General features: G+C 59.4%; 62 protein-coding genes and 1 pseudogene (2 of these 63 only partly in view). 18 read left to right on the top strand and 45 right to left on the bottom strand.

The window, feature by feature from the left end:
- The 3 genes from DV532_RS08545 to DV532_RS08535 form a co-directional block, all read left to right on the top strand.
- On the top strand, positions 1-85 hold the end of the coding sequence (locus DV532_RS08545) for a cupin domain-containing protein (protein ID WP_056806698.1). The gene continues 302 nt to the left of window position 1, outside the view; 85 of the gene's 387 nt are visible here — the last part of the coding sequence; its start codon lies beyond the left edge, outside the window; the stop codon is at positions 83-85.
- A 198-nt stretch (positions 86-283) separates the two neighbouring features.
- The gene (locus DV532_RS08540; RefSeq protein WP_056806695.1) at positions 284-796 is read left to right on the top strand and encodes a ProQ/FinO family protein; all 513 of its coding nucleotides are present in this window, start codon (positions 284-286) and stop codon (positions 794-796) included.
- 210 nt (positions 797-1,006) lie between these two features.
- Positions 1,007-2,800, top strand: a complete 1,794-nt coding sequence (locus DV532_RS08535; RefSeq protein WP_056806692.1) for an alpha/beta fold hydrolase — start codon at positions 1,007-1,009, stop codon at positions 2,798-2,800.
- A gap of 221 nt (positions 2,801-3,021) precedes the next feature.
- On the opposite strand, the pseudogene DV532_RS08530 reads toward DV532_RS08535, so the two are convergent.
- The 5 genes and pseudogenes from DV532_RS08530 to DV532_RS30220 form a co-directional block, all read right to left on the bottom strand.
- Positions 3,022-3,192 (bottom strand): annotated as a pseudogene (locus tag DV532_RS08530) (DUF3313 family protein); the annotation flags it as partial.
- Positions 3,193-3,277: 85 nt separating this feature from the next.
- Complete coding sequence (locus tag DV532_RS08525) at positions 3,278-4,546, bottom strand: OmpP1/FadL family transporter (RefSeq protein WP_056806687.1); 1,269 nt, start codon at positions 4,544-4,546, stop codon at positions 3,278-3,280.
- A gap of 165 nt (positions 4,547-4,711) precedes the next feature.
- Positions 4,712-6,025 carry an alkyl/aryl-sulfatase gene (locus DV532_RS30865; protein WP_256659093.1) on the bottom strand — a complete coding sequence of 438 codons (1,314 nt, stop codon included), beginning with the start codon at positions 6,023-6,025 and terminating at the stop codon, positions 4,712-4,714.
- Positions 6,026-6,074: 49 nt separating this feature from the next.
- Positions 6,075-6,737 carry an MBL fold metallo-hydrolase gene (locus tag DV532_RS30860; RefSeq protein ID WP_256659092.1) on the bottom strand — a complete coding sequence of 221 codons (663 nt, stop codon included), beginning with the start codon at positions 6,735-6,737 and terminating at the stop codon, positions 6,075-6,077.
- A 185-nt stretch (positions 6,738-6,922) separates the two neighbouring features.
- On the bottom strand, positions 6,923-7,060 hold the full coding sequence (locus DV532_RS30220) for a hypothetical protein (protein WP_156676018.1): 138 nt from the start codon (positions 7,058-7,060) through the stop codon (positions 6,923-6,925).
- Positions 7,061-7,181: 121 nt separating this feature from the next.
- Here DV532_RS30220 and DV532_RS31170 point away from each other — a divergent pair, with 121 nt between their 5' ends.
- Positions 7,182-7,355 (top strand): transposase, encoded by a 174-nt coding sequence (locus tag DV532_RS31170; protein ID WP_082477185.1) that lies wholly within the window; start codon positions 7,182-7,184, stop codon positions 7,353-7,355.
- A gap of 168 nt (positions 7,356-7,523) precedes the next feature.
- Here DV532_RS31170 and DV532_RS30855 read toward each other — a convergent pair whose 3' ends face one another.
- Positions 7,524-7,976 carry a hypothetical protein gene (locus DV532_RS30855; protein WP_082477183.1) on the bottom strand — a complete coding sequence of 151 codons (453 nt, stop codon included), beginning with the start codon at positions 7,974-7,976 and terminating at the stop codon, positions 7,524-7,526.
- Positions 7,977-8,153: 177 nt separating this feature from the next.
- Here DV532_RS30855 and DV532_RS08505 point away from each other — a divergent pair, with 177 nt between their 5' ends.
- The 3 genes from DV532_RS08505 to DV532_RS30640 all read left to right on the top strand — a co-directional run bounded on the left by DV532_RS08505 (position 8,154) and on the right by DV532_RS30640 (position 12,914).
- Positions 8,154-8,579 (top strand): anti-virulence regulator CigR family protein, encoded by a 426-nt coding sequence (locus DV532_RS08505; protein WP_056806685.1) that lies wholly within the window; start codon positions 8,154-8,156, stop codon positions 8,577-8,579.
- Between the two features lie 873 nt (positions 8,580-9,452).
- Positions 9,453-10,958: a HEPN domain-containing protein gene (locus DV532_RS30210; protein ID WP_156676016.1), complete on the top strand. Its 1,506-nt coding sequence runs from the start codon at positions 9,453-9,455 to the stop codon at positions 10,956-10,958.
- Positions 10,959-11,222: 264 nt separating this feature from the next.
- The gene (locus DV532_RS30640) at positions 11,223-12,914 is read left to right on the top strand and encodes a hypothetical protein (RefSeq protein ID WP_177339556.1); all 1,692 of its coding nucleotides are present in this window, start codon (positions 11,223-11,225) and stop codon (positions 12,912-12,914) included.
- Positions 12,915-13,267: 353 nt separating this feature from the next.
- Here the strand turns inward: DV532_RS30640 and DV532_RS08490 are convergent, their stop codons facing one another.
- The 30 genes from DV532_RS08490 to DV532_RS08340 all read right to left on the bottom strand — a co-directional run bounded on the left by DV532_RS08490 (position 13,268) and on the right by DV532_RS08340 (position 37,897).
- On the bottom strand, positions 13,268-14,062 hold the full coding sequence (locus tag DV532_RS08490; protein ID WP_056806681.1) for a DNA adenine methylase: 795 nt from the start codon (positions 14,060-14,062) through the stop codon (positions 13,268-13,270).
- 151 nt (positions 14,063-14,213) lie between these two features.
- The gene (locus tag DV532_RS08485) at positions 14,214-14,768 is read right to left on the bottom strand and encodes a lysis system i-spanin subunit Rz (RefSeq protein WP_056806678.1); all 555 of its coding nucleotides are present in this window, start codon (positions 14,766-14,768) and stop codon (positions 14,214-14,216) included.
- A complete protein-coding gene (locus tag DV532_RS08480) occupies positions 14,768-15,337 on the bottom strand; it encodes a glycoside hydrolase family 19 protein (protein WP_056806675.1) in 570 nt (189 codons plus the stop codon). The genes DV532_RS08485 and DV532_RS08480 overlap by 1 nt, the downstream gene beginning before the upstream one ends.
- Positions 15,338-15,362: 25 nt before the next feature.
- Positions 15,363-16,406 carry a phage late control D family protein gene (locus DV532_RS08475; protein ID WP_056806671.1) on the bottom strand — a complete coding sequence of 348 codons (1,044 nt, stop codon included), beginning with the start codon at positions 16,404-16,406 and terminating at the stop codon, positions 15,363-15,365.
- Between the two features lie 60 nt (positions 16,407-16,466).
- Positions 16,467-16,673, bottom strand: coding sequence for a tail protein X (locus DV532_RS08470; protein WP_056806669.1), 207 nt, complete (start codon positions 16,671-16,673; stop codon positions 16,467-16,469).
- Entirely contained in the window at positions 16,648-17,493 is an 846-nt protein-coding gene (locus DV532_RS08465) for a phage tail protein (RefSeq protein ID WP_056806666.1), read from the bottom strand. The genes DV532_RS08470 and DV532_RS08465 overlap by 26 nt, the downstream gene beginning before the upstream one ends.
- A gap of 9 nt (positions 17,494-17,502) precedes the next feature.
- Positions 17,503-21,384: a phage tail tape measure protein gene (locus DV532_RS08460; protein WP_120715319.1), complete on the bottom strand. Its 3,882-nt coding sequence runs from the start codon at positions 21,382-21,384 to the stop codon at positions 17,503-17,505.
- A 131-nt stretch (positions 21,385-21,515) separates the two neighbouring features.
- Positions 21,516-21,812 (bottom strand): phage tail assembly protein, encoded by a 297-nt coding sequence (locus tag DV532_RS08450; RefSeq protein WP_056806661.1) that lies wholly within the window; start codon positions 21,810-21,812, stop codon positions 21,516-21,518.
- 48 nt (positions 21,813-21,860) lie between these two features.
- Complete coding sequence (locus tag DV532_RS08445) at positions 21,861-22,370, bottom strand: phage major tail tube protein (RefSeq protein WP_056806658.1); 510 nt, start codon at positions 22,368-22,370, stop codon at positions 21,861-21,863.
- Between the two features lie 12 nt (positions 22,371-22,382).
- Positions 22,383-23,558 carry a phage tail sheath family protein gene (locus DV532_RS08440; protein ID WP_056806655.1) on the bottom strand — a complete coding sequence of 392 codons (1,176 nt, stop codon included), beginning with the start codon at positions 23,556-23,558 and terminating at the stop codon, positions 22,383-22,385.
- A gap of 63 nt (positions 23,559-23,621) precedes the next feature.
- Positions 23,622-23,945, bottom strand: coding sequence for a hypothetical protein (locus DV532_RS08435; RefSeq protein WP_056806652.1), 324 nt, complete (start codon positions 23,943-23,945; stop codon positions 23,622-23,624).
- A 64-nt stretch (positions 23,946-24,009) separates the two neighbouring features.
- The gene (locus DV532_RS08430; protein ID WP_056806650.1) at positions 24,010-24,474 is read right to left on the bottom strand and encodes a hypothetical protein; all 465 of its coding nucleotides are present in this window, start codon (positions 24,472-24,474) and stop codon (positions 24,010-24,012) included.
- 15 nt (positions 24,475-24,489) lie between these two features.
- Positions 24,490-25,251, bottom strand: a complete 762-nt coding sequence (locus DV532_RS08425) for a DUF1565 domain-containing protein (protein WP_056806647.1) — start codon at positions 25,249-25,251, stop codon at positions 24,490-24,492.
- A 6-nt stretch (positions 25,252-25,257) separates the two neighbouring features.
- Positions 25,258-26,124, bottom strand: a complete 867-nt coding sequence (locus tag DV532_RS08420) for a phage tail protein (RefSeq protein WP_056806645.1) — start codon at positions 26,122-26,124, stop codon at positions 25,258-25,260.
- Positions 26,121-26,843 (bottom strand): phage tail protein I, encoded by a 723-nt coding sequence (locus tag DV532_RS08415; protein WP_056806642.1) that lies wholly within the window; start codon positions 26,841-26,843, stop codon positions 26,121-26,123. Before DV532_RS08415 ends, DV532_RS08420 begins: the two co-directional genes overlap by 4 nt.
- Positions 26,840-27,820, bottom strand: coding sequence for a baseplate J/gp47 family protein (locus DV532_RS08410; protein ID WP_056806639.1), 981 nt, complete (start codon positions 27,818-27,820; stop codon positions 26,840-26,842). The genes DV532_RS08415 and DV532_RS08410 overlap by 4 nt, the downstream gene beginning before the upstream one ends.
- Positions 27,817-28,143: a GPW/gp25 family protein gene (locus DV532_RS08405; protein WP_056806636.1), complete on the bottom strand. Its 327-nt coding sequence runs from the start codon at positions 28,141-28,143 to the stop codon at positions 27,817-27,819. Before DV532_RS08405 ends, DV532_RS08410 begins: the two co-directional genes overlap by 4 nt.
- Before the next feature lie 2 nt (positions 28,144-28,145).
- Positions 28,146-28,382, bottom strand: coding sequence for a hypothetical protein (locus DV532_RS08400; protein ID WP_056806631.1), 237 nt, complete (start codon positions 28,380-28,382; stop codon positions 28,146-28,148).
- Between the two features lie 42 nt (positions 28,383-28,424).
- Positions 28,425-29,027 carry a phage baseplate assembly protein V gene (locus DV532_RS08395; RefSeq protein WP_056806629.1) on the bottom strand — a complete coding sequence of 201 codons (603 nt, stop codon included), beginning with the start codon at positions 29,025-29,027 and terminating at the stop codon, positions 28,425-28,427.
- Complete coding sequence (locus DV532_RS08390; protein WP_056806627.1) at positions 29,024-29,554, bottom strand: hypothetical protein; 531 nt, start codon at positions 29,552-29,554, stop codon at positions 29,024-29,026. The genes DV532_RS08395 and DV532_RS08390 overlap by 4 nt, the downstream gene beginning before the upstream one ends.
- Positions 29,547-30,209, bottom strand: coding sequence for a hypothetical protein (locus DV532_RS08385; protein ID WP_056806624.1), 663 nt, complete (start codon positions 30,207-30,209; stop codon positions 29,547-29,549). Before DV532_RS08385 ends, DV532_RS08390 begins: the two co-directional genes overlap by 8 nt.
- Complete coding sequence (locus tag DV532_RS08380) at positions 30,206-30,520, bottom strand: hypothetical protein (RefSeq protein ID WP_056806621.1); 315 nt, start codon at positions 30,518-30,520, stop codon at positions 30,206-30,208. The genes DV532_RS08385 and DV532_RS08380 overlap by 4 nt, the downstream gene beginning before the upstream one ends.
- A 2-nt stretch (positions 30,521-30,522) precedes the next feature.
- Positions 30,523-31,518: a major capsid protein gene (locus tag DV532_RS08375; RefSeq protein WP_056806618.1), complete on the bottom strand. Its 996-nt coding sequence runs from the start codon at positions 31,516-31,518 to the stop codon at positions 30,523-30,525.
- Between the two features lie 61 nt (positions 31,519-31,579).
- Positions 31,580-31,927 carry a head decoration protein gene (locus DV532_RS08370; RefSeq protein WP_056806616.1) on the bottom strand — a complete coding sequence of 116 codons (348 nt, stop codon included), beginning with the start codon at positions 31,925-31,927 and terminating at the stop codon, positions 31,580-31,582.
- Positions 31,924-33,075: a head maturation protease, ClpP-related gene (locus DV532_RS08365; protein ID WP_056806613.1), complete on the bottom strand. Its 1,152-nt coding sequence runs from the start codon at positions 33,073-33,075 to the stop codon at positions 31,924-31,926. Before DV532_RS08365 ends, DV532_RS08370 begins: the two co-directional genes overlap by 4 nt.
- Positions 33,072-34,538 (bottom strand): phage portal protein, encoded by a 1,467-nt coding sequence (locus DV532_RS08360; protein ID WP_372339983.1) that lies wholly within the window; start codon positions 34,536-34,538, stop codon positions 33,072-33,074. Before DV532_RS08360 ends, DV532_RS08365 begins: the two co-directional genes overlap by 4 nt.
- 11 nt (positions 34,539-34,549) lie before the next feature.
- Positions 34,550-34,756 carry a phage head-tail joining protein gene (locus tag DV532_RS08355; RefSeq protein ID WP_056806607.1) on the bottom strand — a complete coding sequence of 69 codons (207 nt, stop codon included), beginning with the start codon at positions 34,754-34,756 and terminating at the stop codon, positions 34,550-34,552.
- Position 34,757: 1 nt separating this feature from the next.
- On the bottom strand, positions 34,758-36,800 hold the full coding sequence (locus tag DV532_RS08350) for a phage terminase large subunit family protein (protein WP_056806602.1): 2,043 nt from the start codon (positions 36,798-36,800) through the stop codon (positions 34,758-34,760).
- Positions 36,801-36,804: 4 nt separating this feature from the next.
- Complete coding sequence (locus DV532_RS08345) at positions 36,805-37,386, bottom strand: hypothetical protein (RefSeq protein ID WP_056806599.1); 582 nt, start codon at positions 37,384-37,386, stop codon at positions 36,805-36,807.
- Positions 37,387-37,552: 166 nt separating this feature from the next.
- The gene (locus DV532_RS08340; protein ID WP_056806595.1) at positions 37,553-37,897 is read right to left on the bottom strand and encodes a hypothetical protein; all 345 of its coding nucleotides are present in this window, start codon (positions 37,895-37,897) and stop codon (positions 37,553-37,555) included.
- A gap of 117 nt (positions 37,898-38,014) precedes the next feature.
- Here DV532_RS08340 and DV532_RS08335 point away from each other — a divergent pair, with 117 nt between their 5' ends.
- Positions 38,015-38,263: a hypothetical protein gene (locus DV532_RS08335; RefSeq protein ID WP_056806593.1), complete on the top strand. Its 249-nt coding sequence runs from the start codon at positions 38,015-38,017 to the stop codon at positions 38,261-38,263.
- 15 nt (positions 38,264-38,278) lie between these two features.
- On the opposite strand, the gene DV532_RS08330 is transcribed toward DV532_RS08335, so the two are convergent.
- From DV532_RS08330 to DV532_RS08305, 7 genes are all read right to left on the bottom strand, one after another.
- Positions 38,279-38,626 carry a phage holin family protein gene (locus DV532_RS08330; RefSeq protein WP_044046940.1) on the bottom strand — a complete coding sequence of 116 codons (348 nt, stop codon included), beginning with the start codon at positions 38,624-38,626 and terminating at the stop codon, positions 38,279-38,281.
- Between the two features lie 207 nt (positions 38,627-38,833).
- Positions 38,834-39,382, bottom strand: a complete 549-nt coding sequence (locus DV532_RS08325; RefSeq protein WP_082477179.1) for a hypothetical protein — start codon at positions 39,380-39,382, stop codon at positions 38,834-38,836.
- On the bottom strand, positions 39,379-39,711 hold the full coding sequence (locus tag DV532_RS30205; protein WP_156676015.1) for a hypothetical protein: 333 nt from the start codon (positions 39,709-39,711) through the stop codon (positions 39,379-39,381). Before DV532_RS30205 ends, DV532_RS08325 begins: the two co-directional genes overlap by 4 nt.
- Positions 39,708-42,476: a bifunctional DNA primase/polymerase gene (locus DV532_RS08320; protein ID WP_056806591.1), complete on the bottom strand. Its 2,769-nt coding sequence runs from the start codon at positions 42,474-42,476 to the stop codon at positions 39,708-39,710. The genes DV532_RS30205 and DV532_RS08320 overlap by 4 nt, the downstream gene beginning before the upstream one ends.
- Positions 42,473-42,676 (bottom strand): TraR/DksA C4-type zinc finger protein, encoded by a 204-nt coding sequence (locus tag DV532_RS08315; RefSeq protein ID WP_019096614.1) that lies wholly within the window; start codon positions 42,674-42,676, stop codon positions 42,473-42,475. Before DV532_RS08315 ends, DV532_RS08320 begins: the two co-directional genes overlap by 4 nt.
- Entirely contained in the window at positions 42,669-43,157 is a 489-nt protein-coding gene (locus tag DV532_RS08310; RefSeq protein ID WP_056806589.1) for a phage regulatory CII family protein, read from the bottom strand. The genes DV532_RS08315 and DV532_RS08310 overlap by 8 nt, the downstream gene beginning before the upstream one ends.
- Before the next feature lie 206 nt (positions 43,158-43,363).
- Positions 43,364-43,597, bottom strand: coding sequence for a YdaS family helix-turn-helix protein (locus DV532_RS08305; RefSeq protein WP_082477177.1), 234 nt, complete (start codon positions 43,595-43,597; stop codon positions 43,364-43,366).
- 97 nt (positions 43,598-43,694) lie between these two features.
- On the opposite strand from DV532_RS08305, the gene DV532_RS08300 reads away from it, so the two are divergent.
- The 9 genes from DV532_RS08300 to DV532_RS08265 all read left to right on the top strand — a co-directional run bounded on the left by DV532_RS08300 (position 43,695) and on the right by DV532_RS08265 (position 52,019).
- Positions 43,695-44,399, top strand: coding sequence for a LexA family transcriptional regulator (locus DV532_RS08300; RefSeq protein ID WP_056806586.1), 705 nt, complete (start codon positions 43,695-43,697; stop codon positions 44,397-44,399).
- Between the two features lie 139 nt (positions 44,400-44,538).
- Positions 44,539-44,703, top strand: a complete 165-nt coding sequence (locus DV532_RS30200) for a hypothetical protein (RefSeq protein WP_156676014.1) — start codon at positions 44,539-44,541, stop codon at positions 44,701-44,703.
- Positions 44,700-45,209, top strand: coding sequence for a hypothetical protein (locus DV532_RS08295; protein ID WP_056806583.1), 510 nt, complete (start codon positions 44,700-44,702; stop codon positions 45,207-45,209). Before DV532_RS30200 ends, DV532_RS08295 begins: the two co-directional genes overlap by 4 nt.
- The gene (locus tag DV532_RS08290) at positions 45,206-45,451 is read left to right on the top strand and encodes a pyocin activator PrtN family protein (protein ID WP_056806580.1); all 246 of its coding nucleotides are present in this window, start codon (positions 45,206-45,208) and stop codon (positions 45,449-45,451) included. The genes DV532_RS08295 and DV532_RS08290 overlap by 4 nt, the downstream gene beginning before the upstream one ends.
- Before the next feature lie 83 nt (positions 45,452-45,534).
- Positions 45,535-46,032, top strand: a complete 498-nt coding sequence (locus tag DV532_RS08285; RefSeq protein WP_056806577.1) for a hypothetical protein — start codon at positions 45,535-45,537, stop codon at positions 46,030-46,032.
- Positions 46,029-46,277, top strand: coding sequence for a hypothetical protein (locus DV532_RS08280; RefSeq protein WP_056806574.1), 249 nt, complete (start codon positions 46,029-46,031; stop codon positions 46,275-46,277). The genes DV532_RS08285 and DV532_RS08280 overlap by 4 nt, the downstream gene beginning before the upstream one ends.
- Positions 46,274-46,537 (top strand): pyocin activator PrtN family protein, encoded by a 264-nt coding sequence (locus DV532_RS08275; RefSeq protein WP_056806571.1) that lies wholly within the window; start codon positions 46,274-46,276, stop codon positions 46,535-46,537. Before DV532_RS08280 ends, DV532_RS08275 begins: the two co-directional genes overlap by 4 nt.
- Before the next feature lie 432 nt (positions 46,538-46,969).
- Positions 46,970-50,911, top strand: coding sequence for a response regulator (locus DV532_RS08270; RefSeq protein WP_056806569.1), 3,942 nt, complete (start codon positions 46,970-46,972; stop codon positions 50,909-50,911).
- Positions 50,904-52,019, top strand: a complete 1,116-nt coding sequence (locus DV532_RS08265) for an HD-GYP domain-containing protein (RefSeq protein WP_028614250.1) — start codon at positions 50,904-50,906, stop codon at positions 52,017-52,019. Before DV532_RS08270 ends, DV532_RS08265 begins: the two co-directional genes overlap by 8 nt.
- Before the next feature lie 303 nt (positions 52,020-52,322).
- Here DV532_RS08265 and DV532_RS30195 read toward each other — a convergent pair whose 3' ends face one another.
- Both DV532_RS30195 and DV532_RS08260 read right to left on the bottom strand, forming a co-directional pair.
- The gene (locus DV532_RS30195) at positions 52,323-52,490 is read right to left on the bottom strand and encodes a hypothetical protein (protein WP_156676013.1); all 168 of its coding nucleotides are present in this window, start codon (positions 52,488-52,490) and stop codon (positions 52,323-52,325) included.
- Between the two features lie 472 nt (positions 52,491-52,962).
- Complete coding sequence (locus DV532_RS08260; protein WP_056806870.1) at positions 52,963-54,084, bottom strand: site-specific integrase; 1,122 nt, start codon at positions 54,082-54,084, stop codon at positions 52,963-52,965.
- A 101-nt stretch (positions 54,085-54,185) separates the two neighbouring features.
- Here DV532_RS08260 and dusA point away from each other — a divergent pair, with 101 nt between their 5' ends.
- Positions 54,186-55,169, top strand: the 5' portion of a protein-coding gene (dusA, locus tag DV532_RS08255) for a tRNA dihydrouridine(20/20a) synthase DusA (protein WP_056806566.1). 27 nt of this gene lie beyond the right edge of the window; only the first 984 of its 1,011 coding nucleotides appear in the window; the start codon lies at positions 54,186-54,188; the stop codon falls past the right edge of the window.

Genomic DNA, 55,169 nt, shown 5'->3' with positions numbered 1-55,169 from the left:
GCTGATGATGATCGAGCCGCGAGGCGTTTTGAATACAGGCCATGAAGGGGGCGCGCGAACTGCAGTGAATGACGTCTGGATCTGACTCGGCGGCACTGGGGCGGCGAACCCACCGCGGTGCATAGCACGCACTACTGACCGGGCCGACAACCGCAAAAAGGTTCATCGCACATTCCGAGCACGATGAGCCTTTTTCCATCCCTTTGCCCTAGCACATGGCCCCTTGTGCTCACTCGTTATATCCTTGCGCCACACATTCAACTTCGAAGCTGTGAATTTAACGATGGGTTTTGAACAACTAGCTGAGCTACGTGACCGCCTGCGGGCTGACAAAGAACAGGCCAAGGCCAAGAATCCGGCCCCGGCCAAGCGCAGGTCGCCGCCGCAGGCGAAGGCCCGTGAGCAGGATCCGGCGGTGGCAGCGATTTGGCCATTGCAGAAGCACTTTCCTTTGGCCTTCCCGGTCAACCCGGCCCCCAAGGTGCCCCTCAAGGAAGGTATTTTCAAGGATGCCGAGCAACACCTCGAACTGCTCGGTTTGACCCGCGAACAGCTCAAGCTGGGCATCTCGACGTGGTGCCGGGGAGCGCGATACTGGGCAAGCATGGTCGAGAATGCGCCGCGCTTGGACCTGAGCGGTCAAGCAAGCGGCAGCGTGACCGCGGCTCAGGCGTTGCATGCCAAGCAGCAAGCTTCGCGGCAACGCGGCCAGGACCGACGCAATCGTGCCAAGGCAAAAGCGCCTGTCGCCGCTCCCGCCGCCGCCGATAGCGCAGTGGTACAGCCTACTGACTGAGTTCAGTCGCTGTGCAGCGTGTCGCCCACCACGCCGATCACCAACAAGGTGGGTGGCTAGCGGATTGCCCGCGCACTCCATGAGTGCGCGATTCGCTGGCATCTCGTCATGAAATGAAAATTGGCTGACGTGCGATGAGAAGTGGCCACAGCCACTGCTGCCTTAGAGTCGGTGCACAACAAAACCGTGCCCGGAATCACGAGAGCAGCCATGAGCAGAGCCACCCGAACCAGCGACACCGCCCCCCACACCCAGCGCCCACCCGCAACCGGCCGAAAGCGTCGTGCGCGCAAGCCGGTCGAGGTGCCGGACGACACTCCGCTCGAAGCGCTGATCGGCAGCACTGCCAACCCGCCCCTGGCGGGCAATCCGCTGGTCAGCATGCGCCCGGCCGACCTGGCCAATTGGGCCGGCTGCCTGTTCAAGGCCGTGGGCACGTCGCCCCTCAAGGCTGGCGCGCATGCGGGTGGCTACCTGAAATCGCTGCGCGGCATTGTCGCTGGCCACTCCGGCATCACCCCAGACCCAAAAGACAAACGCTTCGCCGACCCCGCCTGGCAATCCAACGCCTTCCTGCGCGCACTGCTGCAGAGCTACCTGGCCGGGCAAAGTGAGCTGACCCGCTTTATCGAGTCCACCGACCTTGCCCCGCTGGAAAAAAGCCGCGCCCGGTTCATAGCCGCACTGCTGGCCGACGCCCTGGCACCGAGCAATTCACCGCTGACCAACCCGGCAGCACTGCGCAAGCTGGTGGACACTGGCGGCATGAGCCTGGCCCGGGGTATCCGCCAATTCGGCCAAGACCTGCTGAGCAACCGCGGCCTGCCGAGGCAGGTCGACAGCGCGCCGTTCAAGGTGGGGGAAAACATCGCCACGGCCAAGGGCGAAGTGGTGTTTCGCAACGACATGTTCGAGCTGCTGCAGTTCGCCGCCACTACCGAACAGGTCTATACCCGGCCTTTGGTGATGTCGCCGCCGCAAATCAACAAGTACTACGCCATCGACCTGTCGCCGGAAAAAAGCCTGATCCAGTGGATTCAGGACAGCGGCGTAAGCCTGTTCGTCATCAGTTGGCGCAACCCCACCCGCGAGCATCGCGACTGGGGCTTGTCCGATTACGCGCTGTGCCTGGACCAAGCAGTGGAGGTGGCGCGCAGAATCACCGGTAGCCCGGATGTGAACATGGGGGGCTCCTGCTCGGGCGGCATCACCCTGGCCGCCTACCTGGGCTGGCTGGCGGCCCGTGGCGAAGGCCACAAGGTAGCCAATACCAGCTGGGCCGTGTGCGTGCTCGACATGCCCTCGGCGCTGGACGACACCACCTTGGGGCTGTTCAACACCCCCGCCGCCCTGCGCGCGGCCAAGGCCAGTTCGCGGCGCAAAGGCGTGCTCAGCGGCCAGGGCATGGGCCGCATGTTCGCCTGGATGCGCCCAAACGACCTGATTTGGAGCTACTGGGTAAACAACTACCTGCTGGGCAACAAACCGCCGGCTTTCGACATCCTGGCCTGGAACAACGACACCACCCGGCTACCGGCGCAACTGCACGCCGACTACCTCGACCTGATCCAGCAAAACCCCTACAGCAACCCGGGCGCCCTGGAGATTGCTGGCGAGTCGATCGACATGACTCAGGTGAAGGTGGGCGCCTATGTGATTGGCGGCACCACCGACCACATCACCCCTTGGCAGGGCTGCTACAGCACCGCGCGGCTGTTTGGCGAGGACACCACCTACGTGCTGTCCAATGCAGGTCACTTGCAGAGCCTGGTGAACCCACCAGGCAACCCAAAGTCGTTCTACTACGCGGCGCCCGCCGCGACCGAGACCCCCGAGGCCTGGCTGCAGACCGCTGGCGAGCGCCAGCAAGGCAGCTGGTGGCCGCATTGGCGCGATTGGATCGGCCAGCGCTCGGGTGACAGCCGGGCGGCGCCGAAGAAACTCGGCTCGCGCAAGTATCCGCCCCTCTGCCCTGCGCCTGGTACCTATGTCATGGAGCGTTAAGGCTGGCCGTTTGGATTAAACGCATTCTCTGGCTAACACTTCCCCTTGCCGGGTGTGTAGAGGACTTTCACCTCCAAGTCACCAGCGAGGCCACCACAGCCAAGCTGGTTGCGCTTGCGCTTGCGTGCAACGCGCCATGCCTGGCGCACCAAAAGAAAGCCCACCGAGGCGGGCAAGGTCTATCACGTAGGGATGGCTTCAGACTGCACAAGCGAGTGTGGGCTGGGTTCCAGATACACTCTGGTGTAACGTTTGACCTCTAAGCCTGGTTTGATCCAGCGCATGACTACCGCACCCGAGGGCGACTTGTCCGCCTTCAAGATACTGTAATCCTTGAGGAACCCCGAATATTGATCGGCTTCCACATACTTGCTGGCGCAGCCATGCAGCATGAGCGTGGGGAAACATAGACTTGCGGCCAATACCCTGGTTTTCAGGCCGGATCTCCTTCCTTACGTTAGCAATGAGTCGCGTCATTTAGAAGCGCCAGGTCGCGCCCCCGCCGATGATGTGCAATGCGCTGCTGTCATAGCTGCCTGACAATGTGGTGCCTGAACGGCTCTTGGTCTGATCGACATCCATATCCCCCAACCACACCAGGGTGTAGGCAAGGTGTAGGTCCAGCCCTTCATCCACCGCGTAGTTGATACCCGCAGCTAATCGCCACGCCTCACCCATCGGGTTGTCCACGGTGCGGTCTTCGTCATCCACCGCCGAACTGTCGTATCCCAGCCCGACGCTGTACCGCCATTGAGGGGTAGCTTGGTACATCGCACCAATCGAGGCATGCCAGGTATCTTTGTATTTGCGATCAACAGTCCGACTTGTGCCGCCACCGTTGGCATCGACATCTACGCCAACATCACCGAATTCGCTCCAGTCCTGCCACCCGAGGCTGCCCAACAGCGTCCACTGCCCATCAAGCTCATGCGCAATGCTGGCTGTCACGGTCTGCGGAACGTTCAAGTCGAGCTCCAGAGCGTCGACTTCCAAGCGGCGCAATGCAGCATTGAGCAGCGGGTTGTTGATGTCGCTCAGGTGGGGGTTATCATCGAACTCGAGTTTGACCTTGCTGGTGTACGCAAGGCCGAGGCGGGTGCGCGGATTCACTTGGTAAAGCCCCCCCAGATTCACGCCCACGCCGACATCGGTGTCCTTGTATTCCAGTTGGCCATCCGGGCGGTCGGCCAGCCCCAACAGATTGTTGTTGATGGCCATCTCGGTGCGGTAGTAACCGACCATGATACGTGGGCCGATGCCGATCGACAGATCATCGGTAAACTTGTAAGCCCAGGTGGGTTGCAGCGAAACGCCAATGATCGCAGCCTCTTGCGTAAAGTAGCGGCCCGCCCAGTCATCGTCATAATCCAATGCCAGACCGAAGTTACCGTACATGCCGAATCCGACGGTAGAGCGCTCGTCGATTTGATGGCTGATGAACAGACTGGCCCCTGGCAGATATTCCAGCGAATTGCCTCCCTCGTTGCCGCCAAACTGATTGTTGCTGTCTCGGGAGAAACGCAGATTGCCAAGAATCACCTGAGCATTGGCGCTGATCTGTATGCCCTTGAGCTGAGTGATACCCGCTGGGTTGCTCATGAGTACACTCGGATCATTGGCCAAAGCGGCGGAACCTGCGTTTGCCAGGCCATTCCCTTCCTGTCCTGCTTCATAAATCAGGATCCCGCCCGCCCAGATGGGGCTGGTATGAATCGCTGTGGCGAGCGCGAGTACCGGCAGGCTCATTACGCGTACAGGCGCAATGAGCGCATAACCGGCTCGATAGCTTTTCATGATGGCTCACTCCGACTTTGGGGGCTGCAAGGTTTGCCAGCGCCTTTAATCATTGAGCGCGACAAGGTCTCGACTGAATCGAGAGCCTTGTCTGCACCCGCTAGCGATCTTGAACCATCAAGGTGTGACGATCGGGAACCAGAACTCGAAGTTGTCCATGTAACTCATCAGCTCTTCGAGCTTGCCTTCAGTCCCCTCAATCTTGATTGAGCCAGCAGTGGTTGCATCCTTGAGCGTGGTTTCTTTGAGCATCAGCTTGTTCAAGGTGTCACGGGTTAAGGAAATGGTGGCATCCGCGTTTTTGGCCTGCATGCCTTCAGTGTGATTGAGCACGCCGTTGACCATTTCAAGGGTGTACTGCTGCTTAAGATCGGTGAAGTCAAGGTTAAGCGTTATGTGCTTTTCAGCCACCTCAGGCCCTTTCAAGCGCATGGCCAGGTAGTCGAAGAACAGGTCAAGATCCATGGCCTTGACGGTGTCCGGACTAGCGGTATCCGGCGTTGGCAACTGCTTGACGCCTTCGCGCAGCTCCTTGGCTCCGGTCAGGTAGAAGTTGCGCCACGGCCCGCTTTCAGCTTGGTAGCCGAGCTGTTCCAGGGCATCGGCCTGCATGTTTTTCGCGGCCTGGTTGTTTGGCTCAGCGAATACCACGTGGTTGACCACTTCGGCCACCCAGCGGAAGTCGCCCTTGTCGTAGTACTCCTTGGCTTTTTTCAGGACTGCCTCAGAGCCGCCCATCATGTCGACGTAGCGTTTGGCTTGTTCGTCCGGTGGTAACTCCCAAAGGGTGGCGGGGTTACCGATGAACCAACCGAGATAGAGGACATACGTGGCTTTGACGTTGTGGTTAAGCGAACCGTAGTAGCCACGGTTAGAGAATCGATTGGCGATACCACTGGGTAATTTAACCTGCTCAGCGATCTCGGTCATGGTGTAACCCTTGTTCGCCAGGCGCAGGGTTTCGTCATTGATGTAGCGGTACATGTCACGCTGCGAGGACAACTGGTCGCGCACCTCTTTGTTGCCCCAAACCGGCCAGTGGTGCATGGCGTACATCACTTGGACGTCATTACCCCACATTTTCAAAGCTTCATTGAGGTACTTGGACCAAGGCAATGGCTCGCGGATTTTTGCGCCCCGAAGCGAATAAGTGTTGTGTAGCGTGTGGGTGGAATCTTCGGCAGTGTTAAGCGCTTTCTTTTCGTGAATGTAATAGAGCATTTCAGCGGGTGCTTCACTACCAGGCGCATATAAGAACTCATAGGTCAGACCATCAATGGTGCGCTTTTCGCCGGTTTTCTCAATGATGTCAGTTGGCGGGATAAGCGTCACAGTGCCGGCCGAAGTGGTGGTCCCTAACCCCGCGCCTAGCTGGCCAGTCTCGTTGGGCGGCAGCAGGTTGCCATACATGTAGCTGGCCCGGCGACTCATGGCAGTACCGGCCATTACGTTTTCGGCAACCGCATGTTCAAGGAAGCCCTTAGGTGGCGTACACCTTGACCTTGCCGGCCTTGACGTCCTCTTCGTTGATCACGCCGCGAACCCCGCCGTAGTGGTCAACGTGACTGTGAGTGTAAATCACCGCCACAACCGGCTTCTTGGGCCGATGCTTGTAATAGAGGTCAAGCGCAGCCTTGGCGGTTTCACGGGAAATCAGCGGATCGAAAATGGTGATACCTTCTTTGCCTTCCACGATGGTCATGTTGGATAGGTCGTAGTTACGCACTTGGTAAATACCGTCGGTTACCTCGAAAAGACCGGATATGTTGATAAGCTGCGACTGTCGCCAAAGGCTCGGGTTGGTGGACGCAGGTGCAGCTTGACCTTCTTTGATGAAGTTGTACTTATTCGGGTCCCAAATCATGTTACCGCTAGGGCCTTTGATCGGCTCGGTAGGAAGCGGAGCAACGAAGCCTTTATGAGCCAGTTCGAAAGAGGTTTTATCGTTAAAGGGGAGCTCTTTTAGAAGCGCGTCATTTGCAGCTTTGGTGGCATCTGTGGCGGGTTTCGGAGGTTCTTCGGCCCATGCCTGGGTGGTGAGCGCGATAGCACTCGCCAACAGAAAGGAAGAACCCAATTTCCATAGTGACGATGGCGTTTCAGACTTTTCATGAGGCGTATTCGGTTTGGCAATCAATCGCATGACAAACTCCCTTTCAAGTGATGCGCCGTACCAAAGAGGCAACTGCCAGCAAATGAAAAATCACATGAAATTAGGCACTTACACCGCGCTAGCGATTTCAGAGAGCTCCGGCGAGCACTGCCTAGTAGAAACGAGACGCAACGTTACTCAACAGAATTTTCACATTAGGCTACTTCCAAAGCCTTTCAAGCAAAAACTCTAAAAAAACGCTTGATGTCTTTCTTTTTCTTGCCAGAGGCCTCGGCCTTGCCCTTCTTGCCGCCGTTGCACTCCAAGGCCGTCGTCCACCCGCCGGCCGTGAACACTTGCTCTACGCTTTCCACCAGGTACTCATCATCGAGCCCGGTAAGCGTCCGGCGAAATCGCCTTCCAACCCCAGCTTTAAGGGCGATGGCGTCCGCGTATTTTTAAGCGGACGCAATCGCCCTTATCGCCAGGATTTCCATGCGCCAACGAAGTTCTTATCCGAAACCGTTCAAAGCCCAGGTCGTTCAGGAATGCCTGCAACCTGGCGCATCCATTTCCAGCGTCGCCATCAGCCCCGGCATCAATGCCAACTATCTCCACCCTAATTGGGGCTGCTTTGCAGCCCCAGTTTGTTTAACTGACCGGCATTAACCAAGGGGTAGGCTTTCGTGCAACCAGGCGGCCCGAGGCTTGCCGCCGTTGTCGCCCCGAGTATTCCTTGTGGCGTAGCTTGCTCCGTGCCATCGCGGGCACAAAAAAGCCCAGCATAGGCTGGGCTTTCGTGCACGCTAAGGTCGGTACCGCATAGAAGCTGTCAAATCATCGATCATTTTTTGACGAAGACCCAACAGCGTTGCTGAGACCTTTGGAATTATGGTCGCCTGGAGTGGTTCGAGAGATGGCCGTGGATTTGGCCAACCCGCGAGTGTCCTTGGAGTGAGCGACACCCGAGGTGGTGGTTCCATGACCGTTGTCGCTGTTGCGCGAACTTCCGTAATGATTGCCGCTTACCCCATGATCGCGTGTCGCCTTTCCAGCGTGATCACTCCCAAAGCCCTTACCATTTCCGCTATATCCTCCCATGCCACCTGCATGCCCACCTCCATGTCCGCCGCCGTTGCCACTACCACCATGACCGCCACCACCACCACCACCACCACCACCACCACCTTTGGCATAGGCGGAACTAATAGGGGAGATATCGGCAGGCAAAAATGCCGTCATCCCGAGTGCCAAAGCACAAGCAAACACAGCAACCACGGGTTTTCTCATTTCTATTCGCCTCCAGAGGCGCGAGGGGGTAGCTAAACTGGAGCTTCGACCTAACGCAGGCACTTAAGTTCTCGCATCCCGACAGAATGCTAACGCTTCTTTTGCTCCGCTAGTATCAATTGCCCTCGATAATAGAATGGCTATGCTGTTGACGGGGAATTGTCAAGGAATGCTCTCATGGATATGAAGATACGTGTCGCCGTAGCGCTCTCGCTGATAATGGGGGTAAGCCCTATGTTACTGGCAGACCCGGGGAAGGGAAAAGGACATGAAAAAGATGATCAACACGGCAACCAGAGGGGTCTAGACAAGAGCGACGCTTGGCACGGAGGGCCCTCCATCGACTTAGGCGGGGTGCAAGTTATCCTCAGCAACAACCGCGATTACTGGAGCCCAGGTTCCTCTCTGCCACCCGGTATTCAGAAAAATCTAGCACGCGGCAAACCTCTACCTCCTGGCATCGCCAAGAAGCTCGACAGTCGACTGATCGGACGTCTTCCACATTACGATGGCTATGAATGGCAACAAGCCGGTACTGACCTGCTGCTCGTGACAATTGCTACAGGCGTGATATATGAGGTGCTGCATAATGCACTGGATTGATAATTACTTAATTACAGCCGGATCGCAGATGGCTGGTGTGTAATTTCGGTAGTGGATAACTGTAACATCTAGATAACGTGAGTGACACTTTGTAGACGTTTCACTCACCTATTTTTCACAATCGCTCAGGCACTCTGAAATCATCCCTACGTGATAGACCTTGCCCGCTTCGGCGGGCTTTCTTTTGCCTCCGTCGTCCACCCGCTGGCCTTGAACACTTGCTCCACGCCTTCCACCAGGTACTCACCATCGAGCCCGAGCTTGAAGCCCTGAGCATCGACCTAGAGTAACTTGCCCGATAAGCGCTTACCGCCCTGCCGGGGCATCACCAACTGTCCGAGATCCGCAGCAACAGGCGGTGATTGATCTGCGCGATGAAGCCCGTGCGATCCGCGTTTATTCGATACCTAGGCGCTCTCTTGGTAAACTGTCGTCTTATCGTGGTTGATGCGGATCTGAGCTTCGCAGCTGATGGTGCCGCCTGCCTTCTTGCGGGGACTGACCGTTGCATTGGGAATCGGTACACGCCCTGATTCGCTTGGTACAAAGCACCATGCACGCGGTAAAAAACGCCCCAAAAATCCCGAAACCGGTACAGAACACGTTGAACGAAATGACTGCAAAATCAGGCTCTAACCCAGCAACCATGCGCCCTGAGCCCTCCCGCCGCTTCAGCGTTGCACCGATGATGGATTGGGCATGTTTTCCGCACAAGCCACGTAATTCATAGCCTGTGCCATCAGATCACACCATTCGTACCAATTTTTTACCATCGAACCTTTCAGAATCGAATATTCCTATTCCTCTTGACCGGAGAAACGGGCAATCTGCCTTGACTTGACGCTGGCTTGCAAAGGAAGAGCAAGGTTCATCATGAGTAAAAAGAAAAAAACAGCACCTAACCGCCACCTTGGAACGTTTCAGCTACTGGACAATCGTAACGTGGTAGGCGAGCTTAAGCTCGATGGAAAGAACACCAACGTCCGAATACATTTGGACAGTCCTATTGAGTCGCAAAACATCGTCAAAGGTACTGGGGTCTCATACGCTGGCCAACAAATAACCTTAATAGACTGCATAAGCCAACCACCTTCCTTCATTCAAACTAAAGAAGATGAATTCAGATATTATGCAAATATATTTCCCCATTATGTTGCTCTAGGCTCACATCATTTCGATCCAGACGCTAATTGCATCAAACGAATAAGCTTTCAACCCAAAGACATTTACACACTCTTCTACGATCACGACGTACTCGGACACAGGTTTTCGAAGCGCGAGGACCTTGAGGCACTATTGAAAGATGGAGCTCGAACCGTCCCCCTTGGTGAACACCCGCATTTCATATACTTCAGCGGAAAATATTGCGCCATCGAAGCCACAACATCCATCGGAAAGATCTCAGTCCATCATAGACCGGCGTTCAATACGCGTCCTCCTGCTAGCGCACATATTGATAACCGAATGTTGATCTCATTGGAGTTCCACTCACACCTCACATTCAAAGAGGCAATGGACAATCTTTTGACCCTGAACTGCTTCTTGTCTTATGTAGCGGGACGCGTACAAGGAATAAAAAACATAGAAATTGAAACCTCCATTGATGCCGACGAAACACCTAAACCCTTAGCAGTATTCGCAAGCTACGCAACAAAAACATCAGCCAAAGGTAGTCATCATAAGCCTCATGCCGGCGACATCCCTCTTAACCCAATCAACTCCCCAGATGAATTCAAACGCGTTCTAACAAGCTGGATCGATCGCCACCATGAATGGGCCGCATCCAGGTGGCGATATGTGGGATGCTTAGAAAAAGGAGATCTTTACGACATTGATAGGCTCGTAGCTGCAGCAAATATGTTTGACATACTACCTCCAGATGCCACCCCCATCCCTGCATCAATATCAGCAGAGCTTGAAAAAGCACGAAAGGAATGTCAAAAAATATTTAGGGATCTTCCAGTATCACCAGACCGAAACAGTATATTAAATTCTTTAGGACGAATTGGGAAACCTTCACTCCCTAAAAAAGTTAACTATAGAGCACAAATCGTAGCAAACCATTTCGGCAAGTCACTGCCCGAGATTTCCACAGCATGCACAACGGGTGTAAAAATTCGAAATTACTTTGTACACGGCTCATTGAATGGCATCAATTACAAAAAGATTCAACCATTGATTCCATTTTTAACCGATGCTCTTGAGTTCGTTTTTTCTGCGTCAGATTTGATTGAAGCAGGTTGGGATACTCAACAGTGGCTCGATAATCATCATGGATTCGGGCACAGTTTCAGTCGATTCCTGATACACTACAAAGAGCATAGCGATGAATTAATAAAAGCCCTTGACAGCGATACGGAACTCAGCAGCAGTGAATAGACACATACAACCCGAACTGCAGCCATATAACAAAAATTGAGCAATCAGCTGTTAGCAGGTGTTTACGCTTTTCAGCCCACTGGAATTACAGTGGCCGCTGCGCAGATCGGATTGAATGCGGCGCTGTTTACCCATCATTCCGAATATAGCCCATATAAGTGAGCCAGAGCGTGTCACAAAATCAAACATGTGCGACTCAGTTACTACAGTTAAGACTAGCCTCAGCTACCTCATGACATCGATAACAGCCTGCCTGGAAGATTTATGACCACCGACATCTGCTATGGGACGATATGCTTTTTTCACCTCGACCCGTCAGGACCAAAGTTTTTCGGTTTTTCCGAGTTTCTAACCGGACTTGCTCTTATGGTTCTTGCTTGGACAATTGGAGATGTCCGGTATCGTTTTCGAATTCGAGCGGCGCCCGTTCCACTCTTCGCAGCAACCTATTTCATTGTATGTGGGGTCGGTTTTTTGACACTGGTAACTGACCTATGGCGTGCGCAAGGCTGGCTGGTTCCAGAAGGTAAACTTCTCTCGCCGGCTTTATGGCAAGCACTCTTAGGTGGCATTTTTTTGCTAACGTTCTTAGCTTGGGCGTGGTTCGCTTTCATACGTCCACCTAAATTTGGGAGGAGCAATGCTGAACGTTTTGCTAAATCGCTTTATCGACATATCATAAAAGGGGACCCAGCCGAGCTTTCAGTAATTGCTGATGAGCTCGCGTCTTCTGCGGAAGCACTCGTAAGACATGCACCTGACAGATATAGACATGGAAAGCAGGCGGATGAATTGCCTGAAGGAAAAGTACTGCAGCGGCTGACCAATGCCGAAGGATACGCTCACGACTTACTTCTTCTCATAGCAGACAAACGTCTGTGCCGAGCCATCATCGATTCATCTCCCATAACCGCTCTCGCAATATTCGAAGAAATCAATGACCAGGGGAAATATGGCATTGCAATTGAGACATTTTCCAAAAATATCGTACGGGAGGCACTAAGCAATCCCAACTCATTCCTTTACCATGAGACAGACGCTTATGAATCTGGATTAATTGGTCACCTGAGACCGCTTAGCCAAGCTATGTTTTCCAACCCTAAAGCCATCGAGAGTATAGATTCATTACTAGACCCTGACTTGTTGGGCAAGAGAAAATGGAGTGCAGTTCAATGGGACGCATACTGCAGGTTAGTGTTAGTCGCTCTCCAGGGATACGCAGACGCGAAGATCCTTACCTATTCCCGGCCACTAAGGAGAGCAACGGACTATCTTACTTCTGCGACCTCAGATCTCTACACAGTGAACGGGTTAGCTAATAGCTACGAAAGCGAACCGGTACAAAAGCTGCAAGCAATAATGAATTTCACAAAAGAAGCCGTTAAGATTCTTGACGAACATAGCGCCCCGAAAAGAATTAACCTCCGTATAAAAGTTGCATACGGGCACCCCTATGAATCCATATATGACGACATGGCAAGCATAATTTTTGAAACAATTCATCATGCATCATGCGTTAAATCACCATGGTGGGACTGCTGGTCAATACAACACAACATGATATGGAGCAAACTACAATTCGCGCTAGCCGGCCCAGCAGGACGTGCAATCAGACATAAGCTACACCGCATAGTCTATAACGAAATCATTCAGTTGGAAAATTTCCCCAATTTCAAAAGCTCTCCAATTTTAGCTTACTGCCTTAATGTGCTGGGCTTGGTTGTTCCTAAAGGAGACTTCCAAAGAGAGTGCCGACCGCTGCACAAAGCGATCCTTGCATGGACGAAAAGAAATTACTCTAAATTACATGCTAACAACCCTCGCGTAGCTGAAGCATGCTTGCCAGATAGAATAACTTATGACGCCAAAAGCAACCAGCTTGTAAAAACATATCCAGCAGAAGGACTGAGGAATGAACCGAAATTAGTTTATCTACAGCTCGATCCAGCCAGCTAATATCAGACTCTAAAAGAGCGCCGCGGGAACCGGTGAACATGTACATCAGTGATTACCGCCAACACCTTACTTTATGCTCCAGAACCCGTAGCCTCGCAGCTTCAGCAAATTTACCCCCTAAAACAAAAGGCGCCAATTAGGTGCCTTAGGCCTAAGTGGCGCCTATGGATAGAGCGCAACGCATTAATCTATTGGCATACAATTAAATCTCCCGGTTAAATCGCCCCATCTGAAGCATACTTGCATACGATAAACTATCGGTGGGCAAACTCACCTAGGAGAAAGTCATGCACACTATCAATCTGATCATAACCCACTGCATTGAAGTTTTGCGTTGGCTGCAATATCTACAACTAGAAAAGCTGTTGCAGCTCTGAGGGTTCCCAATTCATGATCACCAGTTCGCCGGTCACCTCCGCCTTACCTTGGCGCTGATTCGTGTTGCTATAGCGGATATCCAGGTACTCGAAGTGGAAACCCTCGAAAGCTTGGCGGATGTCCGGATGGTCGTTGATGCTGACCATTACCTTGCCCTTGCACCGACGCATGAACTCGGCCATGCGCTCATACTCTTCGAAGGGAAAATCGACGCCATAACCTGCGGTCTGCCAGTACGGTGGGTCCATGTAAAAGAACGTGTGCGCTCGATCGTACCGCTCGGCGCAGGCGAGCCAGGACAGATTTTCGACGTAGGTGCAGGCGAGGCGCTGCCATGCGACGGATAGGTTCTCCTCAATGCGCAACAAGTTGATTGCCGGCCCGGTGGTCGCGGTTCCGAACGTCTGACCAGTGACCTTTCCGCCGAAGGCGTGCTGCTGCAGGTAGAAGAACCGCGCCGCTCGCTGGATGTCGGTCAAGGTTTCAGGGCGCGTCATCTTCTGCCACTCGAAGATCTGCCGGGAACTGAGCGCCCACTTGAACTGGCGCACAAACTCCTCCAGATGGTTCTGCACAACCCGGTAGAGGGTGACCAGGTCACCGTTGAGATCGTTCAGCACCTCCACTGGGGCGGGCTGGGGGCGCATGAAGAACAACGCGGCGCCGCCGGCGAATACTTCGACGTAGCATTCATGAGGGGGAAAGAGAGGGATCAAGCGGTCGGCCAGGCGGCGTTTGCCACCCATCCAAGGAATAATAGGAGAGGTCATAGGTATGCAAGTCTTTACTGTATGGATAAACAGGTGTTAGGCTCGCCGCGCTTTGTGCACAAGGCAGAGGCCACGGCTGGACTTGCAGGAAGGGTCTGCGGGTTCGGCGGGCCGGGCTGGATGTTGACGCATCTACCCGGCTCGCCTCTTTTCATTTGGTGACTTCGCGGACGTAGGCCTGGCAGGCCTGCAGTGCGATCAGTCCTCGATCACCGGTGTCGGTGATGCCGATAATTCGTTGAGCATGCGCTGGGTCAAGTCGGGCGCGTAAGGCGCCATGAACCACGCCTCCGGTGCCGGCGGCTTCTCGCATCCCACCGTCACCACCCGTGGCGGCAAAGGCTCCGGCGTCGACAAGGACTGACAGCCGCAAGTCAGCAGTAGCCAGCCTGTCACGCAGGCGATCTTGAGTCTGTTTTGCATCGTTCATCTCCTTCCAGTGTGTTTTGCCCTGCTCCTGCAGGCGATCCTCCAAGGCCTGTCGCTGACTTTTCTGCGCTGCCAACTGCTCCAGGGCTGCAGCTGCAGCCTCCTCACGTTCTCGACCGTGAGCCCGATCACTGTCCGCCAGTTGCTGAACATAACCTGCAGCCTGTTCAGCCAGCTGCTTTCCGTACTCGCTGGCCTGCCACACCCAGGCCCCTCGCCCGCCGGCATAGAGCCCGACCGCAACGGCCAGAAGGGCGATACGCCAGTTCAGCGGCATTACTGCAACACCTCAAGCGCGCGCTTGTAGAGCGCCTGGCGATCCTTCAACCCATTCAGGCCGCCATTGATACGGCGCGTGATCAGCTCGAACACCGAGTCATCGGCCTGCAGCACCTTGTCAGCCAGGGTATTAAGCCCTGCCCGCTGCCAGAACCAGCCGGCCGACAGCGAGGCGTAGACGGGCTGCTCGAGCAAGTCGGGGGTGTTGAGCAAGCGGCTGTCTCCGAACAGCGCTTCGCTGCAGGCCTCGTAGTTGTCGCGCCCGGTGATCTGGATAAGTCCACGGCCACGGTACCGCTGGCCATCGCCATCAGCCGCCGGGGTGTTGCCTAGGCGCTCCGCCAGCCGCCCGGTGTCGTACTTGGCCAGGTAGGCATCGTTACCGAGCTCTCGCACATACAGCAGCTGGCCCGACTCATGGCCGACTTGTGCAAGGAACGCAGCCATACGCCGAGGGGTGATGATCGAGTACTTGCCCATTGTTGCGTTGAGGCCGGGAACAAAAACGCCGGCTTTGCGGCCGGCGTTGGGGAGGATCTGTTGCAACTGTTGAACCGAGATAGCCATTGTTCTCTCCAGTGTGTCGGGGGGGTTAGAGCTGCTCAACCTTGAGCGGCTTGTCGTCTTTCTTTTTCTTGCCAGAGGCCTTGGCCTTGCCCTTCTTGCCGCCGTTGCACTCCACGGTCGTGGTCCACCCGCTGGCCGTGAACATCTGCTCCACGCTTTCCACCAGGTACTCGCCATCAAGCCCGACCTTGAAGCCCTGGGCATTCACCGAGCACTCCGCGAACAGGTCGTGCCGGCCCGCCATCTCCAGGCGCACACCGGCAGTGCTGCGGTTGAACGCGGCCAGCCGCGCCTTGGCGGCCTGCCTGGCTGCAGTCTCGTTGGGGTAGATATGGCGGTCGGTGTGAACTGGGGGCAGGCCCTCTGGCGATTCTTCGTTGTCCAGCTGGACCACCTTCAAAGCACCGGTCTTCTGGTCCTGATGCTGGGTTTTCACTGCCTTCTGCGTACTGCGGTCACTTAGCCGGAACTGATAGCGGGACACTTCCGTCTTGTTGACACTGATGACCTGCAGTGACTTGCCCGAAGTGCTTTTCCCGCCCTGCCGGGGCATCACCAGCAACTTGCCCTGGGCGACCTTGGCGGTGCTGTCGTACTGCCGAGCCAGGCGCGTGACAAAGTTGAAATCCGATTCGTTGCGCTGATCGATCCGCTCGACCTTCGTCGTGACCGGGCAAACCACCTCCCAGCCGTTGCGCTTGGCAATTTCAGCGACGATCTCGGACAGCGGCACATTCTCCCAACTGCCGCTACGGATGGTCTTGCCGCTGCCGCGCATATCGCTGGCCTTGCCGCGAATAGTCAGCTCATCAGGCGGTCCGGATAACTGCACCTCGTCGACCGTATAGGCGCCCATGCGCTTCAGTGGTTGCCCCTCGTAGCCCAGCAAAACCTCCACTACTCCGCCCCGAGCAGGCAGCGCAACGACCTGGTCGCGGTCATCAATGCGCAGCTCAAACTCGTCCGACTCCATGCCTGGCTTGTCTGAGATCCGCAACAGCAGCAAGCGGTCATTGATCAGCGCGGTGATGTCTTTGCGGTCCGCGATGATTCGATACGTTGGTTTCATGCTTACTCCAGAAACAGGAAGCCCCGCACGGGGCGGGGCTTCGTTACGCGTAACGCGGGGTCAGTCGAACAGCTGCAGGAGTTCGACTGCCGGCACCGACAGATCGGGCAGCAACACCAGCAGGCCGGCACGGTACGGCTGTGCCTCCCTGGCCAAATCCGGGTTGGCATCGAGCACTGCTTCGACCGTGCCATTGAGATTTCCGTAATGGTGCTGACAGATCACATCGAGCAGATCCCCGTCAGACGTTCTGCAGGTCGTTGCCATAGCTCACAAACTCCAGGTTGAAGCCCTGTTTACGGGGGATGCCACCCGCCAGCAGGTGACTTTGCTCTTCTTCAATATTGAGCAGGCACCAATCGCCCAGCACCTCGCCATAACCCGTGACCAGCTTCAATGCTTGCAGGTTGCGACCGATGCTACGCAGCACGCTCAGTTGCTTGATGCCGCCCTTGTGGTGGGGGAAGATCGCACCCTTAAGTGTGATCTTTTCCTCACCCAAGCCAACTGCCTGCTGGGCCACACTTCGGCGCAGACGCTCCTGGCCAGCCCAACGGAACGAGGTCTGACGCCGCAACTCGTCAAATGCTGCCGTGCCCAGGTTGAAGTAATACGGCTGCTTCTTTGGGTCGTGTGGCTGGATGATCAGGAGGTGCGGGTATGGCGCAACCGACTCAGGTAGCGGAGTGGCAGAGCGCAATAGGCCGCCGGTAGGCAACACATTGGACAGCGACGGACTGACCAACCCCGCCACTCGGCCGGCCTGGGCCGTGACCTTGGCCGCCATCTGCTTGAAGGTGCCGAGCCGCTCCTGTACCTGAGCGGCGCCGGTGACTGCTCGGCTATACATCGACGCCACCTGCCCCACCTGAGACTGTGCCACGTTGATACTGCGCACTATCCGGCCAAGCTTCGCACCCGCCTCAGGCCCCACGAATGGAATGTTTTCCAGCTCCGACGCGGCACCCGTGATGCTGCCGACCGCGCTATTGAGTGGGGACAGCATGCCGTCCACCCCCTTGCGACCGGCCTCACCCGCTGAAACCAGTCCGGACAGGGAGGACTCCAGCTGCTCCATGTAGGCCATAGGCCCTCCTTAAACATGCGGTTGATCGAACAGTTGAGCCGAAGTCATGCGCGCTGATGCTTCGCGCTGCCATGCCTCAAACAGCTGGCGCAGTGGCGACTCGATTTCACGGACAACCTGCGACGGGTCTTTCACATCGCCCTGCACATCGATCTTGATGTTGGGCGAGAACGAAAACGCCTGATCCACCTTCGGCGCCGATACCGCACCAGGCGCAGCCACTTTGGCTGGTTGAGCCACTTCGGGCATCCGAGGTGGCACGGGTGCCGACTTGGCCACCATGTCCCGCACCACATCACCGAAACCGGCCGGCAAGGCTGCCAACTGGGGGACAGCTGGCGGTGACGCACGATCAGCGGCGGGCCTACGCTCGCTGCTGTTGATCATCACAGGCGCCGGTGCCGATTTAGCCGGAACCTCGCGCACCGTTTCGCCCAGCTTCACCGGCGACGTTGCCGGCGCCGGTTGCGGTTGGGCTTGCGGTGGCACCAGGCCTGCGCCGGGGAAATGCACCTTGTTGGCCGTCAACGCCGGCAACAGGTACGGGTCCTTGGACTCGGGGTCGCGCGGGTCGTACGACACCGCAGGCTCAGTCGGCGCCGGTGCAGACACGGCTCGCACTGAGCTGCCTAGCTTCGGTGCTTCCTGCAGCACAGGTTCAGGCATAGGGTCAGGCTGCGCCAGGGGCCGCACCAGCGGCGCACCAGGGAAGCGAACCTTACTTGCCGTCAATGCCGGGACCAGATACGGGTCCCTGGACGCCGGGTCGACCGGGTCATACGACACTTCAGGCTCGACCGGGGTCGGAGTGGCCACGGCTTTTACCGTGTCGCCCAACCTCGGCAGTTCCTGCAGCGCCGGTGCCGGTTCAGGCTCGACTGCTGGCTCAGGTTGTACCGGAGCCGAAACGGCCTCGGCTCGCACCGTCTTGCCCAGTTTCGCTGGCGGCTCCTGCGCGATCGGCACGCCTTCGGCTTGAGGCGCCGGTTGCGCCGGCGGCCGTACAAGTGGCGCACCAGGGAAACGCACCTTGCTGGCCGTCAGCGCGGGCACCAGGTACGGATCTTTGGGCGCCGGGTCGAGCGGGTCATACGACACTTCAGGCTCAGCCGGGGTCGGGGTGGCCACGGCTCGCACCGTGTCGCCCAACCTCGGCAGTTCCTGCTCGATCGGCTCGACCTCAGGTTGAGGTTCGGGCTGCGCCGGTGGCCGCACCAGAGGCGCACCTGGGAAACGGACCTTGTTGGCCGTCAGCGCGGGCACCAGGTAAGGATCTTTAGACGCCGGGTTGAGCGGTTCATACGACACCTCAGGCTCGGCTGGCACGTTGCGCACCGTGTCACCTAGTGCCGGTACCGGCGCCGCCGGCACTGACCGGGTGGCAGGTTCACGGTTGTCGATCACTATCGGCGCTAAGACAGCAGCCTTTGCCGCTGCTGGTAACGGGGCCGAGGTATCAACCTTGGGGGTTGGCTTGTCCTTTTGAGCCGGTGCCAGGGATACACGTACCGCCTCCTCAGGCGCTGGCGGACTTTCCGGCTTCGCCCTGGCTTCGAGCTCGGGTTGCTCATCGCCAAACCAGCGCTTGCCCAGCCACCCGCCGAGCGACTCGCCACCCATTCCACCCAGTACAGCACCGATGGCGCCGCCTACTGCCGTCCCTATGACCGGTACCACCGATCCAATGGCCGCTCCAGCAGCCGCGCCTGCGAGTGTTCCCGCAAGGCTGCCAGCTGCACCTCCGTACCCCTCTGCCTTCTCATCTTGAGAACTGGCATTCATCGCGACATCGATCGCAGCGGCACCGGCGTCCACCACATTCCCACCAGGCAGTCGCTTGGCAAGACGCGTAACGCCACGCACCGAGCGAGCAACCCTGCCCAAATCTTCAACCCCGGTCACCACCTTCGGCGCAGCAGCAGGAATAGCTGGCTTCACCGGTGGCGGCTTAGGGGCCTCAACTTTCACACCGGACCGGGCTGGGGGCGCTTGCCTTGCCTCTCGTCTGCGAGCCCGACGCCGGGCTCTACGACTACCACGGGCAGGTGCTGCAGGCGCGCTGTTTGTGACGCTACTGCCGATCCCGCTGAATGCATCGGTATTGACCACGAACACCCGCTGCGTATCATCCCTGCCTGCTAGCGAGTCGTTCGCAGGCGCCGCATCCGTCGGCGTTGCTCCAAACACCTTACCCAGCAGGCCAAGGCCGGTATCGACCACTTTGCTGCCCGTCTTAGGCAGCTCAATGGGCGTACGATCGCCACGCCCTGCCCGGCCGGCCATCCTCTCCAGGCCTCGACCTCGCGCGAGATTCAACACACCACGCCCGATCTTGAACGCGCTGGACGCAGTCTTGAGTGCGAGGATGGCCGCCACGGTGCCGGTAATGCCCGCGACGATAGCCGGGAAGCTGTCAGACAGCGAGGTGATGCCACGGGCGACCGCTGTCAGGCCTTTCGCCGCCATATCAGTTGCAGGACGGATAGCGTCGCCAATGCTGCGCATTGCGTCGTCAGCCGCCTGGACCGTCTCGGCCCACTGCTGCGCCGAGGTTTCACGGCGCTCGGCCAGGTTTTTGTCGAGGATGCCCGAAGCCTTTTGCGAGTCGGCCTTGAGTTCCTCATACAGCCCCCTGTTCTGCCCATAAGCAGTGAGCGCCGCCTTGACCTGCATGTCGGCGAAGATGTCGCCGGTGCGCAGGGTCTTTTCCAGAGCGTCCAGTGCAGCCTTGGCTTTTTCGGGGTCGACTTCCTTGTCGATTTTGGCCTTGGCCGCCTCGATCTTCTTAGCCTTCGCGGGGTCGGTCGCCTCGACGTACTTCATGGCCAGGGCCATGGACGCCTCAATGACGTTCATGCCCTTCTGCAGGCCGGTGTTGAGCGAGCCCTGATAATCAATGCCAGCGTCCTTGTAGGCCTTGACCACGTCGCTGGAACCGATCTTCTCCATCCAGTTCTTGAAGTTGTTCGCCGCTTCGTCCGAACTGCCGGCGGTCTTCATCTGGACTTGCAGCATCGAGCCGAGCGAGGTCACCGCGTCTAGCCCGGTGATCCCGTTTTTCTCCATGCCGGCCAGCAGTTGCGGGAACCACTTGGCCATGTCGCTGGCCTCGAAGCTGCCCGCCTGGCCTTGGTAGGCAATAGCCTCCAGCGCCTGCTGCATGACCTTCGGATCGTTGATTTTGGCGTTCTGCTGCAGCGCCTGGATCATCGACGCGGTGTCGACACCCGAAGACCCCTGGCCAATCGCGAACTTGGCCGCGACCGGCGCATAGGACAGCGCCTTGTCCAGCTCCATACCTGCGCCGACCAGCTGGTTGACCAGGTCAGCCACATCGTTGCGTGACATCCCTGTGTCTTTGGCTGTGTCGATCACCGTCCGTGTAAGCTGCCGCTCCTCCGGCTTGTTGACGATGTCGGCCTTGATCGCAATGTCACGGATGACCGCTTGATAATTCGCGCTGATCATAGTCGGCACTGCGGCCATGCCCGTGGCAACCACAGCCTGGCCAATGTTCGACTTCAGCGAGGCCTTGCCCGCCTGCAGCTGCTGGTGACCCTTGAGTTGCAGATCGGCGCTCTTCGCCTCACGCCCCAGCCGCTGATACTCGCGGCTTAGGCGACCAACCTCGACGCCCTGCTTGCGCAAGGCATCCAGATTGCTGTCCAGCTTGCGGAGCAGCTTGTCTGCACCTGCCGCGCCGCTGTCGTGCGCGCGCTTCCACTCTTCGCGCAGCTTGATGGTTTCGCCAATGGTGCTCTTCAGCACCTTGGCCCTGTTGCCTTTGGCCTCCAGTTTCTGGATGCCGTTCTCGACCGTCTTGAACGCTGCACCTACCGATGAGGCGACAGCGCCCCCGATCACCAGCGATAACGCTAGCCTGCTTGCCATCGGTGCCCCCTATGCAAGCTCAATCCGTAAGCCACCAAACCATGTCCGCGTAGGACATGGTGAGGATCTCTGCGGCGGAGAAATTCAACTCGGCCGCAAGTCGCTTGGCTGCTTGCTTCTGCGTGGCCGGATTAAAGCTCGTCGTCTCGCACCAAAAAGTTGTAACCGGTCGCCAGGCGGTTGTAGTCCTTGTAGGTGAGGCCCTCCAGGTCTTTGACGTGAACATCGGCCAGGGAGGCAAACAGGTTCAGCTCGCGCTGCTCGTCGTCACCGTCCGAGGTTTGGGTCGAATTGCGAATATCACGCACGGTCGGCGCCCGCAGGGAAATGGTGTCCTGCTGGACACCGTTGAACTGGGCCGGGCTGGTCAGCGTTACGGTGACGCGGTCAGCTTCCAGTTTGATGAACTTTGGCAGTGGCTTGGCCATGGTGTTGTGTCCTTGTTTCGAAGAGGGAGGTAAAAAGGTCAGGAGGGGCTACAGGCCGAGGTCTCGGCGCTGGCCGGCGAGCTGGTCGACGCCATTGATGACGCGCTTCATGCCGGCCGGGTCGATCTCGTAGATGACCTCGCCGCCGACCTCCAGCTTGTAATAGGTCAAGGCCACAGCGTGCTTCAGCTCGGCCTTGTCGCCTGGCTTCCAATCGCCCATATCCAGCTCTTTCAGGGTGCCGCGCTGGGTGACGATGACTGCCTTTGTTTCACCTTTCTGGCCCTTGAACGAGCCACGGAAAGTGCCGTTGAAAGCGTTGCCGTCAGCCAGGCCGAAGAACTTCAGTGACTCTTTACGCACGCCAGTGGTGGTGAAGTTGGACTCCATCTTCTCCATGCCCACGTCCATCTCGATAGGCATGTCCATGCCACCCGGGCGGTGCTCTTCCATCTTGAGTGTGAGCTTGGGCAAGGTCAGGCTGGGCACGTCGCCCTGGAAGCTGACCCCATCCACAAACAGGTTCATGTTGGCCAGAATTTCGGGAATCATTGCCATGTGATGCGCTCCTTACGCGACTTGGTCGAGGACTTCGGTCAACCACTGGTTGGTGACTTCGATGCGGAAGTTCGGGTTTTCCGCCGGCGGAACGTCGGTGAAGCGGATGTTCCAGTACACCTTGCCCTGCTCCAGCTGGCTGGCCGAGTTGAGCACTGGGTCCGCGTAGACCTCGAAGTTGATGATTGCGCCCTGGGCTTTCAGATCGCGCATGAAGGCTTGCAGGCCCTCGGTCACATCGCGGATGTAGGTCGAGGTAATGCCCCGGTCCACCGCCCACTTGTGGCCGTACAGGATCGCGTCCATGACCATGTCCATGGTCCTCACGCGGGTGACGAACGCCCATTTAGAATCGCTCGACAGCGTGCGGTTGCCCCACAGACGGAAACCGTCGTCGCGGATGATGGTCGCGATATTGGCGTTATTGAGCAGGTTGGCCCGACAAGTCTCGTCGCCGTCCAGGTACTCGATTGCGCGGGTGGTGCCGGTGATGCCGACAAACTCCTTGTTCGACGGCGACGACCAGAAACCGTATTCGCTATCGGTGTAAGCAAACATGCCCGCCGCCCAGGCCGAGGCCGGCGCGTCTACCGTCGCACCAGAGGCGCCGGAAGTGGTGTCCCAGAACTGCACACCTGGATCGACCATGTACAGGCGCTTGGAGCCGAACAGCTTGGCGTAGGTGGTGGCCGCTTCGTCAGTGGTGCCGGGGCCGTCGATGATGCCGATGGCGCGCAGCTTGCCAGCAATCGAATCCATGGCCGTAGCCACCGCCTGGGTTGCACTGTGCTTCGGCGCAACGATCAATCGCGGCTGCGCATTGAAACGGCTCTTACCATCGAGCAGCGCCTGCAGGCCAGTACGCTTGCCGCTGGCCTGCACGCCGCCAATGATCCCGGAAGTCTGCGCCGCCGGGTCGACCACCTTGGCCACGCCGGTGGCGACAATCACCGCCTTGGAGCGGGCATAGATGGCCTGGCAGGCCTTGGTGATGGCCGAGGCCGCGCCGAATGCGGCGACCGCCTCGCGCTCGTTGGTGATCAGTACCAGGTCGCCGGCCTTGGCCGTGGCGCCGGCGCCTTCTGTGAAGGTGTCGACCAAGCCAATGATCGAGGACGATGGCAGCGAGACGTTGCGCGCGCCGGTGTCGACGTTCGTTACGGTAACGCCGTGAAAGAATCCAGCCATTTGAGACTCCAGAAAGCACAGGGCCGCGTCATGCGCGGCCCGAGGGGTGGGAAAAGGAAACTGTCAGTGCTGCAGGATCTGCAGCACCTGTACCAGCAGCGCCACGGTCAAGCAGGCCACCAGCGGGCAGAAGAAGTCGAGGCGACCGTCTACAGTCCATCGCCAGATGCGCAGGCCGTCGTACCAGCGCAGGTTGGCCAGATGTACCGACTCGACGTGCGCCAGGTTGCGCTCGCCTTGGGTGTACTCGCGTCCGGCGAAAAAGAAGATGCCGGCAGCGGCGCCGGCCCAGTGACCAGCGGGAACGCCCAGCCAGGCCAGGACGCCCCACAGGGCGACCATGATCAGCAGCGCCGCCAGGACGTGCTCGAAGTGGGTTCGATTCATGCGTGCCCTCCAGGCACAAAAAAAGCCGCTTAGCGGCCCATGGGGTTACGGGGTGGGAACTGGCTTAAACGTCGAGGCCGAGGCCCTGCACGCTCTCCTTGATCGCTGCAATGGCCACGTCGGCAATGGCCTCGGCTTCCGCGTGGGTTGTCGCTTTCTGCACGTCCTGTTTGCCCTTGAGGCGCAAGGCGCGAAGGCTCAGCAACGCATCGTCCCAAGCCTTAGCCTTGGCCAGAATGCTGTCGGCGGCCTCCTGCGGCTCCAGCCCTGCAGCATCAGCCCAGGCCTTCACATAGGCCGGCGTGTCGCCGGCGTAACCGGCCTGCTGGAACGCGCGGGCCTCGTCCGCCGCGCGCTGATGCTCCAGGGCACGCAGCGGGTCGTTGATCACCGACGCGCGAGCCACATCGGCCGCTTGGTCGATCTGCATGGCAGCCACCAGCAAGGCCGCGCCCACGGGCAGGGCTTCATAGTTGTAGCCGGCAAGGAACGCGCCGCCAAAGTCGACGCTCAAGTTACGGGTTTGCATGGGGTGTACTCCGAATTACAGGGAAGCGAGGTTAGACATGACATGGCCCAGGTCTTTCACCAGGGCGCCGGCGGCCACGTTGCTGACGTAGCGACCAGCGAAACCGCTTGGGAACGATACGTTGGTGGTCGCCAGAACCACGCTGCTCGACGTAACGCCGATGAAGTTGCCGAACCAGTCCGCAGCCATGGTGACGGCCACGTTTTCCAGGGACACGTTGAAGACGGTCGGCACGTTCACGCTAGAGAAACCACGGAAGAACGAGCCGGCACGGGCGTTGTTCGGCGCCGGGTTTAGCCCTGCAGGCGACGGCAAGTAGATATCCATGTCTCGAATCGAAATCAGATTCGACGCGAGGTACATGTTGAAGCCGGTCATGTTGGTGGTGGTGACGCTGTTGGCATCAGTACTGGTGACGTACTTGGGCTTGAGCTTCGGCCGTACACCGTTTTTCGCTACCCCGATCATGATCAGCACCGAGTTCAGCGAGCCGATACCGGCCGGCATGTCGTAGTCGTCCATGATGTACGCCGTGCAGACGCCGCTGGGCGGGGTAACCGCGATAGCCTTGTTGATGGTCTTGAACGGCTCGGCCTGGGTGCCCTTGTTGGTGTCCAGACCGTTGACCGGGTCGACATACCAAGAGCGCGAGGTTTCTGGCGCTGCGGCGATAGCGGCCGCGACAGCAGCATCAATGCCCGCCTTTCGGGTTTGGAAATAGGAAAGCAGCGAGTTGGTTTGCGTGACCAGGTTGGCTACATCAGATTCGAGACTCATGGGGTCTTATGCTCCAAAGGTGTTTTTGCTTACGAGGGTTTGCAGCGCAATGACGGCCGCTGCGTTACAGATTGAAAGGCTCAACAAGCCTTCACGGTCGTTGTCTTGGCGAAGCTCTACGGCTTGCAGGCGCTGCGTATGGTTGTCGAGAACCACACCAGCCCGGCGCGATACCTCGCCCTGGGCGTCCAACTGGTCCTGCTGCTGCAGGCCACGCAACTGATCAGCAATCACTGCAGCGGCATTGCTGGTGACGCCGCTGGCCAGGCCTTCGCGGTCGGCATCTTGCCGGCGCTCCACGTCCGACATGCGCGACAGCAAGCGGGAAAGCTGCTCCCCCGCCACGCGCTGCCACTGGCCTTGCTGGTCGAGCTGATCCTGTCGCTGCAGGCCGCGCAGCTGCTCGGCAATCAATGCCTGCGCCTGCGCAGCCAGCGGCCCGGCCAAGCTCAGGCTCAGGCCGGCCTCGTTGCTGACAATCGTCACGCTATCCGCCGGCAGCGCTGCCAGCGAAAGGTCGTAGGCCAGCAGCAAGTCGGTATCCGCCGACTTGTAGGCCAGTGGGGTGGATGAATCGGACCACACCGCCAACAGGGTGCCGTCGCTCAGCAGAAAGCCGATTTCCCGCACCCAAAAAGCGCGGTCGCCATCGGCAAGGGCGGTCAGGTGTAGCAAGGTGCTGCTCAGGCGCTCGCCGCCGGCAATCGGATACTTGGCCGTTTGCGCAACCAGGCTTTTCTGGTCGGCTGACGGCGTGTAGCCGGATGTGCCAAGGGCAATGTGGGTGATCTGCGCCGCGATGCCGGTGTTATCGGCCCGCAGGATCGCCGCCAGCCCCGCCTTGGTGATCACAGGTTGTAACGGGGTACTCATAGAACAGCCTCCATCGTGGTACGCACGACGACTAGGGCACGGGTCGCACTGGCGACCACAAAGCCCGACTCAGCGTTGATCGGAACGCCCAGGGCCTCGACAGAGCGCCGAGACACGCCGAACGACCGGGTGGCATTGGCGAACTGCAGGCCCTGCACTGCAACGTCGATCTGCACCGCCTGGGCATTCACAGTCAGGCGCTGCAGGCCGCGCGCTCGGCTGGCATTGGCAAACAGCAGGCCGCCGTCAAAGCGCGCGCCAAGGCGAAACTCGTAGTGGCTGCGCTCGTTCTTTGCCGCGTCGACCAGGGCGCGCAGACGCGCCCCAAGCTGCGGCGAAATAATCGAGCCCTCCCCCTCGCGGTTCTCGTTCGCCCAGGCCGTGACCTGAAACGTGTACGGGGCCGCGTTCGGGATCTGGTGCCATTCCTTGAAATCCGCATTGACCCGCACCGCCTTAAGCACCCGCCGGATCGCCCCGACGGTGCCCTTGGTCTTGTGAACCGGAATCGCCTCGCGGACCAGCTCGCGGCGCTGGGCGTTGTTGTTGGCCGCCTCCCAGCCCTCTACCTTCCAGGCCCAACCGAGCCACGGCAGGAAGTCAGGCGGGCAGCGCGTCGAGTCGGCAATGCCCCGGATGATTTCCGGGTCAATACCTTGCTCGCTGGCCGCCTCCAGCGAGCGCTCCAGCAGCGTGGCGTTATGCGGCAGCAGGCTCACGTGGCCACCTGCGTGGTCAGCATGATTGACGTGCAGTTGGGGTAATGCCGCTTGTCACACGCGATACCTGCAGTCGGGTGCACCAGGTCAACCTGGCTAATGCCCGTTACGTGTAACGCTGCATAGATCGCTGACAGCGGCAACTGCCCCTCCAGGCTTCGCGCCTCGGCAATGGCCGCGTCCAGGCCTTTGCGGGCAGTCGCTTTGACCACCGCCGGATCTGGCCCGGCTTCGACGTGCAGGACGGCCTGCACCTTGAAGTCGGTCGGTGCGCCCGTCTGCACGCGCGGTCGGTCGGTGACCGGCCGCACGCTCTCGGCCGACAACGCCGCCTGTACCGTGGCCACCAGTTGGGCCGGCAGCGAAGTGCTATCCAGCCTTGGCAGAATGGCCAGCGACACGTCGCCGGGCAGTGGCTTATCCAGTCCGGCGTCGTAGTCACAGACCACCACAATGGCCCCGGCCGGCAGCAACGCTTTAACTGCGGCGTCGAGCGCCACCCCGGAAAACCGGGGCGAATCGACCGACACGTTGGCCAACTCGGCCGAGGCGGTCAGGCCGTGGTACTCATATGCGCCACGGCTGCCGGCAACGGACAGCGCCTCAAGCGACAGCCGCGTGCGATAGCGCAGCGCCTCGTCGTCTTCCATAACGGCCTCCACCGGCGGCACCGCATCAGGATCGGCCGCGCGAATGGTCAACCGCTGCACACCGTAATCGGCGGCGCGGTTGTCCAGGTCGGCACGCTTGGCATAAGCCAACAAGCTGGCCTTGGCCGCCGAGTTGACCCGCGCCCGCATCAGCAGCTCGCGGTAGGCCATGACCTCCATCAGCTTGACGACCGGTTCAGACTCCAACAGCGCCGTCCACTGGTCGCCCATATGGCTGCGGAAAATGCCTACGATCTCCTGATACAGCGTCTCAAAGTCCAGGGTTTCCACCACATCGGGCGGGGGTAGCAAAGACAGGTCAATCATGCACTCACCTCCACGACGGCCGAGTTGCCCAGGTACTGGCCTGTCAGCTCCAGACCAATCTGGCCATCAAGCACGGAAACCACCTTGACGCGCTCCAGCTGCACGCGCGGCTCCCAGCGGCCCAAGGCGCGGGCCACCTCGGCCTGCACGGCGCTTTTCCAGCCCTCATTAACCGGCAGGTCGACAAAGCGGCGCAGGTTGCTGCCGTACTCCGGCCGCATGCGTCGGCTACCCAAGGGGGTGGTCAGAATGTCCTCAATCGACTGTTTCAGATGATCGAGGCCCGAAAGCGGCTGGCCGGTTCGCCGGTCCACGCCAATCATGGTTAGCAGTCCAGGCGCTGCAGGTCGGCGTGGCCACCCAGGAACGCCAGCGCCTCGTCGTCGTCGGCCTGGACGGTCACGCGGCCAGCCAGCACCTTCAACTCGCGCAGGTCGTCGCCGGCCTGCAGGAACAGCGAGCGCGAGGTGTAGGCGCTGTCGGCAAAGGTCACGCCAGTTACAGCTGCGGGATCGCCCGCATCCGCCGCCGCGTCAGTCGCGGCGGTTTTCTTAACTGCCATAAGTGATGCTCCAGAAAAGACAAAGCCCGCGAGAGCGGGCTGTCAGTGTTTGTGATTGGCGGTGTTGCCGCCGGTGTCGATGATTTTCCCGAGGCCGAAAATGTCGCCCGTTACGCGTAACGGCCCGTCGATCTGCACGGAGCCCTGCAGGGTGATCATGGCCGCCTTAGCCGTGATGCTCTCGGCCTCGGCGCTGATTGCGGTCGACTTGGCGGTGATCGCGTCGTCGGTGACCACCGCCTTGCTGCTGCCGACCTCGATGTTAACCGTGCCGGTGGGGAGCTTGATGGTGTAGCTATTGGCCGCCCAGTCGTAGACCAGGGACCCACCATCATCGAAACGCCACACCTCGACATGGTCGCGGTTGTCCGGACGCTCGCCGGCGTTGCCGTACAGGCCCGGAATGAAAGTACCCTGAGCAGGGTCGCCGCTAGGGCTGACCAACGCGCCCTGCTCTCCCAGGCTCGGTGCTCGCCAGTGTCGCGCCTTGCCAGCAGCCAACGAATGCCAACGCACCCAGGCACTGCTCCAGCCGGTACCGTCCGACATGCGCAGCTTGCCAGCGTCCAGGTCGATCGCCACGACATAGCCCTTGATTATCACGCCGGCCAACATGCGGTCGTGCTCGGCGCTCGCGTAACTCACTCCAGGGTCTCAGGTGATTGGTAGTGATGCTCGTTGCCCTGACCAGCGTCAGGATCGAAGGCGACGACCAGCGGGCCGGGCTCTCGGGGCCACGGCCACTCCTCCTCTCCGAGATAGATCACCTGCGTCCACTCAACCACCCAGACCGCGTAACTATCCAGCTCGGGGCGGCTCCAGTCCCGCTCTGCCCTTACGAACTGGGCAAACTCGACGGCTAAGCCCCATGACTGCATCCGTAGCAGTACCGCCAGCTGTGCCGCAGCGAAAGCGACCACATGCAAGCAGTTGGGCACCTCTACGCCAACAATCACACGCGCCTCGAAGCGAGCATCAACAGCGGTTTCGCCTGTACCAGGATCTTTATCCGCACTCTCAAGGCCAGCCAACTCGAGTACTACTGCCGGCATGGGCACAATGTCGATACCGTCCGGCATGGTGCCAACATAAGCGAGGCCTGGTATGGCTTCACTTATGTGTTGCTCGATCGCCGCGTAGATCCCAGCGAGAGGTATTGGGTCATCAACCATTGCCTGTTCTCCGCAAATACTTCTGCAGTTCAAAGTTCAGCTCTTGCTCAAGGACGACCTTCAACCGTTCGTGAGCCCGGTTGGTCCAGGCTTCGAAGTGAGGTCGAACGTCATCGAGCGAGATCTTTGCCTTCGCCAGCGGGAAACGACTGTCGTTCTCCGAAATCCAGCCGGACCGCCGCCCCCCCCCACCGGCGACTTCGCTATCCGGGTAATCGGCGGAGTCGAAGTGTTTGCTGGCTGTACGAATCCAGATATCGGGCTTGCCCCCGTATACCTGCCGGTAGAACGCCCCTTGGTAGCGACGCCCAGCAACGGATACACCGGTCCGGGTTTGCCGAGGACGACCAGCACGACTGGCTTCGATTGGACGGATACCGAACCACAGCTTGCCTTGCCCATTGCTGCCCATCGGGAAAGCCTTGAGCCGCTGCCTCACAGCCGCGATGGCGATTCGCTCTTGTCGCCCCACCTCACGCGCAACCTGTCCGCGAAGCCAACGAAGCGTCTTGTTAATAGCTCGTCGCTGAGCTGCAGCCATAGCCTTGGGCACCAGCTTGGCAAAGTCCTCGAAGCCTTTGACGTCTTGTGGGCTCATCTGCAGGGTCAGCAGCCCTGAACTGGCTGACAACTTGTGGTAGCTGCCGACACTCATGGTGTTTTCCTCAGAACAAGCGTCACCAGGCCGTCACCGCCTGGCTCTACGCGCGTGATGATGTAGTTGCCACCACCGTCCTCGGGCGGCAGATCGACCACCACGCTCTGTCGCGTATCGACACCCGCGTTGTCGCCAACGCGGATGACCAGGTGCGGCTCACGCAGGCCGGTATTGATTTGGCCCAGCTTGGGCTGCAGCCACGGCGCCGAAAACATCCCGAGAACCTCACGACCTTCGATATGCGCAAGATCGCCCAGGACATCGAACACCACCTCGTCCACGTCATCGATCAGGTCGCGGAAGGCCATGATCAGATCGTCAAGCGGAGGACTGCACGAGGACGGGTGCAGATGTGCAGCGGGTTGGACTGCGCTTCGCCGTCAATACCCTTCCCAAAAGGCATTTCCTCGATTTTGCTGTAGTACGGCAGGCCCTCGGTGTTGACGGTCTCGATGTAGTCCGCCGGCGCGTAGATCGACAGGAACAGATCCGAGACACCCTCTGGGACCAGGCGAGCCTCGTCATCGGACACATACGCCTTACCGCCGACCTTGCCGCGATAGCGCTCCCAGCTGATGCCGCCGAATTCGAAACCCTCTCGCCCATCGCCCCGCAGGGCTGCAGCTTGTTGGCTGCCCTTGTAGGTCTCAACCACCGACGGGTGAGAGATCAGTTTCTTCCAGAACGTCTTGCCACAAAATGCACGCGCGCCGGTGGTGGTGACATTGCCGAGCGCGTCTTCCTGCATATCCAGCGCATCGACGCACTGAGCCTGGATGTTGGCGTTGGGGTCGTTGAGGGCCATCGACAGCGTCTGTCGGGACACACCGAAGGTTTTGTAGATGTCCAGCAACACCGTAGAGCCGTCAGCGTCGAGTACCTGGCCATTGACCGCTCCCATGCGGTGATACTCGTGAGTAGCGTCCAGTTGGCTCCGGGCCTTGCCCAGGCGTTTGTTCACGACTGCCTGAACAGCCTGCAGTTCGGTGGTGGAACCGAAGGCACGAATACCTTGGATCTCGTCAGCCTTGATCGAGAAACGTTGCGGCAGGTGAATGGTGTTGAAGGGGATGAGCTTGCGCTTGCTGCCAGCGACCACCAAACCGGAGGTACCCCGCTCTCCAGCAGGCACCAGGGCGAGGGTATCGCCGTCCTTTTCGATCTGAACGGTCAGGGTCGGGACGCCTTCTTCGCGGAACAGCCCGAGAGCAGCCAGGCGGCCCGGCACGTACTCTTGCTCGTTGATGGCCGCAGTCAGGGCTGCAACGCCGAAAGCATCATCTTGAAAAATGGCAATCTCAGCCATGGGGAACTCCAGAAAGTAAGAACCCCGCTCAAGGCGGGGTTGGAAAAAGGAAGGGGTCAGGTCAACGCAGGATGATGAAGTGCGCCGCCAAGGACTTTTCCGCATCGCCGTCGAGGCCCGTCAACAGCGCCTCGGTGACCTCGGCCAGTCGCACCACAGCGCGCCCACGTCGCGAGACGTCCGATTCGCCGAGCGGAGCGAAGAGGATGCAGACGGCGTTCTCGCTGCCGTCTTCAGCTTCGGGGTTGTAGGGAGCGAACTCACCACTTGCGGTTACCAGACCGAGCAACTGGCCAGCAACCAGCGCTGGGCCAGCGACGATATTGATGGCTTCGCGGGAGATTTTCCCGGCACCTTCAGAAAGCAGAAATTCACCGGCGTGGATCGGTTCCTGGTGGATGGTGCTCATGGTCGTGCTCCTTTATTAGCGGCCTGCCGGCGGGCAGCCCAGATGTTGGATGGATTGGGGAGTTGCGCCTTGACCTTCTCTTGATCGTCGTCAGCCGGCGGCAGGGCGTTGTTGATCTCGAAGCCCTTACCGGAGCTGACAATCTTCTCGAACAGCCGCGCCCGCACCGCGTCAGCATCCAGGCCGGCAGCGACGTACTCTTTGGTCAACTCAGGCAACCGCGCCGCGACACACAGATCGTGTACGCCTTTAGCCTGCTTAAGCGCTGCCTGCACCGTGGCCGCGTCTGTCAGCTTGGTCGATGCGATCAGCGTCTCAGCCAGATTGCCGATACCCGCCTTGGAACAGCCCTGAGTGATCATCAGCGCCAGTGCCGTGGAGTCGGCGACGTCAGGCTTGGTCGGCGCAGGCGGCTTTGCCGGGTCGGCTGCCGGCGGCTTATTGGCCAACTGATCGAGCAACGTCTGAGGGGTTTTCTGGTACCGGGCCATGGCCGCGCCATTCCCCAGGCATGCCCGCACCTGCACGCCACCGCCAATCTCATCAACCAGCCCGAGCGCGAGCGCCTCCTCGGCGGTGAGCCAGCTCTCGGCGTTGACCAGGCGGCGCAGTTCGGCTTCATCGATGTCAGGCGACTTGGCCTTGTAAGCCGCGATGATCACCTCGAAAGCCTGGTCGAGCACATCGGCCACCCGGCGTAGCTCTTCGGCGTCACCTTCAATCCATGTGTAAGGGTTGTGAATCATCAGGATCGCGTTCGACGCCATCACCACCCGGTGAGCGCCGCATACCGCAACGCTACCCGCGCTCGCCGCCAAGGCATCGATCCGAGCGGTGCAGCGCTCGCCCAGGCGGCTCAGCGCGTTATGGATGGCCACACCCTCGAACAGGTCGCCGCCGTTGGTGTTGAAGGCCACCTGTACCGGCGAGACACCGTCATCGATCGCCTTCAGGTCGCGAATGAACTGGTTGGCGGTGATGCCCCAGCCACCGATCTCGCCATAGATGTAGATCTCGATCGGGGTTGGCTCTGCGCCAGTAGCACCTTCTGCCTCGGTCGCAGCGCTGATGCGGTACCAGTGCTGTTCGTTTTCGGGCTGCGGCGTTGGCGCCTTGTTGAAAATACGGAGGGGCTTCAGGGGGGTCATGCTTTCTCCTTCTCGTCGGGATCGTCATCGACCGCCGACAAAGTGCTGTACTTGATACCCAGGCTCTGCGCCCGGGCGAGATCGGCGGCGTTTTCTTCGTCCACCACCTCGGCATCGGTACCGTTGCGCAAGCAAGTCTCGCTGCGCGTGGTGAACCCGGCAGCGATCTCCATCTGCCGGGACTGGACGTCTTGAACGGGGTGGATGTAGGCCCAGCCTTGCGGCACCCAGCGGGTGCGCTGGTATTCGCGGCGCCGCTGCGAGTAATCCGGCAGGTCGAGCGCCCCAGCCAGCACGGCCATATCCAACCAGGCTTGCCGCACCGGGCGGCACAACTGGTGGACGTAGACTTGGAACTGCAGCTGCTCCAGCCGGCGCCGGAACTCAGTCAGCACCACGCGGATCGCGCGGTCGTTCACGCCCTGCATGTCGCCGGTCATCAACTCGTAAGGCAAGCCGGTGCCGGCAGCAGCAGCCATCAGTTGCTGCCGCATGAAGTCGCGGTAGTTGTTGCCCGCGTCCGGCGGGTCGGAGAACTCGATCTCCTCGCCGGCCCCCAGCTCCTGCACGGTGCCGGGTTCCAGCCCCACCATGGGGGTAAAACCATCCCGGTCGAGGTCGACTGGCGCACCGGTGAGGGGATCAAGCTGTGGCCGACCGTCCGGTGCAGGCTTGCGCACGAAGCCTGCGAACAGGTTGGCCACCTCCTGCCGGAACAGCACCGCATCGTCGAAGTTGTCCAGGCTGCGCAAGCGCTTCAGGACCGGCGCCAAGCGCGGCACACCGCGCAATTGCCCCGGCTCCAACGGCTCGAAGATGTGCAGCATCTGCTCGGCCGGAACCCGTACCAACTGGTTGTAGCCAACATTCAGCGAGGACTTGTCGCTGGGGTGGACGCGGTAGCACCAGTACGCCACCCGCCGGCCCATGCCGTTGAATTCGATCCCGGCGCGGATGACGTTTCCAAAGCGGGTCATCTCGAACTTGTCGTGAGGGACGAACTCCGGCGCCAGGCACTGCAGTTGCAGTGGCACCGCATAGCCATCCTCCAGCCGGCGCGGGCGCAGACGGATGAAGCATTCGCCTGACTGCTCCACGGTGCGCGCCACCAGGGCCTGGAGACCGTAGAAGTCGGTGAGCTGATCGGCGTCAGCCTCATCGACCCAATCCTCCCACAGCACCTGCATCGTCCTGCGCACCTCTTTGTCCGCCAACTGCGGATGCGGTGTGATGCCGGTGCCGATCAGGTTACTGACCCGCTTGTCGATGACGTTGGCGGCGTATGGGTCATTGCGGACCGCGCTGCGGGAGCGGGAACGCAGGTTGCGCAAGGCTGGCATGATCAGGCTGTTCACGCCGGTGTCCGGCGCATCCCACCCCGATGAGCGCCGTCCCTCGGCGGCGCCTTCGTAGCTGGCCTTGATCCGCTCGGGCACCAAGATGCCCGAACGGCCGAGGGACATATAACGTCCGCTCACAGTCCCTTGCCCCCATGGTAGAGGCGAGTCACGCGCGAGCGTGGCCCGGCGGCCTTCACCAGTTCAGACTGGATCAGGTCGCGGGCCTTGATCAACTCATCGACCGTTCGATACTCGACGGTACGATCCGAGTACCGAACGATCTTTTCACCACGCGCGATCGCACGCTCGACGGTGGCGAGGTCTGCTTTTGTGTAAGCCATGTCAGCGTCTCTTCAGGTAGCCGCTGCTGGAGCTGCGGCGGTGCATGGGTTGGGGTGCGGCACGTGGGGCCGGCTGTTGTGGGGGAGGCTCGTTGCGCCTGACCTGCGTCGGTGCAGTTGGTGGCGGCGAATCATCTTCACCCTGGTCATCTGCCACCGGCTCGCGGGCCTTGGGCCGGGCTGGATTCTGCTCGCCTTGGTCGAACAGGCTGGCCTGCGCGAGCGCCTGCCGCAGCTTGTCCCAGTCTTGTTCGCCGTACCGGTGCAGGCCAAGGAAGTTGGCCATGGCCAGGTTGTACACCATGAGGTCCAGCGCCTCGTTGCGCTCGGCCTTGCTCTTGACCCACTCGATCCGCTTGTAGCCCTTCACGTAGCGCGCGATCTTGCGTTCGGCCACGCACTGCTGGAAGAACTCGTCCGGCAGGTCCTTGGCGAAGTGCAGCGCACCAGGGCCCTTCTCGAAGCTGTAGCGGTTATAGATCCAGTCCTTGGCCGTGTCGGTACCGACGATCCACAACTCAGCACCGTTTCGCTCGGTCTGGCCTTTCCAGGTGACGTCCACCTGCGACGGGCGCTGGGCGATAACAGGCCGGCCCGGCTTACTCGCCCCCTTGAGCGCAAACACGTTGCGCCAACGGCGTACGCGGGTGAACTGGTAGACCTCATGGGTGTGGTGGCCGCCGGAGTCGATGCCAGTGGCCAAGATCGCCAGGCTTACCCCGCAAGGGTGGCGGTAGCGAATCTTGAGGCGGTCATCGAGCAGCGCCCAGGTGCGCTCGTCGGCCGGGTCACCGGGGATCACCTGGTGATCGACCACCCAGCGTTCCATGCCAACGCCCCAGGCCATGACCATCAGCTCCAGGCGGTTGGCCTGAACGTCGACGGAGGCCGTCAACGCAAGCGCTCCCACTGGCAATGTGCCGAGCACGTAGTCTTCTTGCAGCGCGCGGGCCTGCAGTACTTCGGCCTTGGTCTGCTCGATCGCACTGTCCCAGACCTCAGCCAGGCGGGTGTTGTAGAACACCTGCATGGGCTCCAGATCGCCGCGGTCCTGGGCGCGCTTGGCTTCCTCGAACTCGCGGGCCAACATCGTCCACGAGTGCCAGCCCAGCGGGGCATACAGCGCGTTAAGCTGGAAGCTCACCGTCTCGCCGTCCCCTTTCGCATGCGCGCGCCACTCGCCTTTCGCCAGCATCTCGCTCTTGTGGTGCTCCTCGATCAGCACATCACAATCCGACCCAGCGCACTGGTAGTGAACGGTGCTGAAGTCAGGCGAGTACAGCAGGCGATCCCAGCTCAGCACCTGCATGTGCCCACAGGTCGGGCACGGCACGTAGAAGTGGCGCTGGTCGCCCATCATGAAGAGGTCGTCGATCCGCGACGCCCCCTTGATGAGCGGTGAGCTGGAGAAATAGAACTTGGCATTGCGGCCGAAGGTACTGCCCCTGGCTTCGGCCAGCTTGATGGGGTCGCCCTCTTGGTCGACATCGACATCCCAACGATCAACCTCATCGCCGTAGATGTACCGCGCCGACAGCTCGGACAAGTTGGCAGCCGAGCCGGCCGTGGTGGCGAACAACGTGCCACCCTCGAACTCCTTGGTGTCCATGGTGTTGCGGGCATCTCTGGAGCGGTTAGCCGCCACACGCGCCTTGAGCTCGGGCGTTGCATCGATCGTCTTACCGATCCGCGAGGACACCCGCTTGGCTAGTCCCAGGCTGGGCAGTAGCGTCAAGATGTTTGACGGCGCCATGTGTATCAGCGCCCCGATCCAGTTCAGGGCAATCTGCGTTTTCATCAGCTGCGATGCGACCTTGGTCACCACCCGCTTGCACGGGTGGGCTGGAGACAGGCAGCGCATGGGTTCTCGGGCGTACGGTGTACGCGCGGTGCGGTACTTGCCAGGCTCTGCGGCACCGGTATCACGCGGGATCCGCATGTACTCGTCCGACCACTCGTCGACCCACAGATCGGGGTCAGGCTTCAGCCCTCTGCAATACGCTTCGCGGTACACCTCGGCACCGTCTGCGTATCCGGTGGGCATAGGCTCAGCTCTGTGTAATGGCTTGCGAAAGGTCGGCGCTGTTCATCTTGCCGACCTCGGTGAAGACACGGCGGAAGGCGTCAACGAGGTGTTTCTCGATGTCCCAAGGATCACTCATCGCGACCAGCTCGGCGGCCAGCTGTGGCGCAAGGCCGAGAAACTGATCGCGAAGCATACGACCCGCAGAGTACGCGGCATCTTCTACAGCCTGCCGCTCGACCAGGTTGCCCTGGACCTTGTTGAACTCTGCCTCAGCCAGTTGGGCGAGGTAGTACTCGCGGTGCGCCTTCGCCTTCTGGAAGTTGTGAGCCCCAACGGACGCCGAATCTGGCTGCAGCGTCGCAGCTGGGCCGTGGCCGGGCTGGAGCTGGCTTCGAACATCCCGCTCGACGCGGTGTTCCTCGTGCCGAGCGGCGACAGCCGCCTTGCTCGGATCGGCAGATTCGGCCAGCAGCAGTTCTGTGGCTTCTACATCGACCTTACCGTCGGCGGTTAGCACCAGGCGATCCTGCTTGGCCAGTTTTGAAACGTAGGATTTCGACCATCCGTGCCGGGCAGCGAACTCCGATTTCGTCAGGTGGGTCATGTCGAAATGTCCAGTTCACCCAATGAACTCAGGGGGTTAACCAGTTCACCGCAGTTCACTAAGCTGGTGAACCTTCCGCTAACAAAGAACCGCGGGTTTCCTGCCCCGTACCCCGGCCATATCGCCAGGGTCCCCGGCCCTAGCCAGCAACGACCGGAGTACTTCATCACACCAACCAGCAGCCGACCCCATAAAGGCCAGCCAACGCCGCACCGACACCGGCCAAAAAAGGCCACACAGGGGCAGGATGGCTTTTGATCTCCGCAACGGCGCCAGGCGCAATTGGCTCCACGGTCGAACGCTTCGGCTCCCAGGGCAACAGTTCAGCATTTGCGCAAGACTCGCGCGCCAAATCGGTACGAACCACAAAACCGCGATCAGAAGTACGCGCCACCGCTTCGTCGCCCTTACGCAGAACCAGCTCGCAACCCAAAGGCGCGAAATCGTCAGCCTCGATACAAATGGGCAAGGGACGATCAGGCAGAAACACGGTGTAAGTTTTCTGAGTCATAAGCACCTCACAGGTAGGTTGAGCTCACAGATTGGTGAGCTGTAAAAATAAGAGCAGTCGTGGTAACAAGTCCGGTTAGCGGCATCGTTCTGACGCCCCATCAAAAAGGACTTGAAAATGCAGTTCGATATCTACCGCGATCAGGCGCTTGAGAGACTTCTGATCGTGAAGCGCGGCACAAGCATCAATCAGCTTAAAGATCTCCAACCTAGTTTTCTGAACGGGCTTGAACGACCAAACCAAGTCGATAGCGAAGTCGGTAGCCTCCCCTTGGGACTAAACAGGAAAGAGGTTATCGAGGCTGTAGAGCATCACGGCTACTTCGCGAGGACGCTCAAAGTCAGCATCAATGAGGTTGACGACTAAACAGAAGCGCTTGTCTTAACCGGCACCAGGGTGACTGGGCGGTGGCATCTCGCTCACGCCCAGCCGCTTGGCGGCCCAGCGCATGTAGAGGTTGATAGCGACATCGGCGCCGGCCATCGCAGCCAAGCATCCAACCGCTGCTGCCGCCCATACCGATACGCCGAGGGCGTACAGCAGCATGTTGGTCGAAAGACCGCAGGTCACGCAGGCACCAGAGCGCAACGCCAACCGGCGAATCAGCCCCCAACCGCGAGCGCCCGCCATGTCCGCCCGCCACATCTCTCCCGAAACACCGCCGACCAGGGACAGCACGATCACCATCCAGATTGGCAGTTCGGCTAACGTTTGTTGCTCGCTGTTCATGTAAGCCTCATTTGCAAAGCACGGCGCCGGAAAAAGAAAACCCCGCCAGTTGGCAGGGTTCTCGGTGCGCCGACAATTCGGAGCGGCTTGCACAGCACAGTGCTTGTGGGGTAAGCGCCTAAGCGCACTTTTGATATCGTGGCGTCTTTTTACATGCCACCGGAAAAACCGAAAAGGGCCTATTTTCGGTTCGTCGCCATGTGGTGGTTATGTCTCATCAATGTTGCACGCAAGTCGCATAGTCACCCGACGAACGGTCTGCTGCCGGACGCGGCCAGCGCGGGCGGCCAGGATGGCAAACACCTGCAGGTGAAGGGCCTTAACCCAGTTTCGGTAGGTGCGGTCGGCGTCCTCAGCCAGCCCAACCTCGCGCATCTGCTCGCGCACTGTGGCCCCATACAGGTAGCGCAGTTGGGCCAGCTTGGCCAGCGTAGCCCCGCGCGGATCACGCCGCTCCAGCTGGACCACTGCCGCGTCAACCTCTGCTGCCGCGTGATCAAGGCCTGCACCGCCGACCAGAATTCGCGAACCGGACGAGCCACCGCGCGGTGCAGCCCCCTTCCATTCCATGATGCTGCCCATTTGACTGCCCAAGCTGGCATCCAGCCCAAGCTGCCCACGTCGCTCTCCCCAATGCTTCATCAGCTCGGCAACCAGACGCAGGCGTTCGGACTGGTCGATAAGTACCGCCATATCGATGCGGTGCAGCGCGTGATCCACCTGCTGCTGTAGGCGCAATCCTTGGTCCTTCGTCATCGCCAGCCCTCCCCGGCCAGTACCCAACACGCATTTGGCAAACCCAACACAAACCCAACACACTCAAAGCCCAATGAATTCAATGGATTGGAAGTAACTGTGTTGGGTGTGTTGGGTGTGTTGGGTTTTTCAGGGTTCGCATAGAGATTTCTTCCCCCTTCGATTTCAGCGATTAAAAAAAATCGCGCGCGCGCGCGTGCGCACAAACCCAACACACCCAACACACATACCCGCAAAGCCACAGATTCCGGGGCCTGAATGTGTGTTGGCTCACCAAAACCAACCCAACACAAACCCAACACACCCAACACACTTAATGGCAGAGTCATGCCGCAAGCCTCTTGATGTGGTCCCAACCGTCCACGCTCCAGCCCGCCAGCTTTGCTCGGGCACGCCACTCGACAACGGTCTTGCCCAGCTCGGCCGACTTCATGGATGGGGGCAGGGAAGGATCGCCCTCGCAGGGCACAAAGAACGCCGCAAATCGGCGAGAACTGCCATCCGTCCAGGGGATAGGGCGCGTCTTCTCCACCTTCGCGCTGAACATCAGCGAGAACTTCGTGTGGCTCATGGAGTTCTCTTTGTTGTGGGAGCACCACTCAAGGAACATGGCGTACACATCCGAAGTCAGGCAGCAGCCCCACAGGCCGTGCCCCAGCTCACCGTTTCGCCAGAGGTAGAAGAAGGTCTGCCAGGCCGTGCGACTCAGCTCAACCAGCCGCTGGCGGGCTTCGGTTTTCGGCGGACGAGTGCGTTGGTTGAAGTCCTCAAGGTCGACATCGAGCAGCCACCCGTACAAGGCTGCCACCCCACCGTTGGCTAGTTCTCGGGCGATAGCCTTCTGCCTTTCGGCGGGCAGGGTCTCCATTGGCCACATCACGAGCATCCGGCGGTCGTCTTCACTGATCGGCCACGGCATGATCTCGTTGCTCAAGAACGCCGAGTTCATGTGATTGGATTCTTCCCAGCCGTTGATGAACTTTGATTCCATGCGCACCGTCTTGCCGGTGATCATGTGCTTGATCTTGCCTACTTGGTTGTAGCGCTGGTCACGGCTCACAACCTCTTCAAACACGGCCCAAAGCTTGCCGCTTTGCCAGGCGTTGAAGTTGCCCTCCAGCTGTGCCTGGCCAACCGTGGCACCGTAACGACCGTACAGCTCGCCCATGACGTCCGCGAACAGTAGGCTTTTGCCCGAGCCCTCCATGGTTGAGTGGAACAGAATCGCGGTGTCCATCTTTGCACCCATGTGCTGCAGCGGGTAGGCCAGCCACTTGACCAGCCAATCCAACGCTTCGGCGTCATTGTTGCAAAGGAATGAGATCAGCCACCGCAGGTTCTCGCACGCAGCATCGTCACGGACCGGCTCAAGCGGCAAGCCCTCAAAAGTGTTGATGTAGATCGCCGGGTCCTTGGTCATCGTCGGGTCGAACACGATGTGATCGACGTCCACCACCCGCCGTTCCGGGCTGTTCAGCCAGAGCTGATAGGCATCCCCCAAGGCCATCTTGACGCTGCCCTCGGGCAACCGACGCTTCTTCTCGCGATCCCAGGCCTCTTTTGTCCCATCGATGTAGATGTAGCGGTCGAGCGGTTCAAGCTTCAGCGCTCCACCCTTCTTGCTGGACATCTTCCGGGCCTGCTCAAGCTCTTGCACCTGCTCGGAGGCGATGAGCTTCTTGTCGGTCCGCTCCATCCACGCTTTCGAGAGTGGCTTGCCGACCAAGGCCTCGAAGCCTGTCCGCTTCATCGACCGTCCCTTGTCCAAGTCCCATACGTTCGTGGAACCTTCGACCAGGGCAAATCGGCGCATCGCAGCATCAATGTCCAGGGTATCTCCCCCCGCCCCCCCGGTGGCCGAGGAGTCGGCCGGGCTGATGGCCTCGACGTCCGATGGGGTGCGGGGAAGATGCTCGGCATTTCGATCGACGACCGGAGGCAGCTCGGCCGGCTCGACCACCGATGGGGCACGGGGAAGTTCGCCCAATGGCGGCGGTGCCGGCGGACGGGACTTCGCGTCAATACCCAGGATCCGAGCTGCCGCCCTAGTCGCAGCCCTCTGGTCGCCGTCGTGCATCAGGATGCAGAACACATCGAACGCATCGTTCTTGTGTCCGTTCGCCAGCGGGTCCGAGGTGTGATGCGAGTAGAGCTTGCCCTCCGTGATTGTCACACCGGGTAGGCCTGAGCTGCTGTGCGGGCTCAACCACTTCCCATCGATGCGCTTGTAACCGTGCGCCTCAATCATCGTTGCGATGTCATGGATGCGATTGAATTCAGGGATAACCTCGGGGAGCCGATCACCAGATCGTGCTGCAGCTGTTGATGGCTTGGCCATGGGAAGAGCTGCAGGCGCAGGCGTTGCCGCCTTCGGTTTCCACGGGCAAACGCCCTCCCCCTTCGGCTTGAACTCATCCCAATCCTGCCAGATGGCCAACAAGTCGGCAGGCAGCTCTGGCAAGCCTTCAGATGCCGGAGGGGTACGCCATATGTAAGGTTTGCGAGTGCCTGGGTGAATGGAAGGTGGCAATACGTCCTGCACCAGGCCACCTCGCAACTCGAAGACCGTCACTTTCTTGAAAGGCTCAGCCGCCATGCGGAAGGCGGCCTCGCGGTCTGCATCACCCTCGTCCATGGCAGCCTTCACTTGCGCCATGAGCCCTTTGTAGATGGTGCCATCCGGGTCGTTTTTGTTTGGCCAAACCAGGGCATGGCGACTCAGCTCCACCCCCTCAGGGACGCGGAACATCACGCGGAATCGTTCAGGGTTGCCCACGGAGGTAGGGTATGCGTCAGCGAGTGCATCGACATCGAGTCCAAGCGTCTGCTGCAGCACCTGTCGGGTCAGCTCGACATCATCAACATCGAGCGAGCAGACACCACTCGGCCCGAGCACAACACCGAGGTTGTGATTCGGGCTCGTGGTCCAGAACGCTTCCGCCTTCGAGGCATTCGTGAAATAGCCACCAGGCTTGTTCCATCCGGCCCCCTTCGGCCCCTTTTCACCCGGTTCGATAGGAACCAGAGCCAGACCGAAGGTTTCAATGTAACGCCGCGCCCAATCAGCTGTGGTAGGAGTTGGGCGGTCGCTCATCTCCGGCGCTCCCGCAACTCTTGGCAATCGATGCAGGTTTCGCAACCGGAGACTGACAATTGACGGGCCAGCGGGATGGGCTCATCGCAGTCTTCGCAGATTTGCGCGCTTGGCTTGACCGGGAGCCGCGCAAGACGCTGCAGCGACAACTGGAGGAAATACTCAGCGCGGTCATTGGCAAAATCGACGGCATCAGCCATGGCTTACGTCCTCCATGGCTTCGCGCGCGCCCGCCATGATGGCAAGAACTTGGCGAATAACTTCCATGCCACGCTGCTCCAGATTCAACACCTCCGACAAGGTCCAAACGTTGTCCGAGGCACCATCATGCAGGCTACCCACGAACTGACCGGACTCGGCCAGAAGCTTCGCAACCGCCTGCAAGGCATCGTTGGTAGCAGGCACAGGCTTGGGGCGATACCAGACCGCACCGGCAGGACGAACCAGTGCATCGAGCAGCCGCGGATCAGCGGTCCACTGCACGATCTCTTCCAGTTCGTCGGGGGTTGGCCAGCGGCGGTCGTCGGCATGGTGCAACTTCTTCTGCAGGGCATCCACCTCGAGCCCCATGTCAAAGGCCAGCCTAGTGATACCGCCGTGATAATCACGACCCGCGCGATAGAGCGCTTGTCGCAAAGTGAGAACCGGACCTGCGCCCGGCAAAAGATCAATCCTGCTCATAACCGTAAATCCTCGGTTTACGGCCTAGTCATAGGATCATGTAAGACCTATCCTACGACCACGACCTGTGTGCTGTGCCTTGCGTGCTGTGCGGGCATGGCATTTGGTAATAGTCGTCCGGCTGAACTTGTGAGAGAGGCCACCGGCCGACGAGAGTGATGGTGCTTCGTACTGTCATAGCTGGGCTGGGAGGTGAGAGTCCTGGCTCAGCGTTCTAACCCCTTTCCTTGCCTTAAGTATCCCCAGTCAATGTCCGGTCGCAGCGACTCACAAGTAACCTCCCCTCCCGTTTCTCGATCCAAATTGACAGCCAACCCCGCACCTGCACGGCGGTTTCCATAAGCCACTTGCTTCAGTTGGCCGACCGATGTTCCGCAGTGCCGTGCGAGGGCGTCGACCCCTTCCTTGTCTATCGTTTTCAAATATTCGCTAAGCGTCATAGACACCTCCAATGCCCAGCAGATTAGCAATTGCTAATTATGAAGGCAATAGCAACTCGTAATTTACTGTTTGCTAACGGAAAGCAATCATCTGCAGATGGACATTAACGAAAGGCGCATCGCCTCCCTCCGTACGATCATGGGGAACCTGAGCCAGAAGGAATTCGCCGAGGCTCACGACCTAGACGCGTCGTACCTGTCGCAACTGCTCAACGGCCACCGCAAGCTGGGGGAAAAGGCTGCGCTTAATCTCGAGCTCAAGATTGGGCTTGTAGCAGGGACGCTGACATCTCCTCCAATGGAGGAACCCTCCATCGCAGCCCCAACCAACGTGGTTCGCCTGCCCACCAGGGCAGCAAAGGACAAGAACTACGTTCTGATTCCGCATCTCGATGTCGCGGCTTCTATGGGGCATGGCAAGGCAGCCCCGGAAATGCACATTGAAGTCATCCGCGACATGACGGTTCACCTAGACTGGCTCAGGATGCAGGGCCTTAGTTTTTCCAACATCGATAACCTGGCGATCATCACTGGCGATGGCGACAGCATGTCTGGCACATTCGCTGACGGCGATGCCCTGCTGGTGGATCGCGGGATCACCGAGGTGAAGACAGACGCAATTTATGTCTTCACCCTCGACGGCGATCTCTACATCAAACGCCTGCAGCGTCTGACTGGAGGCCAGCTCCGAATGATCTCCGATAATCCTGTCTACCCGCCGATTACCATCGACGAGTCGATGATCGAGCGGATGCATATCCAGGCCCGTGTCCTACTGGCCTGGAACGCGAAAAAGCTCTAACGCCTCCTCGGGTTGTGTCCTACCGGCCATCCGCCGGGGCGCGACCACGCCCATACAGTTTAGCATCTGCTATTGAACAATTATTTAGCTTTTGCTAACTTCAACTTCGTGCCCCTCTCTCACATCAAGGACACGAAGAATGAAATCAGCACAGCACAACGGATCGGTGGCAATTCTGATCCATCCAACCGCCTGCAGCAGCGTGGCGAAAATACAGGCATTCCAGCGCAGCACCGGCTTGCAGCTGGTCGTCACGCTCGAAGGTAAAGCCCATGCTGTACCTGCCAATGGGGGTGCTGCATGAGCGAATTCAGGATCTCCCTTCGCCAGATCATGCTGCTGCAACGCACCTTGGATAACGGCGGCACTGCGACCTGCAAATTGCAGCGCCCTGAAGCCTCGGTCGATGCACAGATCGAGATCGAAAATGACAGCACCCATCACAGCATCAAGGTGACCCTTGGTCCGCTTTGCAGCAGCCTGAAACTTCCGCGCGCCCTCTCCACCAAGTGCCAGTCCTTAAGAGATTTTGTGCAGGACATCGCGAATGGCCGAGTTGACTCCGCAGCCCAGACGGAAGAAGCGCTTGCTCTCATGGAGGCGCAAGTCAGCGTTGAAGAGGTCCTGCAGACAGGTCAGACAGCCTACGTTATCGCCACCGTCAACCGACAGCTTCCCCTTGGCGCTGTCGTGACTGACGACCAGGGCAATGTCTGCGCTGCAGTTACGGGAGCCAGTAAAGAGCAGCTCGCAGCAGCAGTCCGCGCGAAGCTTCGGCCCAGCCCTGACAGTATCGGGAAATGCGCATGAGTACGCTGGAACAGCTCCGCAGCGAGTGGACCACCCCTTGCCCAACGCTCACTGCTGTCAGAGAGCGATATTTCCCCCACATCGGGTCAGACAGGCGGTTCAAAGAGCTGATCAACAAAGGCCGTATTGACCTTCAGCTGAGCAAGATCGACAGATCGAAGAAAGCCCAGCACGTGATCTACCTGCACAACCTTGCCGCATATCTCGACCGGCAGGCCGAACGCTCGACCCAATCTGCTTGACCAGGCGGCCCCGGCCATCAGGGGCTTATAGCCCCCGCCGACTCTCACACCAACGGCGGAGGGCTACTTTTGGAGCACAGCACATGCAACCGCATCAACAAGTTCTTTCCCTGGGCATCATCTTCCTAGTCACCCTGGCCATCCTGCCTTTCCTGTTCGCGAAAGCTCGGCATCGTGCCTTCAACAGGGGCTTGGAAATCGGGAAACAGCGTCTACAAGCCGATCTGAAATTGCAGATACAAAGCCTGCAAGTGGACCTGGACGAAGCCCGAGTTCAAGCCGAGGCGAGCCAGCGCAAGCACCACATGGCTGTAGCACATCTCAAAGGCAACGTCCGCGAGCTCGAAGCCAGAATCATGTCGTATACCGGACTGGCAGTGACCAGGGCGGATTACGAGCTGCTCATCAGCGCCTTGGAAACCCTGAGCCTCACCGAGCGGACGTTAACCGCAATGAAGGCAACTCAGCAGGCATCACGCGCGAGCTTGCAAGCCACCCAACTGGGAAGCCTGGCTAAACGGATTCACACCCAATTGCGCGAAACCCCTGCCGGTGCCACAAGCGCGGAGGAGGCGGCATGAGCCAGCACGACGATCCCGCACCGACCGCGACCCCCAACGCAGCCGCTTGGCTCGGCCAGGCCGGGCTGTATCGAACTCGGTTTGAGGCCGTGCGCAACTTCGAGCAGTCCATAGCGCCAGTTAGCGCCGACGAGTTGTTTAACCTTGCCAGCAAGCAGGTGCTAACCCAGCTCAGTGAGGGTAGGCAATCCGCTCGGCCCAGCAACACAGAGACGAATTCGCTGGAACAGGAGGGCCATGCGTGAACACAGCCTTTGTTTTGATGGCGCAGTACAACGGCACGGCGATTATCTCGCTCGAACAGGTATGCGCTGACTACTTCACGCACCTAACGCCGCTTGTATTCCAACGCAAGGTGCTGGCCGGAGAGATCAAGCTGCCGATCACCCGGCTTGAACCGAGCCAGAAGAGCGCCCGAGGCATACACATTGCTGATCTGGCTCTCTACCTGGACCAGCAGCGGGATGCTGCGCGAAAAGAGTGTGCGCAATTGAATAAGAGGTGACGGGCACGCTTATACGGAGATTTCACCCCACTTGATCAGTGTCAACCGGCCGCACGGAACATCTGGCTGCATCCGACTCTTCACCCAGTCGAATACGGCTTAGCTACCTTGCGTCGATGGCCGCCTGCGATGGCGGCTATCGACCCGCCCCCTAAATCGGCTGGATCAGAACGGCTGAAAATGCCCAAATCCATTATGTGGTAGTGACCGCTTTCGACCCATAGCGGACATTGGAGAAACTTAGGTGTGCGAGTATTAAGTAAGCGTCCGGAAACTCACTTTCCGAACGGTGAGTAGCAGTGGGAGGTTGCTAGCTGGCCCAGTTTTTGTTGCTGGCGCTTGCTGCAGCGTATGCCTACACTCCAAAACCTATAATACCAGTGCAGAACGGCGGACAAGCTCTTGCAAGGGCGTTCACAAGGATATGTCGAGTTGGATCGTGAGCAATTACCTACCAGCAGGAGCATTTTGAAAACAGAGCCGCGCTTGGGAGCGTTGCTTGCACTGGGAGGCTTGTTGGTGTTGGGCATGCCATGCGTAGAAGCACGTACGCTGTCCCAGATTCGGGAAAGCGGCGTCCTGCGCATATGCGTGGCTGGCTCAAGCGCTTCCTTCTACCGGACTAACGCGGAGGCGTTCGCGCGGTCACTCGGTTTACGCCCACAGGTAACGGAACTGCCGAGTTTCGATGCGCAGTTTCACGACGATCGGGGCGAGACCGTACGCGAGGCAAGCTACGACCCGAAGCTACTCGCCGACGGCCGCTGCGATCTTTATCCAAATGACTTGCAGATCGTCCCTTGGCGCGAAACGAAGATGTTGCTCGTGCCCTATTACCGGGTACGCAACCTGGTCATCGCCCATCGCTCCAACCAGTCCCTTGGCAACGAGGTGTCTGATCTGCTCGGTCTGACGGCGGCAGTGCAGAAGGGTACGGGCTACGAGCAGTGGATCGATGAAGCCAACCGCGGTCCTCTATCCAGTCAGCCGGTCAGAATCGTCTATGCGCCAACCGAGCAGGCTGTGAAACTGGTAGCCGATGCGAAGGTGGATTTCACGGTGTTGGGTAGTGAAAGCGCGCTGCGCTGGGCCCGTGAAGATCCCGAACGTCTCTCCATTGCGTTTCCGGTCAGCGAAGCGACCAGCGTTGGGTGGGGTGTTGCGCGCAACGCGCCGGATCTCGCACGAGCGCTGGAGCAGTTCTTCCAGTCCAGCAATCGCATTGATTCGCCGCTCGATGCGAGCTGGCGGCGGTACTATCGCGTATCGCTCATGGAATACCGGCTGTTCGAGGAGTCCCTCAACGAGGACGGCCTCGATATTAAAACCGTAATGAGATGGGCGATCCCGAGCTTGGTCGCGGTCCTGCTGTTGCTCGGCGCCATGCTGGCCTGGAACCGACGCCTCAACCGGGAAGTAGACGAGCGCAAGCGCGTTGCCGCAGAGCTAGCCGAGCGCGAGGCTTTCACCCGCGCGCTCATGGATACCAGCCCCGCCAGCCTGGTGCTGGCAGATCGGAACGGAGCTGTCAGGGAAGTAAGCCAACGCTTTTCACAGGCGACCGGTTATGTCAGCGAGGACCTGCTCGGGCGCAACGCCACGAGCCTGTATGTCGACCCTGAGGAGCGCGAGCGCTTCCTCGAACTGCTGACACGAAATGGCAAGGTCGAAAACTTCGAGACCCGCCTGCTGCACAAAAATGGATCAATTCTCTGGGTTCTGGTCGGTGCATCATTCGTGACAATCCACGGTGAGACCCTGGTCGCCAGTTGGGTGCGCGATGTCACGGATCATCATGCGGCAGCAGTGGCGCTTAGCGAAGAACGCGCGCGGCTGCAGGCAATCCTCGATACGAGTCCAATCAACATAGCCTTTTCTACCCAGGGCGTGATCCGCTTCGCCAACCCCCGCTTCTGTGAAACGTTCGGCGTAGGCGTCGGTGACGCTGCTTCGCAGATTTACGCGAATGAGCATGATCGCGAAGCCATCGTCGAACGCCTCACGGACGACGGCATCGCAAAGGACCAAGAAGTACCGATGCGTGACCGGCAGGGGCGCGAACGCACCATACTTGTCACCTACCTGCCAATCCAGATCCAGGGGGAGCAAGGGCTGCTCGGCTGGCTGCAGGACATCACCGAGCGCAAGGCAGCAGAGCACGCGCAGCAGCGGGCGAAGGAGATTGCTGAAGAGGCGACGCGGGCAAAAAGCGACTTCCTTGCAAACATGAGTCACGAAATCCGCACGCCCATGAATGCGATCATCGGCATGTCTTACCTTGCGCTGAAGACTTCGCTGGACCAGCGGCAGCGCGATTATGTCTCGAAAATCCACAACGCGGGCACTTCGCTGCTTGGCATCATCAACGACATCCTCGACTTCTCCAAGATCGAGGCCGGCAAGCTTAGCGTCGAGGTAGTGCCATTTGAGATAGACGCAGTGCTAGACAACGTGTCCTCGCTGATTGCGCAAAAGGCCTACGACAAGGCCATTGAGCTGCTGTTCGACCGGGCGTCGGACGTTCCCGAGACGCTGCTTGGAGATCCGCTGCGTCTGGGCCAGGTCATCCTGAACCTGGTAGGCAACGCAGTGAAATTCACCGAACAGGGGCAGGTTACGGTCGTGGTTCGCAACCTGGGCCGCACCGGCGACAAAGTTCAACTGCAGGTTCGTGTCCGCGATACCGGTATCGGCATGACTCCCGAGCAAACCGGGCGACTCTTTGAGGCCTTTGCCCAAGCCGATAGCTCCACCACGCGACAATTCGGTGGTACCGGCCTGGGCCTTGCCATCTCGAAGCGCATCGTCGAGTTGATGGGCGGAACGATCACGGTTGACTCAGAACCGGGCAACGGCAGCACGTTCTCTTTCAGTGTCTGGCTTGGTCTTGACCAGCACATGCGTACGCAGCGCCAGATTGTCCCTGCGGAGCTCGCCGGAGCGCGCGTCCTGGTCGTCGATGACAATGCCGACGCGCGCCAGATCCTTTCCGACATGCTTCTCGTAGCGGGGCTTTCGCCGGTCGCGGTGGCGTCAGGCGAGGCTGCTCTGGAGAGCCTTCGCGGTGCTGCGGCCGACGACCCGTTCCGGGTGCTATTGGTGGATTGGCAAATGCCAGAGATGGATGGCATCGAGACGACGCGCCGGGCGCTTGGCCTGCAGCCTGCACTGTACGCCATCATGGTCAGTGCATTTGGGCATGACGAAATGCACGCCGCTGGGCAAGCGGCCGGCATTCGCGCGTTCCTGGTCAAGCCGGTCAACCAGTCCTCGCTGGTAGAGGTACTGGTCAACTTATTCGCGCCGCAAACGGGCGTGGTGGCGCTAACCGTACCCATTGCGCAGGCGAAGGTGCTCGCCGGAGTGCGCCTGCTCGTCGCGGAGGACAACGAAATCAACCAACAGATTGCCAGGGAGCTTCTCGAGGCTGCCGGTGCCCTGGTGGAAGTTGCCGGCAACGGCTGCGAGGCGCTGTCGATGTTGGCTGCAGCGCAATACGACGCGGTGCTGATGGACGTACAGATGCCGCAGATGGATGGTCTCGAGACGACCCGGCGTATTCGCGTCGGGCCTCACTGCGCACAGATCCCGGTGATTGCTATGACCGCACATGCCAGGGTCGAGGACCGGGAGCGCTGTATCGAGGCGGGCATGGTCGACCATGTGACCAAGCCCGTGGATCCGCAAGCACTCATCGCCACGGTTCTGCGCTGGGTCGTACCTCGGTCGGCGGCAGTGGAGCCGTCCAGCGCCGCATCGGGCGAGGAGCGCCTACCGGACATTCCAGGGCTAGATAGCGCCGACGGACTGAGGCGAGTGGCGGGCAATCGCCAGCTATACATCAAGCTGCTGGGTCAATTTGCCGACCGCAGGGCTATGGAAGGGCAAGCGCTGAGGAACGCGCTACGTGCGGGTGATCGGGCGACGGCCGAGCGAATGGCCCACACCGTGAAAGGCGTTGCAGGCAACCTCGGTTTCAGCGGCCTGCAAGCCATGGCCGGTAAGCTGGAAACCGCGATCGGGGCACACGCTGAGTCGGACGCATTGGTGAATGAATTGATTGAGGCGCTCTCGCTGGCCGTGCATGCAATCCGTCAAGCGCTGGGTAGCGGCCAGGCAGCACCGGCGGTGGTATCGAGCGTCGACTGGGCACAGCATGCCATAGCGCTCATCCACCTGCTGGAGGCCAATGACGGAGCAGCGCCGGATTATATGGAACAGTATGCGGATTCGTTGCGCGGAGCACTCGGCCAGGACAGTTTCGAGCAGTTGATGAATGAGGTGAACAACTTTGACTTCGAGGCCGCACGGCTAACCCTCAAACGTGCATCGACGGCCCGCGATACCCCGTGCTGGAGGGAACATCATGAGTGAAACGCTAAACTACCCACTTCCCCCGATCATCCTCATTGTCGATGATACGCCGGAGAACATTACGCTGATCAATGGCCTGCTGAAGGACATCTACCGCATGCGGGTGGCCATCAGCGGTGAGCGCGCGCTGAAGGCAGCGGTGCAGGAGCCTCGCCCGGATCTGATTCTGCTCGACATCATGATGCCTGATCTGTCGGGGTATGAGGTGGCAGAGCAGCTCAAGCGCGATCCGCGCACCGCTCATATCCCGATCATCTTCATCACCGCCATGGCGACAATGGAAGACGAGATCCTGGGTTTGCAGATGGGCGCCGTGGACTACATCACCAAGCCGATCAACCCACCCATCGTGCTGGCACGGGTGGAAACCCAATTGAAGATCAAGGCGGCCGCCGACTTTTTGCGTGATCAGAAGGCTTACCTTGAGCAGGAAGTCCAGCGCCGCACCGCCGAGGTCATCGCTATCCAGGATGTGACCATTCAGGCCATGACCTCGCTGGCCGAAACCCGCGACAATGAGACGGGTAACCACATTCGACGAACTCAGCACTACGTCAGACTACTGGCCGAGCTGCTTCGCGAACATCCGAGGTTCCAGCAGTTTCTCAATGAGGAAAGTATCCGCCTGCTGTTTAAGTCAGCTCCGTTGCATGACATCGGCAAGATCGGCATACCCGATGACATACTGCTCAAGCCGGGGCGCCTCACGCCGGAAGAGTTCGAGACGATGAAGACCCATACGGTACTGGGACGCGATGCAATCCGGCATGCCGAAGAGCAGTTGGGCACCTCGGTGGGATTTCTGCGCCTGGCCAAGGAGATCGCCTACAGCCACCACGAGAAGTGGGACGGTACCGGTTATCCCGATGGGCTGAGTGCCGATGACATCCCCATCAGCGCCAGGCTCATGGCATTGGCGGATGTCTATGACGCGTTGATTAGCCGACGCGTATACAAGAAAGGCATGTCACACGATCAGGCGCTGGAGATAATCCGCCAGGGATGTGCTACGCATTTCGATCCAGATATTTGCGAGGTTTTCCTGGCCAACCATGAGCAATTCCAGGCTATCGCGGTGCGTTTTGCTGATCGCGGTCAGGATGGCTAATCAACGCATCGCCGTGAAATCAATGCCAAGGGCTTTTGGTCATTTTTTTGAGGTTTTGAAATGCCCCCTAGAGGCAATGCGAACTCCATCGATTATTTGGCATCACATCTGCCTGAACGTCCGTTATGGTTCGTGGTTATCCACGCCACGCGGCCCACCACCGTTTCGCGGATCGCGTGCTGGCTGACCAAAGCGCTCAAGGTGTCTGACTGGATCGCTTCACCATTCATGGCGCCAGATCCCGCCGCCGGCGTGCGGCGGCGTCTTCAACGGCGATAAACAACCCCTCAATCGAAGCGGGGGTTAGCGCATGTGCGGCTTCCACCCCCTCCAAAAACCTTCTGCGCGCTCTTCGGCCAGTGCAAAGGCAGGCACATCTGCTGGGCGGCCGAGGCGTGCCAGGTGATTGGCGAGTTTGGTGCGGACCAGATCGGGCATGCTGACACCATTGCGCGAGAATACGACGCTCATTCTTTCACCCATTATTGTTGAGGTGAGGGATAACGCCAGGAAGGCGCTTCCTGATCGAATTAGCGGTCACTGCGTAAAACCACCGCTGTGGGGGTTGGTCTACAAGCGCAGGGGGGGCTGGTTTTCACCGGCCCACAAAAAAGCCCCCACACTGGCTTCAAGTGTAGGGGCCTTTTGAACATAAGCGGCGTTATTGGTAACGCGAACTAGCCGACGCGCGCGGCATCCGGTTTGCCGAATTCCTCGGACGTCATCTCACCCAGGTAGGACAAGCTGCTCAGAATTGCATTGGGTTCAGCCCCGGCAATCTTTCGAGCTGCGACAATCGGGTAAGCAATGACTGCTATTGGCCGATTTCTGCCCGTCGCGAAGGGCAGCTGTGGGTCGAAAGCGGCCACTCCTGCCAGCCGGATCGACTCAAAGCGCTGCTACGCGCAGGGCTAATCACCGCCGTTCCGTGTACCCCAACAAACTACTCAACCCGGGCGCCTAGGGCGACTGGGGCCTGGATAATCCGCTCTAACCAACTCCACTCCATATATCGATCACCACGCCCCCTCAGATGGGTGTAACGCCGCAGCGAGTTCCAGTCACGATGACCGGAAACACTCGACACCCTCGGGATATCCCAATCCATTTCGAACAACCGGCTCACACCTTCATGGCGCAGATCGTGAAAATGCAGGTCCTCCACGCCAACCATCTTGCACGCTCTGGACCAGGCCGTGCCGATTGAGTCGGTGTTGTAAGGGAAGATCTCAGCGCACTGACGCGGCATGCTTTGCACAATCGCCCACGCCTCATCCGGCAGATGGCACCACACATCGTTACCGATCTTCTGTCCGGGGTTCTTCATGTCCCGCACTTTCACCGCCTGGCGGTGCTCATCCAGATCCTCCCACATGATGCGAGCGATCTCGTCCATACGGCGCGTGGAAAAGATGGCAAACGCAACCACCTTCGGCATGTGAATGACTGTCGGACGCCGTGCAAGCATCTCGAAGAAATGCTCAAGCACCTTGTCGAGTTCTTCAAGCGTTGGCCGGCGATCCCGCTCCCGGCTCTTCATGTTGTAGCCGAGGCGTTTCAGGACAAGGCGTGCGTCGGGCATAGCTTGGGGGTTGATCTCGTACTCCCACGCCGCTCTGGCAAGCGACAACACTGAACCCAGGTGAGCCAGATCATTGCCGGCTGTCTGCGGTTTGATGCCACCGCCTGCGGGGCTCATACGCCATAGGGCATAGTCCACCAGCACCTGCTGGCTGATGTCGGAGTCGACCATCTCACCCAGGTAGCTGTTCTTGATGGCGTTTAAAGTGCGTCGCTTGGTCTCGCCCAGAGGCCGAGCTTTCTCTGCCTCTACAAGGTAACGGTCGATCATCTGTTTGACCGTGTGCCCTACCCGGTTGGCGCGCTCGATAGCACCAGGCTCAGACAACTCAGTTTCCCGTCGCTTCGCCCAGGCCACTGCAGCCTGTTTGCGGGCGAACGTTTGGCTCTCTTGGTAGACTGTCACCTTGTCGCGATTAATGCGGATCTGGACGAGGTAGCTAGTGCTGCCATCGGCCTTTTTACGCGTTCTGATCGTTGCCATCTGAGATTGGTACACGTCGTCTGTCGATTGGTACATTGTACCAAGCGCTTGGTAAAAATGCCCCAAAACCCCGAAAATTGGTACAAAACACGTTGAACGAAATGACCGCAAAATCAGGCTACAACCCAGAAAATACGCGCCCTGAGCCGTCACGCCGCTTCAGCGTTGCACCCATGATGGATTGGACCGACCGCCACTGCCGGTTCTTCCTGCGCCTGCTCTCCAAGCAAACCCTGCTCTACACCGAAATGGTCACCACCGGCGCCTTGCTGCACAACGACGCCCAGCGTTTCCTGCGCCACGACGCCTCCGAGCACCCGTTGGCCCTGCAGTTGGGCGGCAGTGTGCCGGCCGACCTGGCAGCCTGCGCGCGCCTGGCAGAAGAAGCCGGGTATGACGAGGTCAACCTCAACGTCGGCTGCCCGAGTGACCGAGTGCAAAACAACATGATCGGCGCTTGCCTGATGGCCCACCCGGCGCTGGTGGCCGATTGCGTGAAGGCCATGCGTGATGCAGTGTCGACCCCGGTGACGGTCAAGCACCGCATTGGTATCAATGGCCGCGACAGCTACGCCCAGCTATGCGACTTCGTCGGCCAGGTGCGCGACGCCGGCTGCCGCAGTTTTACCGTGCATGCGCGCATCGCGATCCTGGAAGGGCTGTCGCCGAAGGAGAACCGCGAAATTCCGCCCCTGCGCTACGACGTGGCAGCGCAGCTGAAGGCCGACTTCCCAGACCTGGAAATCGTGCTCAACGGCGGGATCAAGACCCTGGCCGAGTGCCAGGCGCACTTGCACACCTTCGACGGCGTGATGCTGGGGCGTGAGGCCTACCACAACCCTTATTTGCTGGCCGAGGTAGACCAGCAGCTGTTTGCCAGTGAGGCGCAGGTGGTAAGCCGCAGCGAGGCGCTGGCGCAGTTGCGGCCTTACATCGTCGCGCACATGGCAAGTGGCGGGGCGATGCATCACGTTACCCGGCATATTCTGGGGCTGGCCCAAGGGTTCAAGGGCGCGCGGCGGTTCCGCCAGTTGCTGTCGGCGGATATTCACAAGGCAGCGGAGCCGTTGGCCGTGTTCGACCAG

The organism is Pseudomonas sp. Leaf58 (genome assembly GCF_003627215.1).
In the GTDB taxonomy this organism is placed as follows: Bacteria; Pseudomonadota; Gammaproteobacteria; order Pseudomonadales; family Pseudomonadaceae; genus Aquipseudomonas.
The sequence above is the reverse complement of the archived record's forward strand: the minus strand, read 5'-3'. Positions and strand labels throughout refer to the sequence as shown.

Excerpts from the sequence above, each read along its gene's own strand:
- DV532_RS08410 (WP_056806639.1), bottom strand. The coding sequence starts at position 27,820 with ATGATTGACCTGTCTTTGCTACCCCCGCCCGATGTGGTGGAAACCCTG.
- DV532_RS08310 (WP_056806589.1), bottom strand. The coding sequence starts at position 43,157 with ATGAGCAGGATTGATCTTTTGCCGGGCGCAGGTCCGGTTCTCACTTTG.
- DV532_RS08445 (WP_056806658.1), bottom strand. The coding sequence starts at position 22,370 with ATGGCAATGATTCCCGAAATTCTGGCCAACATGAACCTGTTTGTGGAT.
- DV532_RS30640 (WP_177339556.1), top strand. The coding sequence starts at position 11,223 with ATGACCACCGACATCTGCTATGGGACGATATGCTTTTTTCACCTCGAC.
- DV532_RS08380 (WP_056806621.1), bottom strand. The coding sequence starts at position 30,520 with ATGGCCTTCCGCGACCTGATCGATGACGTGGACGAGGTGGTGTTCGAT.
- DV532_RS30195 (WP_156676013.1), bottom strand. The coding sequence starts at position 52,490 with ATGAGCGTCGTATTCTCGCGCAATGGTGTCAGCATGCCCGATCTGGTC.
- DV532_RS08525 (WP_056806687.1), bottom strand. The coding sequence starts at position 4,546 with ATGAGCCTGCCGGTACTCGCGCTCGCCACAGCGATTCATACCAGCCCC.
- DV532_RS08390 (WP_056806627.1), bottom strand. The coding sequence starts at position 29,554 with ATGGTTGATGACCCAATACCTCTCGCTGGGATCTACGCGGCGATCGAG.
- DV532_RS08265 (WP_028614250.1), top strand. The coding sequence starts at position 50,904 with ATGAGTGAAACGCTAAACTACCCACTTCCCCCGATCATCCTCATTGTC.
- DV532_RS08475 (WP_056806671.1), bottom strand. The coding sequence starts at position 16,406 with ATGAAACCAACGTATCGAATCATCGCGGACCGCAAAGACATCACCGCG.
- DV532_RS30855 (WP_082477183.1), bottom strand. The coding sequence starts at position 7,976 with ATGAGAAAACCCGTGGTTGCTGTGTTTGCTTGTGCTTTGGCACTCGGG.
- DV532_RS08315 (WP_019096614.1), bottom strand. The coding sequence starts at position 42,676 with ATGGCTGATGCCGTCGATTTTGCCAATGACCGCGCTGAGTATTTCCTC.
- DV532_RS08370 (WP_056806616.1), bottom strand. The coding sequence starts at position 31,927 with ATGAGCACCATCCACCAGGAACCGATCCACGCCGGTGAATTTCTGCTT.
- DV532_RS08430 (WP_056806650.1), bottom strand. The coding sequence starts at position 24,474 with ATGCAAACCCGTAACTTGAGCGTCGACTTTGGCGGCGCGTTCCTTGCC.
- DV532_RS08285 (WP_056806577.1), top strand. The coding sequence starts at position 45,535 with ATGCAACCGCATCAACAAGTTCTTTCCCTGGGCATCATCTTCCTAGTC.
- DV532_RS08330 (WP_044046940.1), bottom strand. The coding sequence starts at position 38,626 with ATGAACAGCGAGCAACAAACGTTAGCCGAACTGCCAATCTGGATGGTG.
- DV532_RS08295 (WP_056806583.1), top strand. The coding sequence starts at position 44,700 with ATGAGCGAATTCAGGATCTCCCTTCGCCAGATCATGCTGCTGCAACGC.
- DV532_RS08360 (WP_372339983.1), bottom strand. The coding sequence starts at position 34,538 with ATGTCCCTCGGCCGTTCGGGCATCTTGGTGCCCGAGCGGATCAAGGCC.
- DV532_RS08375 (WP_056806618.1), bottom strand. The coding sequence starts at position 31,518 with ATGGCTGAGATTGCCATTTTTCAAGATGATGCTTTCGGCGTTGCAGCC.
- DV532_RS08435 (WP_056806652.1), bottom strand. The coding sequence starts at position 23,945 with ATGAATCGAACCCACTTCGAGCACGTCCTGGCGGCGCTGCTGATCATG.
- DV532_RS08260 (WP_056806870.1), bottom strand. The coding sequence starts at position 54,084 with ATGGCAACGATCAGAACGCGTAAAAAGGCCGATGGCAGCACTAGCTAC.
- DV532_RS30860 (WP_256659092.1), bottom strand. The coding sequence starts at position 6,737 with ATGCGATTGATTGCCAAACCGAATACGCCTCATGAAAAGTCTGAAACG.
- DV532_RS08340 (WP_056806595.1), bottom strand. The coding sequence starts at position 37,897 with ATGACTCAGAAAACTTACACCGTGTTTCTGCCTGATCGTCCCTTGCCC.
- DV532_RS08325 (WP_082477179.1), bottom strand. The coding sequence starts at position 39,382 with ATGACGAAGGACCAAGGATTGCGCCTACAGCAGCAGGTGGATCACGCG.
- DV532_RS08280 (WP_056806574.1), top strand. The coding sequence starts at position 46,029 with ATGAGCCAGCACGACGATCCCGCACCGACCGCGACCCCCAACGCAGCC.
- DV532_RS08335 (WP_056806593.1), top strand. The coding sequence starts at position 38,015 with ATGCAGTTCGATATCTACCGCGATCAGGCGCTTGAGAGACTTCTGATC.
- DV532_RS30210 (WP_156676016.1), top strand. The coding sequence starts at position 9,453 with ATGAGTAAAAAGAAAAAAACAGCACCTAACCGCCACCTTGGAACGTTT.
- DV532_RS08485 (WP_056806678.1), bottom strand. The coding sequence starts at position 14,768 with ATGCCGCTGAACTGGCGTATCGCCCTTCTGGCCGTTGCGGTCGGGCTC.
- DV532_RS08480 (WP_056806675.1), bottom strand. The coding sequence starts at position 15,337 with ATGGCTATCTCGGTTCAACAGTTGCAACAGATCCTCCCCAACGCCGGC.
- DV532_RS08440 (WP_056806655.1), bottom strand. The coding sequence starts at position 23,558 with ATGGCTGGATTCTTTCACGGCGTTACCGTAACGAACGTCGACACCGGC.
- DV532_RS08490 (WP_056806681.1), bottom strand. The coding sequence starts at position 14,062 with ATGACCTCTCCTATTATTCCTTGGATGGGTGGCAAACGCCGCCTGGCC.
- DV532_RS30865 (WP_256659093.1), bottom strand. The coding sequence starts at position 6,025 with ATGAGTCGCCGGGCCAGCTACATGTATGGCAACCTGCTGCCGCCCAAC.
- DV532_RS08405 (WP_056806636.1), bottom strand. The coding sequence starts at position 28,143 with ATGATTGGCGTGGACCGGCGAACCGGCCAGCCGCTTTCGGGCCTCGAT.
- DV532_RS08535 (WP_056806692.1), top strand. The coding sequence starts at position 1,007 with ATGAGCAGAGCCACCCGAACCAGCGACACCGCCCCCCACACCCAGCGC.
- DV532_RS30205 (WP_156676015.1), bottom strand. The coding sequence starts at position 39,711 with ATGACTCTGCCATTAAGTGTGTTGGGTGTGTTGGGTTTGTGTTGGGTT.
- DV532_RS08470 (WP_056806669.1), bottom strand. The coding sequence starts at position 16,673 with ATGGCAACGACCTGCAGAACGTCTGACGGGGATCTGCTCGATGTGATC.
- DV532_RS08355 (WP_056806607.1), bottom strand. The coding sequence starts at position 34,756 with ATGGCTTACACAAAAGCAGACCTCGCCACCGTCGAGCGTGCGATCGCG.
- DV532_RS08465 (WP_056806666.1), bottom strand. The coding sequence starts at position 17,493 with ATGGCCTACATGGAGCAGCTGGAGTCCTCCCTGTCCGGACTGGTTTCA.
- DV532_RS08385 (WP_056806624.1), bottom strand. The coding sequence starts at position 30,209 with ATGAGTGTCGGCAGCTACCACAAGTTGTCAGCCAGTTCAGGGCTGCTG.
- DV532_RS08305 (WP_082477177.1), bottom strand. The coding sequence starts at position 43,597 with ATGACGCTTAGCGAATATTTGAAAACGATAGACAAGGAAGGGGTCGAC.
- DV532_RS08400 (WP_056806631.1), bottom strand. The coding sequence starts at position 28,382 with ATGGCAGTTAAGAAAACCGCCGCGACTGACGCGGCGGCGGATGCGGGC.
- DV532_RS08300 (WP_056806586.1), top strand. The coding sequence starts at position 43,695 with ATGGACATTAACGAAAGGCGCATCGCCTCCCTCCGTACGATCATGGGG.
- DV532_RS31170 (WP_082477185.1), top strand. The coding sequence starts at position 7,182 with ATGCGCCAACGAAGTTCTTATCCGAAACCGTTCAAAGCCCAGGTCGTT.
- DV532_RS08505 (WP_056806685.1), top strand. The coding sequence starts at position 8,154 with ATGGATATGAAGATACGTGTCGCCGTAGCGCTCTCGCTGATAATGGGG.
- DV532_RS08425 (WP_056806647.1), bottom strand. The coding sequence starts at position 25,251 with ATGAGTCTCGAATCTGATGTAGCCAACCTGGTCACGCAAACCAACTCG.
- DV532_RS08460 (WP_120715319.1), bottom strand. The coding sequence starts at position 21,384 with ATGGCAAGCAGGCTAGCGTTATCGCTGGTGATCGGGGGCGCTGTCGCC.
- DV532_RS08450 (WP_056806661.1), bottom strand. The coding sequence starts at position 21,812 with ATGGCCAAGCCACTGCCAAAGTTCATCAAACTGGAAGCTGACCGCGTC.
- DV532_RS08320 (WP_056806591.1), bottom strand. The coding sequence starts at position 42,476 with ATGAGCGACCGCCCAACTCCTACCACAGCTGATTGGGCGCGGCGTTAC.
- DV532_RS08420 (WP_056806645.1), bottom strand. The coding sequence starts at position 26,124 with ATGAGTACCCCGTTACAACCTGTGATCACCAAGGCGGGGCTGGCGGCG.
- DV532_RS08345 (WP_056806599.1), bottom strand. The coding sequence starts at position 37,386 with ATGACCCACCTGACGAAATCGGAGTTCGCTGCCCGGCACGGATGGTCG.
- DV532_RS08540 (WP_056806695.1), top strand. The coding sequence starts at position 284 with ATGGGTTTTGAACAACTAGCTGAGCTACGTGACCGCCTGCGGGCTGAC.
- DV532_RS08290 (WP_056806580.1), top strand. The coding sequence starts at position 45,206 with ATGAGTACGCTGGAACAGCTCCGCAGCGAGTGGACCACCCCTTGCCCA.
- DV532_RS08350 (WP_056806602.1), bottom strand. The coding sequence starts at position 36,800 with ATGCCCACCGGATACGCAGACGGTGCCGAGGTGTACCGCGAAGCGTAT.
- DV532_RS08365 (WP_056806613.1), bottom strand. The coding sequence starts at position 33,075 with ATGACCCCCCTGAAGCCCCTCCGTATTTTCAACAAGGCGCCAACGCCG.
- DV532_RS30200 (WP_156676014.1), top strand. The coding sequence starts at position 44,539 with ATGAAATCAGCACAGCACAACGGATCGGTGGCAATTCTGATCCATCCA.